At 66.9% G+C, this 55169-nt stretch carries 57 protein-coding genes (1 of these 57 running past the window's edge); 28 read left to right on the top strand and 29 right to left on the bottom strand.

Annotated features, from left to right (window positions below; translation table 11 throughout):
* Positions 1-264, top strand: the 3' end of a protein-coding gene (locus AC1DT6_RS23190; protein WP_441628451.1) for a polysaccharide deacetylase family protein. The gene continues 627 nt to the left of window position 1, outside the view; the window shows 264 of its 891 coding nt (coding positions 628-891); the start codon falls outside the window, past its left edge; it ends in the stop codon at positions 262-264.
* Between the two features lie 51 nt (positions 265-315).
* Here the strand turns inward: AC1DT6_RS23190 and AC1DT6_RS23185 are convergent, their stop codons facing one another.
* The gene (locus AC1DT6_RS23185) at positions 316-2706 is read right to left on the bottom strand and encodes a heavy metal translocating P-type ATPase (protein ID WP_477111531.1); all 2391 of its coding nucleotides are present in this window, start codon (positions 2704-2706) and stop codon (positions 316-318) included.
* 252 nt (positions 2707-2958) lie between these two features.
* Here AC1DT6_RS23185 and czcI point away from each other — a divergent pair, with 252 nt between their 5' ends.
* From czcI to AC1DT6_RS23165, 4 genes are all read left to right on the top strand, one after another.
* Positions 2959-3354: a cation efflux protein, CzcI family gene (gene czcI, locus AC1DT6_RS23180; protein WP_477114929.1), complete on the top strand. Its 396-nt coding sequence runs from the start codon at positions 2959-2961 to the stop codon at positions 3352-3354.
* 76 nt (positions 3355-3430) lie between these two features.
* On the top strand, positions 3431-4699 hold the full coding sequence (locus AC1DT6_RS23175; protein ID WP_477111530.1) for a TolC family protein: 1269 nt from the start codon (positions 3431-3433) through the stop codon (positions 4697-4699).
* Positions 4700-4715: 16 nt separating this feature from the next.
* A complete protein-coding gene (locus AC1DT6_RS23170; protein ID WP_441628459.1) occupies positions 4716-6302 on the top strand; it encodes an efflux RND transporter periplasmic adaptor subunit in 1587 nt (528 codons plus the stop codon).
* 14 nt (positions 6303-6316) lie between these two features.
* Positions 6317-9520, top strand: a complete 3204-nt coding sequence (locus AC1DT6_RS23165) for a CusA/CzcA family heavy metal efflux RND transporter (protein ID WP_441628461.1) — start codon at positions 6317-6319, stop codon at positions 9518-9520.
* A 148-nt stretch (positions 9521-9668) separates the two neighbouring features.
* Here the strand turns inward: AC1DT6_RS23165 and AC1DT6_RS23160 are convergent, their stop codons facing one another.
* Positions 9669-11111 (bottom strand): heavy metal sensor histidine kinase, encoded by a 1443-nt coding sequence (locus AC1DT6_RS23160; RefSeq protein ID WP_441628463.1) that lies wholly within the window; start codon positions 11109-11111, stop codon positions 9669-9671.
* 25 nt (positions 11112-11136) lie between these two features.
* A complete protein-coding gene (locus tag AC1DT6_RS23155) occupies positions 11137-11811 on the bottom strand; it encodes a heavy metal response regulator transcription factor (protein ID WP_035862957.1) in 675 nt (224 codons plus the stop codon).
* Between the two features lie 177 nt (positions 11812-11988).
* Between AC1DT6_RS23155 and AC1DT6_RS23150 the strand changes: the two genes are divergently transcribed.
* From AC1DT6_RS23150 to AC1DT6_RS23125, 6 genes are all read left to right on the top strand, one after another.
* The gene (locus tag AC1DT6_RS23150) at positions 11989-12477 is read left to right on the top strand and encodes a hypothetical protein (protein ID WP_477102538.1); all 489 of its coding nucleotides are present in this window, start codon (positions 11989-11991) and stop codon (positions 12475-12477) included.
* A gap of 87 nt (positions 12478-12564) precedes the next feature.
* A complete protein-coding gene (locus tag AC1DT6_RS23145) occupies positions 12565-12870 on the top strand; it encodes a hypothetical protein (protein WP_441628469.1) in 306 nt (101 codons plus the stop codon).
* 9 nt (positions 12871-12879) lie between these two features.
* Positions 12880-14334 (top strand): TolC family protein, encoded by a 1455-nt coding sequence (locus tag AC1DT6_RS23140; protein WP_441628471.1) that lies wholly within the window; start codon positions 12880-12882, stop codon positions 14332-14334.
* Positions 14335-14336: 2 nt separating this feature from the next.
* Positions 14337-15650 carry a multicopper oxidase family protein gene (locus AC1DT6_RS23135; RefSeq protein WP_441628473.1) on the top strand — a complete coding sequence of 438 codons (1314 nt, stop codon included), beginning with the start codon at positions 14337-14339 and terminating at the stop codon, positions 15648-15650.
* Between the two features lie 29 nt (positions 15651-15679).
* Positions 15680-16165 carry a cupredoxin domain-containing protein gene (locus AC1DT6_RS23130; RefSeq protein ID WP_441628475.1) on the top strand — a complete coding sequence of 162 codons (486 nt, stop codon included), beginning with the start codon at positions 15680-15682 and terminating at the stop codon, positions 16163-16165.
* Positions 16166-16207: 42 nt separating this feature from the next.
* Positions 16208-16594, top strand: coding sequence for a copper-binding protein (locus AC1DT6_RS23125; RefSeq protein ID WP_441628477.1), 387 nt, complete (start codon positions 16208-16210; stop codon positions 16592-16594).
* A gap of 43 nt (positions 16595-16637) precedes the next feature.
* Here AC1DT6_RS23125 and AC1DT6_RS23120 read toward each other — a convergent pair whose 3' ends face one another.
* The 12 genes from AC1DT6_RS23120 to AC1DT6_RS23065 all read right to left on the bottom strand — a co-directional run bounded on the left by AC1DT6_RS23120 (position 16638) and on the right by AC1DT6_RS23065 (position 27467).
* Positions 16638-16955, bottom strand: coding sequence for an H-NS family nucleoid-associated regulatory protein (locus AC1DT6_RS23120; RefSeq protein WP_441628479.1), 318 nt, complete (start codon positions 16953-16955; stop codon positions 16638-16640).
* A 162-nt stretch (positions 16956-17117) separates the two neighbouring features.
* Entirely contained in the window at positions 17118-17516 is a 399-nt protein-coding gene (locus AC1DT6_RS23115) for a DUF350 domain-containing protein (RefSeq protein WP_045241058.1), read from the bottom strand.
* 104 nt (positions 17517-17620) lie between these two features.
* The gene (locus AC1DT6_RS23110) at positions 17621-18385 is read right to left on the bottom strand and encodes a hypothetical protein (protein ID WP_441628481.1); all 765 of its coding nucleotides are present in this window, start codon (positions 18383-18385) and stop codon (positions 17621-17623) included.
* Between the two features lie 20 nt (positions 18386-18405).
* Positions 18406-19578 (bottom strand): glutathionylspermidine synthase family protein, encoded by a 1173-nt coding sequence (locus AC1DT6_RS23105; protein ID WP_441628483.1) that lies wholly within the window; start codon positions 19576-19578, stop codon positions 18406-18408.
* Positions 19575-20981 (bottom strand): saccharopine dehydrogenase C-terminal domain-containing protein, encoded by a 1407-nt coding sequence (locus AC1DT6_RS23100; protein ID WP_441628485.1) that lies wholly within the window; start codon positions 20979-20981, stop codon positions 19575-19577. The genes AC1DT6_RS23105 and AC1DT6_RS23100 overlap by 4 nt, the downstream gene beginning before the upstream one ends.
* Positions 20982-21128: 147 nt before the next feature.
* Positions 21129-22091, bottom strand: coding sequence for a phosphatidate cytidylyltransferase (locus tag AC1DT6_RS23095; protein WP_441628487.1), 963 nt, complete (start codon positions 22089-22091; stop codon positions 21129-21131).
* Between the two features lie 6 nt (positions 22092-22097).
* Positions 22098-22724: a lysophospholipid acyltransferase family protein gene (locus tag AC1DT6_RS23090; protein ID WP_477114928.1), complete on the bottom strand. Its 627-nt coding sequence runs from the start codon at positions 22722-22724 to the stop codon at positions 22098-22100.
* Positions 22725-22730: 6 nt separating this feature from the next.
* Positions 22731-23201, bottom strand: coding sequence for a hypothetical protein (locus tag AC1DT6_RS23085; protein ID WP_441628491.1), 471 nt, complete (start codon positions 23199-23201; stop codon positions 22731-22733).
* Entirely contained in the window at positions 23182-24597 is a 1416-nt protein-coding gene (locus tag AC1DT6_RS23080; RefSeq protein WP_477114937.1) for a phosphatase PAP2/dual specificity phosphatase family protein, read from the bottom strand. The genes AC1DT6_RS23085 and AC1DT6_RS23080 overlap by 20 nt, the downstream gene beginning before the upstream one ends.
* Positions 24597-26378, bottom strand: a complete 1782-nt coding sequence (locus tag AC1DT6_RS23075; RefSeq protein WP_441628493.1) for a bifunctional alpha/beta hydrolase/class I SAM-dependent methyltransferase — start codon at positions 26376-26378, stop codon at positions 24597-24599. The genes AC1DT6_RS23080 and AC1DT6_RS23075 overlap by 1 nt, the downstream gene beginning before the upstream one ends.
* Before the next feature lie 30 nt (positions 26379-26408).
* On the bottom strand, positions 26409-27050 hold the full coding sequence (locus AC1DT6_RS23070) for a CDP-alcohol phosphatidyltransferase family protein (RefSeq protein WP_441628495.1): 642 nt from the start codon (positions 27048-27050) through the stop codon (positions 26409-26411).
* A gap of 183 nt (positions 27051-27233) precedes the next feature.
* Positions 27234-27467 (bottom strand): hypothetical protein, encoded by a 234-nt coding sequence (locus tag AC1DT6_RS23065; RefSeq protein WP_441628497.1) that lies wholly within the window; start codon positions 27465-27467, stop codon positions 27234-27236.
* A 109-nt stretch (positions 27468-27576) separates the two neighbouring features.
* Here AC1DT6_RS23065 and AC1DT6_RS23060 point away from each other — a divergent pair, with 109 nt between their 5' ends.
* Positions 27577-27843 (top strand): hypothetical protein, encoded by a 267-nt coding sequence (locus tag AC1DT6_RS23060; RefSeq protein ID WP_035862830.1) that lies wholly within the window; start codon positions 27577-27579, stop codon positions 27841-27843.
* A 23-nt stretch (positions 27844-27866) separates the two neighbouring features.
* On the opposite strand, the gene AC1DT6_RS23055 is transcribed toward AC1DT6_RS23060, so the two are convergent.
* On the bottom strand, positions 27867-28709 hold the full coding sequence (locus AC1DT6_RS23055) for a beta-keto acid cleavage family enzyme (protein WP_441628499.1): 843 nt from the start codon (positions 28707-28709) through the stop codon (positions 27867-27869).
* 62 nt (positions 28710-28771) lie between these two features.
* Entirely contained in the window at positions 28772-29746 is a 975-nt protein-coding gene (locus AC1DT6_RS23050; RefSeq protein WP_441628501.1) for a 3-hydroxyacyl-CoA dehydrogenase family protein, read from the bottom strand.
* Between the two features lie 199 nt (positions 29747-29945).
* On the opposite strand from AC1DT6_RS23050, the gene AC1DT6_RS23045 reads away from it, so the two are divergent.
* Positions 29946-30872 carry a LysR family transcriptional regulator gene (locus tag AC1DT6_RS23045; protein WP_441628503.1) on the top strand — a complete coding sequence of 309 codons (927 nt, stop codon included), beginning with the start codon at positions 29946-29948 and terminating at the stop codon, positions 30870-30872.
* Between the two features lie 55 nt (positions 30873-30927).
* Here the strand turns inward: AC1DT6_RS23045 and AC1DT6_RS23040 are convergent, their stop codons facing one another.
* Together AC1DT6_RS23040 and AC1DT6_RS23035 are read right to left on the bottom strand one after the other, a co-directional pair.
* A complete protein-coding gene (locus tag AC1DT6_RS23040; protein WP_441628505.1) occupies positions 30928-31653 on the bottom strand; it encodes a GntR family transcriptional regulator in 726 nt (241 codons plus the stop codon).
* Between the two features lie 10 nt (positions 31654-31663).
* Positions 31664-33454, bottom strand: a complete 1791-nt coding sequence (locus AC1DT6_RS23035) for an IlvD/Edd family dehydratase (RefSeq protein WP_477102542.1) — start codon at positions 33452-33454, stop codon at positions 31664-31666.
* Positions 33455-33696: 242 nt separating this feature from the next.
* Between AC1DT6_RS23035 and AC1DT6_RS23030 the strand changes: the two genes are divergently transcribed.
* Positions 33697-34731: a Bug family tripartite tricarboxylate transporter substrate binding protein gene (locus AC1DT6_RS23030; RefSeq protein WP_441628509.1), complete on the top strand. Its 1035-nt coding sequence runs from the start codon at positions 33697-33699 to the stop codon at positions 34729-34731.
* A gap of 235 nt (positions 34732-34966) precedes the next feature.
* On the top strand, positions 34967-35506 hold the full coding sequence (locus AC1DT6_RS23025) for a hypothetical protein (protein WP_441628511.1): 540 nt from the start codon (positions 34967-34969) through the stop codon (positions 35504-35506).
* A gap of 25 nt (positions 35507-35531) precedes the next feature.
* Here AC1DT6_RS23025 and AC1DT6_RS23020 read toward each other — a convergent pair whose 3' ends face one another.
* The 3 genes from AC1DT6_RS23020 to AC1DT6_RS23010 all read right to left on the bottom strand — a co-directional run bounded on the left by AC1DT6_RS23020 (position 35532) and on the right by AC1DT6_RS23010 (position 37297).
* Positions 35532-35915 (bottom strand): cupin domain-containing protein, encoded by a 384-nt coding sequence (locus tag AC1DT6_RS23020; RefSeq protein ID WP_035862823.1) that lies wholly within the window; start codon positions 35913-35915, stop codon positions 35532-35534.
* Positions 35916-36002: 87 nt separating this feature from the next.
* On the bottom strand, positions 36003-36479 hold the full coding sequence (locus AC1DT6_RS23015; RefSeq protein ID WP_441628513.1) for a hypothetical protein: 477 nt from the start codon (positions 36477-36479) through the stop codon (positions 36003-36005).
* A 362-nt stretch (positions 36480-36841) separates the two neighbouring features.
* Positions 36842-37297 carry a YccF domain-containing protein gene (locus AC1DT6_RS23010; protein ID WP_045241077.1) on the bottom strand — a complete coding sequence of 152 codons (456 nt, stop codon included), beginning with the start codon at positions 37295-37297 and terminating at the stop codon, positions 36842-36844.
* A gap of 159 nt (positions 37298-37456) precedes the next feature.
* Here AC1DT6_RS23010 and AC1DT6_RS23005 point away from each other — a divergent pair, with 159 nt between their 5' ends.
* From AC1DT6_RS23005 to AC1DT6_RS22995, 3 genes are all read left to right on the top strand, one after another.
* A complete protein-coding gene (locus tag AC1DT6_RS23005; RefSeq protein WP_441628515.1) occupies positions 37457-37864 on the top strand; it encodes a GGDEF domain-containing protein in 408 nt (135 codons plus the stop codon).
* A 72-nt stretch (positions 37865-37936) separates the two neighbouring features.
* Positions 37937-38383 (top strand): GIN domain-containing protein, encoded by a 447-nt coding sequence (locus AC1DT6_RS23000; RefSeq protein WP_477114927.1) that lies wholly within the window; start codon positions 37937-37939, stop codon positions 38381-38383.
* Positions 38308-38523: a GIN domain-containing protein gene (locus tag AC1DT6_RS22995; RefSeq protein WP_477114926.1), complete on the top strand. Its 216-nt coding sequence runs from the start codon at positions 38308-38310 to the stop codon at positions 38521-38523. The genes AC1DT6_RS23000 and AC1DT6_RS22995 overlap by 76 nt, the downstream gene beginning before the upstream one ends.
* Positions 38524-38538: 15 nt before the next feature.
* Here AC1DT6_RS22995 and AC1DT6_RS22990 read toward each other — a convergent pair whose 3' ends face one another.
* The gene (locus AC1DT6_RS22990) at positions 38539-39660 is read right to left on the bottom strand and encodes a M14 family metallopeptidase (RefSeq protein ID WP_477102583.1); all 1122 of its coding nucleotides are present in this window, start codon (positions 39658-39660) and stop codon (positions 38539-38541) included.
* Positions 39657-40505, bottom strand: coding sequence for a VOC family protein (locus AC1DT6_RS22985; protein ID WP_441628519.1), 849 nt, complete (start codon positions 40503-40505; stop codon positions 39657-39659). The genes AC1DT6_RS22990 and AC1DT6_RS22985 overlap by 4 nt, the downstream gene beginning before the upstream one ends.
* A 292-nt stretch (positions 40506-40797) precedes the next feature.
* Here AC1DT6_RS22985 and AC1DT6_RS22980 point away from each other — a divergent pair, with 292 nt between their 5' ends.
* From AC1DT6_RS22980 to AC1DT6_RS22940, 9 genes are all read left to right on the top strand, one after another.
* On the top strand, positions 40798-42399 hold the full coding sequence (locus AC1DT6_RS22980) for an ABC transporter substrate-binding protein (protein WP_441628521.1): 1602 nt from the start codon (positions 40798-40800) through the stop codon (positions 42397-42399).
* Between the two features lie 7 nt (positions 42400-42406).
* Positions 42407-43390 (top strand): ABC transporter permease, encoded by a 984-nt coding sequence (locus AC1DT6_RS22975; protein ID WP_477114925.1) that lies wholly within the window; start codon positions 42407-42409, stop codon positions 43388-43390.
* A complete protein-coding gene (locus AC1DT6_RS22970; RefSeq protein ID WP_441628525.1) occupies positions 43387-44217 on the top strand; it encodes an ABC transporter permease in 831 nt (276 codons plus the stop codon). The genes AC1DT6_RS22975 and AC1DT6_RS22970 overlap by 4 nt, the downstream gene beginning before the upstream one ends.
* The gene (locus AC1DT6_RS22965; RefSeq protein WP_441628527.1) at positions 44214-45896 is read left to right on the top strand and encodes an ABC transporter ATP-binding protein; all 1683 of its coding nucleotides are present in this window, start codon (positions 44214-44216) and stop codon (positions 45894-45896) included. The genes AC1DT6_RS22970 and AC1DT6_RS22965 overlap by 4 nt, the downstream gene beginning before the upstream one ends.
* Positions 45897-46068: 172 nt before the next feature.
* Positions 46069-47097, top strand: coding sequence for an NAD(P)-dependent oxidoreductase (locus AC1DT6_RS22960; RefSeq protein ID WP_441628529.1), 1029 nt, complete (start codon positions 46069-46071; stop codon positions 47095-47097).
* Between the two features lie 120 nt (positions 47098-47217).
* Positions 47218-47529, top strand: a complete 312-nt coding sequence (locus tag AC1DT6_RS22955) for a hypothetical protein (protein ID WP_045241085.1) — start codon at positions 47218-47220, stop codon at positions 47527-47529.
* A 98-nt stretch (positions 47530-47627) separates the two neighbouring features.
* The gene (locus AC1DT6_RS22950; protein WP_035862799.1) at positions 47628-48488 is read left to right on the top strand and encodes an NAD(P)-dependent oxidoreductase; all 861 of its coding nucleotides are present in this window, start codon (positions 47628-47630) and stop codon (positions 48486-48488) included.
* A gap of 201 nt (positions 48489-48689) precedes the next feature.
* Complete coding sequence (locus AC1DT6_RS22945) at positions 48690-48872, top strand: glycine zipper 2TM domain-containing protein (RefSeq protein ID WP_441628532.1); 183 nt, start codon at positions 48690-48692, stop codon at positions 48870-48872.
* Positions 48873-48981: 109 nt separating this feature from the next.
* On the top strand, positions 48982-49140 hold the full coding sequence (locus AC1DT6_RS22940) for a DUF3309 family protein (RefSeq protein ID WP_441628533.1): 159 nt from the start codon (positions 48982-48984) through the stop codon (positions 49138-49140).
* A gap of 133 nt (positions 49141-49273) precedes the next feature.
* On the opposite strand, the gene AC1DT6_RS22935 is transcribed toward AC1DT6_RS22940, so the two are convergent.
* From AC1DT6_RS22935 to AC1DT6_RS22920, 4 genes are all read right to left on the bottom strand, one after another.
* Positions 49274-50446: an acyl-CoA dehydrogenase family protein gene (locus AC1DT6_RS22935; protein WP_477114924.1), complete on the bottom strand. Its 1173-nt coding sequence runs from the start codon at positions 50444-50446 to the stop codon at positions 49274-49276.
* A 7-nt stretch (positions 50447-50453) separates the two neighbouring features.
* Positions 50454-51428, bottom strand: coding sequence for a Bug family tripartite tricarboxylate transporter substrate binding protein (locus tag AC1DT6_RS22930; RefSeq protein ID WP_441628537.1), 975 nt, complete (start codon positions 51426-51428; stop codon positions 50454-50456).
* Between the two features lie 113 nt (positions 51429-51541).
* Positions 51542-52519: a Bug family tripartite tricarboxylate transporter substrate binding protein gene (locus tag AC1DT6_RS22925; RefSeq protein WP_035862792.1), complete on the bottom strand. Its 978-nt coding sequence runs from the start codon at positions 52517-52519 to the stop codon at positions 51542-51544.
* Positions 52520-52590: 71 nt separating this feature from the next.
* Entirely contained in the window at positions 52591-52989 is a 399-nt protein-coding gene (locus tag AC1DT6_RS22920) for a cupin domain-containing protein (protein ID WP_441628538.1), read from the bottom strand.
* 433 nt (positions 52990-53422) lie between these two features.
* On the opposite strand from AC1DT6_RS22920, the gene AC1DT6_RS22915 reads away from it, so the two are divergent.
* Positions 53423-53887: a ProQ/FinO family protein gene (locus AC1DT6_RS22915; protein WP_477102547.1), complete on the top strand. Its 465-nt coding sequence runs from the start codon at positions 53423-53425 to the stop codon at positions 53885-53887.
* Between the two features lie 73 nt (positions 53888-53960).
* Here the strand turns inward: AC1DT6_RS22915 and AC1DT6_RS22910 are convergent.
* A partial coding sequence (locus AC1DT6_RS22910; protein ID WP_477114923.1) for a DUF2252 domain-containing protein occupies positions 53961-55169 on the bottom strand: 1209 nt, incomplete at its 5' end.

Below are 55169 nucleotides of genomic sequence, written 5' to 3'. Positions count from 1 at the left end.
CTGACCGAGGATAACGTCCACAAGGCCGTGCTGCGCCTGAGCGAAGGCGAGCGCGACCATGTCTTCACGCTGCACACGGAACTGGAAGGCGGGAAACTTGCGCCGGTGTTCAACCGGCTGCTGGATGGCTGGCGCGCGCAAGGGCATGAACTGGTATCGATGGGCACGTTCTACCGCCATCTCGATCCAGCCAGCCTGCCAACGGCGCCTGTTACCTGGGGCGCTATCGAAGGCCGCAGCGGCGAATTGATCATCCAGCCCTGACACCACGGCAAAAGGATTCTCGCGCCCCCTTCCCAGGGGGCGCGTCCGTTTTCAGGCGCGCCCTGCCTTCGCCAGGCGCAAGCCGTTGAACACTACCAGCAAGCTCGCCCCCATGTCGGCGAACACCGCCATCCACATGGTGCCCACGCCCATTACCGTCAGCGCGAGGAACACCGCCTTGATGCCAAGCGCCAGGATGATGTTCTGCTTCAATATGGCCGACGTCTGACGTGACAACCGGATAAATGCCGGGATCTTGCGCAGGTCGTCATCCATCAGCGCCACATCGGCGGTCTCGATCGCCGTGTCGGTTCCGGCGGCGCCCATGGCAAAGCCGATATCGGCGCGGGCCAGCGCGGGCGCGTCGTTGACGCCGTCACCCACCATGCCCACGACCACGCGCTTGCCGCCGCCCGCGCCACCCTCGGCCCCCTTCACGCTCAGCGCCGCAATGGCATCCGCCTTGTCCTGCGGCAGCTGATTGCCGCGCGCCTCGTCGATCTGTACCTGGGCGGCGATGGCCTGGGCCGTATGCGGGTTGTCGCCGGAGAGCATCAGCGTCTTGACGCCCAGCGCATGCAACTCCGCCACCGCCTGGCGGCTGCTGTCCTTGACCGTGTCCGCCACGCCGAACAGCGCCTCGACGCCGTGGTCGGCGCCCAGCAGCACGACTGTCTTTCCTTGCCGCTCCAGCGCTTCCAGCGTGGCTTCCAGTTCCGGCGAGCACAGCCCGCGGTCGTGGATCAGACGATGATTGCCCAGGTAGTAGGCGCGGCCGCTCACGCTGCCGCTGACGCCGTAACCCGGCAGCGCCGCGAAATCCTGCACTTCCAGCACCGCAAGGCCCTCGGCGCGCGCGGCGTTCGCCACGGCCATGGAGACCGGATGGTCGGAGCGGGCCGCGAGGCTGGCCGCGATGACGCGCGCCCTCTCGCTGGCCGCCGCGCCGCCCGCCACGATCTCGCCCAGTGGCTGGAAATCGGTCTGGACCGGCTTGCCGTGCGTGATGGTGCCGGTCTTGTCCAGCGCCAGCCATTTGAGATCCTTGCCCTGCTCCAGATAGACGCCACCCTTGATCAGGATGCCGCGCCGCGCGGCCGCGGCCAGCCCGCTGACAATGGTCACCGGCGTGGAGATCACCAGCGCGCATGGGCAGGCAATCACCAGCAGCACCAGCGCCTTATAGATCCAGGCGCTCCAGTCGCCATCCAGTACCAGCGGCGGCACCACGGCCACCATCACGGCGCCGAGGAACACCAGCGGCGTGTAGATGCGGGCAAAGCGATCGACAAAGCGCTGCGTGGGCGCGCGGCTGCCTTGCGCCGCCTCCACCGCGTGGATGATGCGCGCCAGCGTGGACCCGCTGGCCGGCGCCGTGACTTCGTACTCCAGTTCGCCCGCCTGGTTGATGGTGCCGGCAAACAGCGCATCGCCCACTGCCTTGTCGACCGGCACGCTCTCGCCGGTGATCGGTGCCTGGTCCAGCGTGGACTGGCCGCGCAGCACGCGGCCGTCGAGCGCCACACGCTCGCCGGGACGCAGCCGCACCAGCGCGCCGATGGGCACCGCGCAGGCATCCACCGGCAGCCAGTTGCCGTCCAGCTGCCGCACCGTGGCCTGCTCCGGCGCCATCGCCATCAAGCCGCGCACGGCATTGCGGGCGCGGTCCAGCGATGCCGCCTCGATGCGCTCGGCCAGCGCAAACAGCACCATGACCATGGCGGCCTCCGGCCATTGCCGGATCAGCATGGCGCCGGTGACGGCGATACTCATCAGCGCATTGATATTCAGGTTACCGTTGGACAGTGCAATCCAACCCTTCTTGTAGACGCCAAGCCCGGCCATGGCCACGGCCGCCAGTGCCAACAGGGGGGCCAGCCAATCCTGGGCAGGCACTTGCAGCCATCCCACCACCTCCGCACCGAGCGCGGCCACGCCGGCCAGCGCCAGCGGCCACCACGGCTTGGCGGCCTGCAGTGGCAACGCCGCCGCCTGCTCCGACAGCGGTTCGGCCTTCATGCCGAGGCTCTCGATGGCGCGCACCACCGGATCCAGAGAATCCAGCGTATGGTGCACCGTCAGTACGCGCTGCATCAGGTTGAACTGGAGCGCCGCCACGCCGGCCATGCTGCCCAGCTTGTTCCGGATCAGGGTCTCTTCCGTGGGGCAGTCCATCGCGTCGATGCGATAGCTGGCCGCGGCGGCGCCTGCCGGGACCGAAACGGGAGCCGCGGGCGCCGCACTGGCGCAGCCGCAGCACGCCGGGCTGGCAGCTTGGGCGCGGTGATCGTGAACATGATCATGGCCATGCTTGTGGTCCTCGCCATGGTCATGCTGGTGCACATGCTCGTGCTTGTGCGCGTGGTCATGTGCGTGTGAATGCCCGTGATCGGCACCCTTCTGGTCACGAAGCGAGGCTTGGTCTGGCGTGGCGCTAGGCATGGCGGTTTTTCCTGCTTGTTATTGCTTACCGTCCATTTAAGACCCTGGAGCGACTACAGGGTCAAGCGCATTGTGAATCATTCTCAAAGTGCAACATCCGGCGCCTCCGCGGGGAACCTCGCTGGTGGCCCGCACTCGAACCCGGCTTGAATGCAAGCGGCTGACCCGATACGGCACCTGCCGCCGCCTTTTGCGCCAGTGTTAAGCCACAGTCGCACAAGGGTCATGCTTCCTGCCTATATAATCCGCCGCATGCGACGTTTCCTGATCCTGCTTTTCGCCATCATGCTGCCGCTCCAGTTCGCCTGGGCCGGTGCGGCGGCGTATTGCCATCACGAAAGCGCACCGCAGGACAACACGATCGCGGCGGCCAGCGACAACTGGCATTTCGGCCACCATAGCCACGCCCACCAGGGCAAGGTCAGCCAGCACGGCAGTACCGACAGCAAGGACGGCAAGGGCAATATCAAGCTGCCCGATCTCGACTGCGCCGTCTGCCACTTTGCCAGCGCCCAGCTGGTTCTGCCGGACCTCGGCGCGACCGCCTTGCATCACGGCGTGGCCATCAGCTACCGGGCGCTTGCCGCGTCCTACCTGTCGGCGCCCGGCGCCCCCCCCGACCGCCCGCWGTGGTCTCTCGCCGTCTGACCGGCGAGACGACTCCCTTTACCTCCAGACTCTCGTCTCGCCGAACTTCCCTGGCTTTTTTCCCCGGTGAAATTCGATGAGAACACTTGTGATGCCGCTCGGGCTGGCGGCAGCTTTGCTCAGCCCTGCCGCGTTCGCCCAGAACGCGGCGACCACGCCATTCCCCGCTGCACAGGCAGCCCGGCAAATCGCGGAGCCTGCCGGCAGGCTAACGCTGGAAGATGCGCTCGCCCTCGCGGCCGGACGCAATTTCACGCTTTCGGCAGCCGGCCATGAACTTGATGCTGCCGAGGGCGGCATCATGCAGGCGCGCACCATCCCCAACCCGGAAGTCGCGGTGCTGTTCGAGGACAACCGCCGCGACACCCGCACCACAACGGCCCAGGTCAACCTGCCGGTCGAACTTGGCGGCAAGCGCTCCGCGCGGATCGGCGCGGCGCAGAAAGCGCGCGAACTCGCGCAATCGCAACTGGGCGCGACCCGCACCGACTTGCGCGCCGCCGTTGTAGGCGGCTTCTTTGCGGTGGTTATCGCACAGGAGCGCGTCAGGCTTGCGCGGGGCTCGGCCGATATCGCCGCCAAGGGCGCGCTGGCCGCGGCCCGCCGCGTGGCCGCCGGCAAGATCGCGCCGCTCGAGGAAAGCAAGGCGCGCGTCGAACAGGCCAATGCCGAGCTCGAAGTCGCCGACGCCGAGGCCGCGCTAGCCGTAGCGCGGCAGGCCCTGGCTGGCCTGTGGGGCAGCAGCGAAGCCCGCTTCCTTGAGGCCGCGGGCAATCTGGACACCCTCCCCGCGCGCCCCGACGGCGCCACCCTGATGCAAGCACTGGACAGCGCGCCGGAACTGGCGAACAGCCGGTTGGAGATGGAGCGGCGGCAGGCCGTCATTGGCGTGGAACGCAGCCGCCAGTATCCAGACCTGACCGTCAGCCTGGGCAGCAAGCGCGACAACAGTTCCGATCGCGGCACCATGCCTGTGCTGGGCGTGTCGCTGCCGTTGCCGCTATTCGACCGCAACCAGGGCAATCTGTACGCCGCCATGCGCCAGGCCGACAAGGCCGCCGACGAGTACCGCGCGACGCAGGTGCGGCTCGCCAATGAACTGCAGCAAGCCGCGCGGCAACTGACCGTATCCCGGACTTCGGCCGAAGCCCTCAAAGGCACCGTGCTGCCTGCCGCCCAGCAAGCCTACGAGGCCGCCACGCGAGGCTTCGAAGCCGGCAAGTTCAACTTCCTCGACGTGCTCGATGCGCAGCGCACCTGGTTCCAGGCGCGCATCCGCTATCTCGGCGTGGTCGCCACCGCCTACCAGGCCGCCACCACCATCGACCGCATTCTTGGCCGTTGAGTCAAAGGAACCCATCATGGCAATCAGCAGCAAGCAAAAAACGAGCATCGCCATCATCCTGGCCGGCGGCGCACTGGCCGGCGCGGCATTGATCTTCACCGGCCGCGGCAACAGCGCGGCCGAAGGCGGACACGGCGCGCATACTGAGGCCGCCGCCCACAACGACGGCGAGCATCACGACGGCAAAGCCGGCGCCGCGCACGACGACGACGCCGCACATGGCGACGGCGAGCATCACGAAAGCAGCACAGGCCCCAATGGCGGACAGTTGTTCAGGCAAGGCGATGCCAGCGTGGAAGTGCTGGTGGCCGAAGCCGGCGCCAGTGAAGGCGGCCCGCGCATGCGGATCTGGGTCGCACAAGGCGGCAAGGCCGTGGCGCCGGCGGGCATCAAGGTGTCGGGGCAACTGCAGCGCCTCACCGGCGAGAAGGAACCGCTGGTTTTCCGGCCCGCCGGGTCCTACCTGCAAAGCGAAGCCACGATCGCGGAACCGCACGCGTTCGATGCCAGCCTGAATGTGACGCTGCCGGCCAGCAACGCGCCCATCGCAATCAAGCTCGGCAAGGAAGAAGGCCGCGTCGAGATGACGCCCGGGCAGATCCAGGGCGCCGGGCTCACGCTGCTCGCCGCCGGCCCTGCGCGTATCGAGGCAACAGTCTCCTTCCCCGGCGAGATCCGCTTCAACGAGGACCGCACCGCCCACGTGGTGCCGCGCGTAGCCGGCGTGGTGGAAAGCGTGTCGGCCAACCTTGGGCAGCAAGTGAAAAAAGGCGACTTGCTGGCGGTGCTGGCCAGCACCGCGCTGTCCGACCAGCGCAGCGAACTGCTGGCCGCGCAAAAACGCCTGGAACTGGCCGAATCGACCTTCCAGCGCGAGAAGAAGCTCTGGGAAGACAAGATTTCCGCCGAGCAGGACTACCTGGCTGCGCGCACCGCGCTACAGGAAGCGCGCATCGCCACGCAAAACGCCACGCAGAAGCTGACCGCCATTGGCGCCAGCGGCAATGCGGGCGGCAAGTCGCTCAACCGCTTCGAGCTGCGCGCCCCCTTCGACGGCACCGTGGTGGAGAAGCACCTGGCGCTAGGCGAAGCCGTGGCGGCCGACGCCAACGTGTTCATCATCTCGGACCTGAGCACGGTATGGGCCGAATTCGTGATCGCGCCCAAGGACCTGGACCGCGTGCGCGTCGGCGAGAAGGTGAAGATCGCCTCCACCGCCTTCGACGGCAAGGCCGAGGGAACTGTCTCGTATGTCGGATCCCTGCTGGGCCAGCAAACCCGCACGGCTACGGCCCGCGTTACCCTGCCCAACCCGAAGATGGCCTGGCGTCCCGGCTTGTTCGTTACCGTGGGTGTGACCGATTCCAGCGCCGAGGTGCCGGTGGCCATCGACGCCCAGGCGCTGCAAAGCATTGGCGAACAGCAGGTGGTGTTCGTTGCCGTGCCGGGCGGCTTCCTGGCGCAGCCGGTCAAGACCGGACGCAGCGACGGCAAGCGGGTCGAGATCACGCACGGGATGCAGGCCGGCTGGAAGTACGTGGCCGGCAACAGCTTCGTGATCAAGGCCGAGTTGGGCAAGGCCGGCGCCGAGCATAGCCACTAAGCGGAGACACCATCATGTTTGAACGAATGATCCGCTTTGCCATCGAGCAGCGGTGGCTGGTGCTGCTGGCCGTATTCGCCATGGCGGCGCTCGGCATCTACAACTACAGCCGGCTGCCCATCGACGCGGTGCCCGACATCACCAACGTGCAGGTGCAGGTCAACACGTCCGCGCCAGGCTACTCGCCGCTCGAAACCGAGCAGCGCGTCACCTATCCGATCGAAACCGCCATGTCCGGGCTGCCCGGGCTGGAGCAAACCCGTTCGCTGTCGCGCTACGGCCTGTCCCAGGTGACGGTGATCTTCAAGGACGGCACCGACATCTACTTCGCGCGCCAGCTTGTCAACCAGCGCATCCAGGAAGCCGCGCAGAACCTGCCCACGGGCGTGGCGCCGCAGATGGGCCCGATCTCGACCGGGCTCGGCGAGATCTACCTGTGGACGGTGGAAGCCGAGGACGGCGCAAGGAAGGCCGACGGCACGCCGTACACCCCGACCGATCTGCGCGAGATCCAGGACTGGGTCATCAAGCCACAGCTACGCACCGTGCCCGGCGTGACAGAGATCAACTCCATTGGCGGCTTCGCGAAGGAATACCTCGTGGAGCCAAGCCCGGAACGGCTGGCTTCCTACGGCCTGAGCCTGCAGGACGTGGTAGCGGCGCTGGAGAAGAACAACGCCAACGTGGGCGCCGGCTATATCGAACGGCGCGGAGAGCAATACCTGGTGCGCGCGCCGGGACAGGTCAAGTCCATCGACGATATCCGCGAGATCATCGTCGGCAGCGCGCAAGGCCAGCCCATCCGCATCCGCGACCTCGCCGACGTGGGAATCGGGCGTGAACTGCGTACCGGCGCCGCTACGGACAACGGGCGCGAAGTGGTGCTGGGCACCGTCTTCATGCTGATCGGCGAAAACAGCCGTGCCGTGTCGCAAGCGGTAGACCAGCGCATGGCTGCCATCAACCGTTCCCTGCCGGCGGGCATCAAGGCCGTCACGGTGTACGACCGCACGGTGCTGGTCGACCGCGCCATCGCCACCGTCAAGAAGAACCTGGTCGAGGGCGCGATCCTGGTGATCGTGATCCTGTTCCTGTTCCTCGGCAACCTGCGCGCCGCCATCATCACCGCGCTGGTGATCCCGCTATCCATGCTGTTTACGTTCACCGGCATGGTGACCTACAAGATCAGCGCCAACCTGATGAGCCTGGGCGCGCTGGACTTCGGCATCATCATCGATGGCGCGGTGGTGATCGTGGAGAACTGCGTGCGGCGGCTGGCGCATGCCCAGCAACAGCACGGCCGCCCGCTCACCCGCAGCGAACGCTTCCACGAAGTCTTTGCCGCCGCCAGGGAGGCACGCCGGCCGCTGATCTTCGGCCAGCTCATCATCATGATCGTCTACATCCCGATCTTTGCGCTGACCGGCGTGGAGGTCAAGATGTTCCACCCGATGGCGATGACGGTGGTGCTGGCGCTGATCGGGGCCATGATCCTGTCGGTGACCTTCGTGCCTGCGGCGGTAGCGCTGTTTATCGGCGACAAGGTGGCCGAGAAGGAAAATCGCCTGATGCTGTGGGCCAAGCGCGCCTATGCGCCGATGCTCGGCAAGACCATCGCCAACACACCGGTGGTGCTGACCCTTGCCGCCGTGGCGGTGCTGCTGAGCGGCCTGGTGGCGACGCGCCTGGGCAGCGAGTTCATCCCCAACCTGAACGAAGGCGATTTCGCCGTGCAGGCGCTGCGCATTCCCGGCACCAGCCTGACGCAGTCGCTCGCGATGCAGCAACAGATCGAGACGCGCCTCAACGAGAAATTCCCCGAGATCGAGCGCGTGTTCGCCCGCACCGGCACCGCCGAGATCGCCTCGGACCCGATGCCGCCCAACGCGTCCGACGGCTACATCATGCTCAAGCCGCGGGCAAAGTGGCCCGATCCGTCCAAGACGCGCGACCAGTTGCTGGCGGAGATGGAGGCCGAACTGGCGACCATCCCCGGCAATAAGTACGAATTCTCGCAGCCGATCCAGTTGCGGTTCAATGAACTGATCTCCGGGGTGCGCAGCGACGTGGCCGTGAAGATTTTCGGCGACGACAACGCCGTGCTTGAGGATACCGCGCAAAAGGTCGCCACCGTGCTGCAATCCATCCCCGGCGCGACCGAAGTCAAGGTCGAGCAGACCAGCGGCCTGCCGGTGCTCACGGTGGAGGTGGACCGTGCCCGCGCGGCCCGCTACGGCCTCAATATGACCGACGTGCAGGACACGGTGGCCATCGCCGTCGGCGGGCGCGATGCCGGCATCTTCTTCCAGGGTGACCGCCGCTTCAATATCGGCGTGCGCTTGCCGGAAGGCATCCGCGCCGATGTGGAAGCGCTGCGGCGCCTGCCGATTCCCCTGCCCAAGGGAACCACGGCAAGCGCCAGCTACATCCCGCTGGGCGAAGTGGCAACGCTCACCCTCGCCCCCGGCCCCAACCAGGTCTCACGCGAGAACGGCAAGCGCCGCATCGTGGTCAGCGCCAATGTACGCGGGCGTGACGTAGGCACCTTCGTGCCGGATGCCATGGCCACGCTCGATCGCCAGGTCAGGATCCCCGCCGGCTACTGGGTCACCTGGGGCGGCACCTTCGAGCAACTGCAATCCGCCACCACGCGGCTGCAGATCGTGGTGCCGGTGGCGTTGCTGATGGTGTTCGTGCTGCTGTTTGCCATGTTCGGCAATATGCGCGATGGCCTGCTGGTCTTTACCGGCATCCCCTTTGCGCTCACCGGCGGCATTCTGGCGCTGTGGCTACGGGACATTCCGCTGTCGATCTCGGCGGCGGTGGGATTTATCGCCCTGTCCGGCGTGGCGGTGCTAAACGGACTGGTCATGCTGTCTTTCATCCGCAGCCTGCGCGAAGAAGGCAAGCCGCTGGATGAAGCCATCCAAACTGGGGCGCTAACCCGGCTGCGCCCGGTATTGATGACGGCGCTGGTGGCATCGCTGGGCTTTATCCCGATGGCGATCGCCACCGGGACCGGAGCTGAAGTGCAGCGCCCGCTCGCCACGGTGGTGATCGGCGGCATCCTGTCATCCACCGCGCTGACCTTGCTGGTGCTGCCGGTGCTCTACCGGCTGGCCCATCGGCGGGATGAGGATGAGGCTGGCCAGGTGCGCGAAGCTGGCAACGAACGCCTGGCCGGTGCGGATCCGGCGCCAGCGTTGCCCAACGGCTAAGACCTGGGGAAGTTCACGCGGGCCTCTTCAAACGGGCCTGCGTGGACGAGGTCCGATGACCCCGCCTTGGGCGCGGCCTGGCCTGCCAGGGAAGAGCCGTCGACATGGCTCCGCACAATCGGCTCCCCTGCGCTTCGTCCCTTAACCTTCAAACCTTGGCCGGCCGCGCGCCGGTCGCCTGAGGCATCAGCGGAAACGTCAGCTCCGCCACCGTCTCGCCAGGCAAGCTGCGCAGGCTGACGCTGCCGCCATGCAGGCGCATGATGGTGTCGACGATGGCCAGCCCGAGCCCGGTGGAGGCCGCCGAATTGCTGCGCGCAGGATCTCCCCGGTAGAAGCGCCCGAATACATGCGGCAGCGCCTCCGGTGCGATCCCGCCACCGCCGTTGCCCACCCGGATCCTGGTGGCATGGGCGTCCGCCACCACCCGGATGTCCACGGCGCTGCCGGCGGGCGCATGGCGCAGGGCGTTGTCGACGAGGTTGGTCACCGCGCGGCGCAGCAAGGTCTGGTCGGCATGCACGCTGCCCTGCCCCGCCAGCTGCACCTTGATATCGCGGTCCGCGGCAACGGCCTCGTAATACTCTGCCACCTTGTCCAGCTCCGCCCTCGCGTCCAGCTCGCGCACCTTCATGGCCACCTGCGCATGGTCGGCACGCGCGAGAAACAGCATGTTCTCGATCATGCGGGCCAGGCGCTCGTATTCCTCCAGGTTGGACTCCAGCAGGTTTTCGTACTCCTGCACCGGCCGGCTCTGGCCGAGCGTGACCTGGGTCTGGCCGATCAGGTTGCTGATGGGGGTGCGGAAATCATGCGCGAGGTCGGCCGAGAATTCGGAGAGCCGGCGAAAGCCATCCTCCAGGCGCGCCAGCATGTCGTTAAGCGCAGCCACCAGCGCGCGCAGTTCGGTGGGCGCCTGCCCGGCATCGAGGCGCGTGGCAAGCCGGCTCATGGTGACGGCCGAGGCATCCTCGGCCATGCGCCTGAGCGGACGCAAGCCGCGCCTGGCCAACAGATAGCCCAACCCGGCCGCCACCGCCGCGCCGCACAGCGTGGCCCAGAGCATCTGGGTCTGGTATGCCTTCATCAGCGCGACGCGGTACCCTGCGTCGCGCAGCACCACGATCTCGACCGCGCGATCGGAATCTCCCAGTTGCCCAAGCGCGGAGATGCCGCGTGAAGCAACGCCGTTGCGCGGGTACCAGGTGTGCAGCCGCGATTTATCGGGGTGCGTCTCGGCAGGCAGCACGGGCAACACCGGCACCGGTTCATGGCGCGGATTGAGGCTCACCAGCGGCGCGCCCTCGCTGCCGCGTACCAGCAGGATCAGGCCTTCATGGCCCAGCGCGAGATCGGCAAAGCGATGTGTGTCGGCCCGGATCTCCTCCTCCGAACTGACTTCGCGCAGCAGGTGCCGCACCAGCAGGACTTCGCTGACCAGTTCGCTCTCGTCGCGATCCTGCAGCTGGGCGGCAAGCGCGCTCGCCAGGTAAGTGCCTACGGCCACCAGGATGGCCACGGTGGCGGCGCCATAGGCCAACGCAAGCCGTGCCGTGAGCGATGCCGGCAGACGCAGTACGGCGCGGATCAAGAGGCGGCCCCTGACATCGCCCGGCTCACAGGGCCTCCTCTTCCAGTACGTAGCCCATGCCCCTGCGGGTGTGGATCAGCTTGCGGGGGAAGGGATCGTCCACCTTGGCGCGCAGCCGGCGGATGGAAACATCGACCACATTGGTATTGCTGTCGAAATTCATGTCCCATACGTGCGAGGCGATCAGCGAACGCGACAGCACTTCGCCGCTGCGGCGCGCCAGCAGTTGCAGCAGCGCGAACTCCTTGGAGGTCAGCTCGAGCTTCTGCCCGTCGCGGGTGACACGCCGCTTGACTGTGTCGATCTGCAGGTCCGCCACTTCGATCAGCTCGCTTTCACGCAAGGGGCCGCGCCGCAGGATGGTACGGATGCGCATGACCAGTTCGGCAAAAGCGAAGGGCTTGACCATATAGTCGTCAGCGCCCAGCTCCAGGCCCTTGAGCCGGTCCGAGAGCTCGTCGCGCGCGGTCAGGAACAAGACCGGCGTATCGCGCTCGCGCCGCAGTTCCTGGAGCACCTGCCAGCCATCCATGCCCGGCAACATCACATCCAGCACGATCAGGTCGTACTCCTGGCCGCGCGCATGGGCAAGCCCGTCCACGCCGTCGCGTGCCAGGTCCACCACGAAACCGGATTCAGTCAGGCCCTTGCGCAGGTAGTCGCCTGCCTTGGGTTCGTCTTCAACAATCAATATGCGCATTTCCATTCACTCCGAGCCATCTGCCGGCCATCCGCCGGTTATTGCGCGGCCCGGCAAGACCGACACGCTATACGAGGAAAACCCCCCGCGGCAAAAGATGACAGGTTTGTCATGTTCGCGTCACGCTTCCGCACCTTTCAATGCAGGTACAATGACGGCTGCCATTCTCCTGCCCCGATGAAACGTTTCCTGAGCTCCTTCCTGCTATGTCTCGCCATGATCGCGCTGCCCGCACAGGGTGTCGCGGCGGCAGTCATGATGGTCTGCAGCGCGGCGCAGTCGGTGCAGGGATCCCACGGGCTGCCGACCGATTCGCCTGCCATGACATCGATGATGTTACGTCATGCGGCAATGAAATCGCAGGCGGAGGATGCGCTTGGCGGCCATGCCAGCGCGCACTGCCATGACGCCGCGGACCCGGCGCATGACCAGGCCGACGTGACAGACATCGCCGACCAATCCAGCCTGCAGGATCACCACGCCAGCCATGGCGCCGGTGGTGCCTGCAGCGCCTGTGCCGCCTGTGCGCTCGGGGCGGTCATGCCCACGATCCTGCCTGAACTCGCCCTGGCCAGCCACGGCCATGCCGCACCGGCAGCCGCCCTGGCCGCCTATACCGGTTTCCTTCCCTCGCCCTCGTACCGCCCGCCCGCCGCACGCTGCTGACACCCGAGGTGCGCCCAGCGCACGCTCATCCCCCGTTCGTTTTGCCCCGCGCCGCTAACCGCGCCACCCACGAACACTGAGGTTGTCATGCATTTCGTCCGCATTTTCGCGGCGGCTTGCCTGCTGCTCGGACCGGCCTTGTCGCCGGCCCAGTCCAGCGCACCTGCCGCCAATCCGCTCGACCCCGGCGCATCCGTGCCGCCCTTGCCGGCACTGAACGTGCTCGCCGGCTACGTGCCGTTCCAGGCCCAGCCGATCGCCCCATGGCGGGAGTCCAATGCCCAGGTCGCGCCCCCGGCAAGCAAGGACGCGCCGAGCGCCGGCGCGCCGATACCCGCTTGCAAGCCTGCCACGCCTGGGCAGGCGAGCGCCAGCCACGGCCACCACCACTAAGGGCGCCGCATGTCTCTCCGATTGCCATTCCGGCCCGGGCTGGCGGCAGCGGCTTGCGCCCTGCTGCTGGCCGGCTGCGCCGGATTTTCCCCTGATGGCGGCTTCGGCACCGCGGCCACCGCCGCGCGCGAACGCCTCGGCAAGGACGCCCTCTGGGTGCGCTCCGATGAGGATCGCGCCGCCGTCTTCGAGCGCACCCAGGCCTTGCTGGCGCAGCCGCTCGATGCCGACAGCGCGGTACAGATCGCGCTACTCAACAACGCCGGCTTGCAGGCGGCCTTTGCCGAACTCGGTATCTCCGAGGCCGAATACGTGCAGGCCACGCGCCTGCCCAACCCTGGTTTTTCCTTCAGCCGCAAGCGCCAGGGCGACGACCTGAAGATCGACCGCGCCATCTCGGTCGGCCTGATGAACCTGCTGGTGCTGCCGCTGGCGGCCCGCATCGAACAGGACCGCTTTGCCCAAACCCGGCTGGCCGTGGCCGACACCTTGCTGCGGCAAGCGCTGGAGACGCGCAAAGCCTTCGTCAATGCGGTCGCCGCGGAACAATCGGCACGCTATGCCGAGCAGGTGAAGAATGCCGCCGAGACGGGCGCGCTGTTCGCTCGCGACCTCGCGCGGGCGGGTAACGTCAGCGCGCTGGATCACGCGCGCGAGCAAGCCTTCTATGCCGACGCCGCCACCCAACTCGCGCGTGCGCGCCAGCAGGCCCTGGCAGCGCGCGAGCAGCTGACGCGCCGCCTCGGCCTGTGGGGTACCGGCGCGCAATACCGGCTTCCCGAGCGCTTGCCCGACCTGCCTAAAGCCAGGCCCGCGCTGGCCGACCTGGAGGGCTATGCCATTGCCAGCCGGCTTGACCTGCAAGCCGGCCGGTTGCAGCTGGACAGCCTGGCACGCTCGCTAGGCCTGACCAGGGCGACGCGCTTTATCAGCGTGCTCGATGTGAGCTACCTGAGCAACTCGGAGACCGCCAAGCCGCGCGAAACGGGTTACAGCATCGATATCGAGATCCCGCTGTTCGACTGGGGCGGCGCCCGCGTGGCCCGCGCCGAAGCGGTCTATATGCAAGCCGCCAGCCGGCTGGCGGAGAGCGCCATCAATGCCCGCTCGGAAGTCCGCGAGAGCTATGCCGGCTACCAGGCGCGCTACGACATCGCGCGGCACTACCGCGACGAAGTGGTGCCGCTGCGCAAGCGCATCTCCGACGAGGGCTTGCTGCGCTACAACGGCATGCTGGTCAGCGTATTCGAACTGCTGGCCGATGCACGCGAGCAGGTGGGCGCGGTGAATGGCTATCTCGACGCGCTGCGCGAGTACTGGGTGGCCGAAACCGAGCTCCAGGGCGCGCTCGGCGGACGGCTGCCGGAAGCCGGCGTCTCGCCGCCGCCCGCATCGCCCTCTTCCTCCAATGCGCCCCCGGCCCCCGCAAGCCCGGCATTTCCGGCCTCGCCCAAAGGACAATGACCATGGTTACCCGTAGACAATTCCTGCATGGCTCCGGCGCCACCATGCTCGGCGCGGCGCTGGTGACGCGCGCCGGCGCCGCGGTGCTGCCCGAAGCCGCGCTGCAAGCCAGCGCCGCCACCCAGCCGCCGCTGGCGCCGGCCACCGGCCGTCCGTACAACCCGGTGGCCACGCTCAATGGCTGGACCCTGCCGTGGCGGATGCGCCAAGGCTGGAAAGAGTTCCACCTGGTAGCGGAACCCGTCGAGCGCGAATTCGCGCCCGGCATGAAAGCCCACCTGTGGGGCTACAACGGCCAGAGCCCCGGCCCCACCATCGAGTGCGTCGAAGGCGACAAGGTGCGCATCTTCGTCACCAACAAGCTGCCTGAACACACGACCGTGCACTGGCACGGGATCATCCTGCCCGCCGGCATGGACGGCGTGGGCGGCTTGTCTCAGCCGCATATCCCACCCGGCAAGACCTTTGTCTACGAGTTCGAGATGAAGCACGCCGGCACCTTCATGTACCACCCGCATTCGGATGAAATGGTGCAGATGGCGATGGGCATGATGGGCTTCCTGGTGGTGCACCCGAAGGATCCCGCGCAGATGCGGGTCGACCGGGACTTCGTCTTCCTGATCTCGGCCTACGACATCGATCCCGGATCCTATACACCGCGCGTGGCCGAGATGACGGACTTCAATATGTGGACCTGGAACAGCCGCGTGTTCCCCGGCATCGACAGCCTGCCGGTGCGCCTGGGCGATCGCGTGCGCATCCGCTTTGGCAATCTCACCATGACCAACCACCCGATCCACCTGCACGGGCACCGCTTCGAGGTGAGCGGCACCGACGGCGGCTGGGTGCCGCCGTCCGCGCGCTGGCCGGAAGTCACCACCGACGTGGCGGTGGGGCAGATGCGCGCGATCGAGTTCGTCGCCGACAACCCGGGCGACTGGGCATTCCACTGCCACAAGTCGCACCACACCATGAACGCCATGGGCCACCAGATGCCGACCATGATCGGCGTCAAGCAGAAGGACCTGGCCAAGCGCATGAATGCGCTGGTGCCCGACTACATGGCGATGGGCGAGGCCGGCATGGCGGATATGGGCGGCATGGAAATGCCGCTGCCCGACAACACGCTGCCGATGATGACCGGGCAGGGACCATTCGGGCCGATCGAGATGGGCGGCATGTTCAGCGTGCTCAAGGTGCGCGCCGGCCTTGGCCGCAACGACTACCGGGACCCCGGCTGGTACCGCCACCCGAAAGGCACGGTTGCCTTCGAGTACGCCGGCACGCCCGGCGCAAGCCATTCATCGCACCAATGAGCATGTCAACACGATCAAGGAAAGAAAAGATGCGCAAAATGCAATCCCGTGCCGCGGCCGCCGCCAGCGCCCTGTCCCTCGCGCTTGTGTGCGCCAGCGCCCTCGCCGCGGGCAACCACGGCAGCCATCATGGCGATGGCCCCAGCGCCATCGGCGAGCCTGGCGATCCGGCCAGCGTGAGCCGCACCATCAAGGTCGACATGACCGACAACATGCGCTTCAGCCCGTCGGACATCACCGTGCAGGCCGGCGAAACCATCCGCTTCGTCGTCCGCAACGCCGGCAAGCTACGGCACGAGATGGTGCTCGGCAGCGAGGCCGACCTGCAAGCCCACTATGCCGACATGCTGAAAATGCCCGGGATGGAACACGCCGACCCCAATGCCGTCACGCTGGAAGCCGGACAGAGCGGAGAAATGCTGTGGCGTTTCACGCGCGGCGGCCACGTCGCCTTTGGCTGCCTGCTGCCCGGCCACTATGACGCCGGCATGCGGGGACAGGTCAGCGTGCGCTAAACATCCATGTATCGAATACCAAGCAATGAGGAAGGCATCCCCATGAAAATCCGCAAGATCCTGCTTGCGCTGCTGCCCCTGCTGGCGGCGGCCACCATCCTGCCGGCCCGCGCCGCCGCCGACACTGGCAATAGCGTCAATCCCGCGGACACCGGGAATGCCGCCGGGGCGCCCGGCGCGGTCCAGGCGGAGGCAGCGCCCATGACCGATGGCGAAATCCGCAAGGTGGATGCCGCTGCCGGCAAGCTCACCATCCGGCATGGCCCTATCGCCAACCTGGATATGGGCGCCATGACCATGATCTTCCGTGTGCAAGACCCCGCCCTGCTGGAGCAGGTCAAGGAAGGCGACCGGGTGAAGTTCATCGTGGTCCGCGCCAACGGCGTGCTGACGATAACGACGCTTGCGGTGCAGCCTCCGGCGCAGTGAGGCGCACCCGGCGGGCTTGGCGCCCGGGGGATGCCCGGAAGTGTTATCCGACGCGGAAAAAGTCGATCGTCTGTCCGGCATTGACCGCGCGCTGCAGCCATTCCGGGCGCTCGCCGGTTCCGTCCCAGCTCTGCCCCATGGCATTGCGGTACAGCGGCCGCGCGGGTTTTTCCGCCTCTGCTGCCGGCGCGGGAGCCGGTGCGGGAACGGCAAGTGTCGCCGCCGGCATCACCGGGGCAGGCGCCGGGGGTGCAGCAAAACAGCCCGCTTCAAGTAAATCGTCGAGCGTGAGGCCGTGGAGGTCCATCTGCTCACGGACCCACGTCGCCGCGGCTATTTTGGCTTCATCAGACTCTGACATGACTTTCGTAATTGACTTTCCCGGCGGCGGATGGCCAGCAAAGCGGAGGAAGGGGGATCGCCAGGCGGATCGAGCCGCCTGTATAGGGCACGATTTTACAGGGTCTTGCGCCCATGCTGGCACAGACATTTCCCAAGCGGTATCCCCATCGCCGCCATGCGCCTATGCCAGGCAGGCGGCATTGACGATGCCCGCGGAAAGCGACACTACGCCCATCAGCGCGCCCATGCCGCGGTTGTCCGCAGTAATTTGTTCGCTGACGCCGTGCAGCGCCCGCGCCACAAGCACATAGGCCAGCACCTGCACCACGAAGGCACCGAACCCCCAAAGCACAAACATCGAGAAGGCGGCATTGTGCTGGATGCTGGCCGACAACGTCAGAGAAAACCCCAATACCGCGCCGCCCAGCGATAAGGCGGCCGCCACATTCCCCTGGCGGATCAACTCGAACTCACGGTGCGGCGTAATGCGCGTATACACCAACAGGAATAATCCCAGCATGGCGAAACTGGCGAGAATATAAATCAGGTAGGCGTAAACCGGCTGCAGCGGGAATGTCATTTGGACTCCTGGTTATTTCGTACCGGCCGCCTGGATCGGATACAGCATGCCGGATAGGTCAAATCGTGTGCCAAGCAAGAAATGGAATCGCGCGGTGCGCCGCCTCAACCGCCACCTGAGCGGCCGGACCCGCCAAAGCGGCTGGTAAAGCCGCCGCGCGAGGATACCGGCGCCCGGCTGACCGCGGCCGATCGCATCGAGATACCGCCGGTCACACCGCGCCCGAGGCTGCTCCGGCGCAGCGTGGCCTCCTCCACCATGGTCGCATGCGGCGTGCCAGGCGCCTCGGCGATACGGGAGAGGCTGCCGTTACTGTCGTACACGCCCATCGGACGCGCGGCGCCGCCCGACATATCGCGCCGGGTCTGCGTGCCGTCGGGATGGTAGACCGTACCCGACTGGGTGTAGTACGGCCCGTACCAGCGGGCCACGGTGCCGCCGTAATACCCACCATGATAGCCACCGCCATGGCCGCCGCCGCTGCTCCCGCTGCCATTGCCACTGCCGGCATTGCTGCCGGCTGTATCCGCGAGGCTGGAGGCGTAGATATCGTCAACCGGCACGCTCTCGCAATCCTCGGGTGCATTCCAGTCGGCTTCGCAGTCGGCCTGCGATGCGTAGCTGGCGCGCCGCACGGTCACGGCTTCATCGTCCCCGTCGTCGCTGCATGAGCCGATGGCCGCGACGCCGGCAGCCAGCGCGCAGGCGCCGATCAGCCACAGGGCCGGCGAGCGGGATTTGCGCTGGCCGCGCGGGACGGACGCAGCCTGGCCGGGCCATGCCGACCGGCTGGAGCCGCTTGCCCGCGGCTGGTACGGGCTGCCGTATTTTGACGGCTGGCCGCCCTTCTTGCCTTTCTTCCTGGCCATTGCTCTGTCTTTCTCCGGGCTTACGATTGCTGAAAATAATGCGGGACGAAGAAGCTGGTGTTCTTCGCGATCGGACCCAGTTCCTCACGCACGCACAGGCCGGCGGGCACGTCATCCACAAGCCATACGCCGAGCGTGGTGAACCGTTCGTCAAAGCGCTGCGCGGGCGCGTAGGCCTGGTAGATGAAGCCTTCCTCGCCGTACTCGCCGGGATTCTCGAAGCGGCCCTGCGGCGTCACCAGCGACACGCTTTCGCCCTCACGCGACAGGAAGGGCTTCCTCGCGTATGAGCGCCCCGCAAAGGTGCCCTCGCTGAACGAAGCCTCCAGCAAATTGGGATGGCCGGGGAACAAGTCCCACAGGATCGGCAGGATGGCCTTGTTGGACAGCACGGCCTTCCATGGCGGCTCGACCCAGCGCACCGCGCTGCCCGCCAGTTCGGCACGGTAATCGGAAGTGGCCATCCATTCCCACGGATAAAGCTTGAACACCAGTTCCATCGGCCGGTCGTCGCCGTCGAAGAACCCGCCGCGTCCATCGGAGCCAACCTCCGCCAGTTCGGTCATCTTGACCGACCAGCCCGCCTGCAGCGCCGTATCCATCAGGTACTCCACATTGCAGACATCTTCCTGGCTGTCATACATGCAGGCGAAGTGCAATACCGTGGCGTCGCGGTAATGGCGGCGCAGCCATTGCCAGCGCGACACGAGCGCTTCGTGCAGGCTGTTGAACTGGTCGGCATCCGGCCGCACGGCCTCCTTCCAGAACCACTGCGCCAGGCTCGACTCGATCAGCGAGGTGGGCGTATCGGCGTTGAACTCGTACATCTTGGGCACGCCAAGCGCATCCATGGTCATGTCGAAGCGGCCAAACAGCGTCGGCTCGTCGCGATCCCAGGAGGTGCGGATCAGCTCCGCGAAATCCGGGGCAATGGCGAGCCGCGCAAACAGGTCGTGGTCGATCACGTGCTGCACGGCCTCCAGGCAGCGCTGGTTCAGGTCCAGCGCCGCGGCATACAGCGCCTCGATCTCCTGTGCCTCAAACTCATAGGCAACATCCTCGCGCCAGTAGAAGAAGGTATTGCGGTCTACCTGGCGCGGCAGGTTCTGTTCGTCGAGCGAGTGGAAATGAAAGCCGATGCGCTCAAGCTGCTGCGGCCAGTCGGCGCGCGGGGTCTGTGGAACACGTTTCATGGCAGGGCAATTTCCGCGGCCAGGGGCGCGGGAGCGGCAAGGAGGAATTCGTCGAAGGCCAGCGTGCGGCGGCCCGGCATGGGCGTCCAGTCGGTAAAGCGGGTAACCAGCGGCGCCCACCACCCGGCGGCGTGCTCAAGCACCGCCTGGTGATCCATGGCATCGGACTCGGTGACACCACGCGCCGGATTGGCCTGCGCCCAGCGCATCGCGGCGACGATGCTGGAAGCCACCTGCAGGCTGGTGGCGGAGTTGTGCGGCGCCAGTGCGCGAGCCCGCTGTATGTCGAGTTGCGAACCGTGCCACACCGCGCCGTAACGTCCGCTCATCAGCAGCACGCCGAGTTCGTCCACGCCATCCGTGATCTCTGCCTTGAGGATACGGTGGCTGGCAATACGGCCTGCGTCGCGCTCGCCCAGCCACTGCATCGAAGCCAGCGTGGCCCGGGTGGGCCGATAGGCGTAGTAGGCGGTGGGCCGGTACGGCGGCTGCCCATGCGCGGTACAACTGAGGTACTCGGCAATCGAGATCGACTCGTTGTGCGTGATCAGGTAGGCATCGAACGGCCCATGCAGCGCGGACCAGGAACGCACGCGCGTGCGATGGCCGGGCCGGTCCAGCACGATGGCCGCGCCGCTGCCGTAGCTGTGGCGCCTGCCCTCCGGGGGCAGCGCCGGCTCATGGCTGCCCCACCCGAGTTCGGCGTCCTGCAGGCATTCGGTGATGAAGCCGTCGGCCGACCAGGTGTTGGCGAACTCGCCGTGCGCGGGATAGCCCGGCGCGGACTGGCTGTCGTACTCGGCCACCTGGATCACGCGCACATCGAGCCGGCGCGCGAGCGCGGCCCAGCCGGCCCGATCCGCTGGCTGCGCGTCGGGCAAGCCGGGGATGCCCGCGTGCCGCGCCAGTTTCAGCAAGGCGGCCTTGACCAGCAGGGAAACCAGGCCGGGGTTGGCGCCGTGCGCGACCAGCGCGGTGGACATCCGCTCGCGGCCGTGGGCAAACGCCAGCATTTCGCTGCGCAAGGCGTAATTGCCGAGCGGGGAAGCGTCCGCAGCGTCCTCGTAGTCCCAGGGCTCGATGCCGCTATCGAGGTAAAGCGACTGGTGCGCCTGCGCGAGCGCGATCAGGTCGCGGCTGCATACTGCAGGCGCCAGGTTGAGCAGGAAGGTTTGCGGCCCGAGCAACGGGCCCAGCAGCCGGGTGTGGCTCCCGGGTGTGACGGTGGCATGCACTGGCGCCGCGCGGTATTGCGACGCGAGTGACAGCCGGTGCGCGTCCATCGCCCGGTCCACCACCGTGACGGCGGCCTCCGGGTAGGCATGGGCCAGCAATGGCAGGATGGCCTGGCCGATGCAGCCGAACCCGACAATAACGATTTGCTCGATGCGCTTGCTTGACATGGTGATATGGCTGCCGGCCGGGCACCTCGGGTGCCGTACCGGTAAAGAGTCCGTACGCCTTCAAGACGACTCAAGGTGACAGACTGAATGGCGAAGTGAATGGATGAGACCAATGGGCGAGAACGGGGCGGCGCGCGGACGCTCCGCTCAGGGCACCCACCAGTAACGGGTGATGTGGAAGAAGATCGGCGCGGCGAACACTACGGAATCCAGCCGGTCCAGCATGCCGCCGTGGCCCTGGATCATGTGGCCCCAGTCCTTGATGTTGCGGTCGCGCTTGATGGCCGACATCACCAGTCCGCCAAGGAAACCCATCAAGGCAATCACCAGCGCGATCAGGCCCGCTTTCCAGGGAGAGCCGTAGGGCGTGATCCACCACAGCGAGGCACCCAGCGCGGTGGCGCTGGCCACGCCGCCGATAAAGCCTTCCACCGTCTTCGACGGCGACAGCAGCGGCGCGATCTTGGTCTTGCCGAGCAGCTTGCCCCACACGTACTGCAACACGTCGCTGCCCTGCACCACGATCACCAGGAAGGCGATCAGCAACAGGTTGCGATCCTCGAAGCCGGGAATCGGCAAGGTCAGCAACGCAGGCACGTGCGAGATGCAGAACACGCAGATCATCACTGCCCACTGCACTCCCGCGCAGCGTTCGAGGAAGCGCGTGGTCTCCGCCGACAGCGCCGAGAGGATGGGCAGGATCAGGAAGGCGTAGACCGGGATAAAAATCGAAAACAGCCCATACCAGCCGATATGCACCAGCACATACTGCAGCGGCAGGAAGACGAAGAAGGCGGCGACGATGGCGCGGTGATCGCCGCGCCGGGTGGTGGTGATGGTGATGAACTCGCGCAAGGCGAAGAACGACAACAGATAAAACAGCACGACAATGGCGGTCCGCCCCGCGGCGAACGCCACCCCGAGCACGCCGATCATCCACCACCACGCCGATACCCGCGCGGCCAGATTATCGATCACCGCATGCGGGCCGCCCCGGGCAATGCGCCAGCGCAGCAGCGCGGTCACGATGGAGGCCAGCACAAGCACGCCCAGCACCCCGCCGAACAGCAGCCAGGTCTCGTGCATCATGGTCAGGTGAGGAAGGTTCATAGGTTCTCAGTCCAGCGCAGGCGCCAGCGACAACAGGCCTGCGCGGCAGCGCGCCAGGAAATCGTCCTTGGCTTCTTCCGCGCCAAGGGTCAGCGGCTTGCCGAAGGTAACGGTGCACAGCAGCGGCACCGGCACGAACTCGCCCTTGGGCATCACGCGGTTGAGGTTATCGATCCACACGGGGACGAACTCCACGTCCCGGCAAACGCACGCCAGGTGGTAGATGCCGCTCTTGAAGGGCAGGAGCCGCTCGTCGGTGGTATTGCGCGTGCCTTCGGGAAACAGGATCAGCGAGTCGCCGCGGCGCACGGCATGCTCCATCAGTGCCACCGGGTCGCTGCCCGGGTCGCTGCGTGTGCGGTCGATCAGCAGCGCGTTGAACACATCCTTGCCGATGAAACGGCGCAAGCCCGATTTGTTCCAGTAGTCCGCGCCCGCCACCGGCCGCGTCAGCGRCCGCAGGTCCGGCGGCAGGCAGCCCCAGATCAGCACGAAATCGCCGTGGCTGCTGTGGTTGGCAAAGTAGATGCGCTGCACCGCGGCGGGCAGGCAGCCGTTCCAGCGGGCCTGCATGCCGGTCAGCAGGCCCGCGAACAGGATGATGGCGCGTGCCACCAGTTTGGAAAGCCACATCTTCCGTTATCTCAGCAGCAGTAGCAGCAAGGCCACCAGTAATTGGAGGGCAGCCAGCGCCCCCGCCCAGTGAAGGAAGCGCAATGCGCCGCGAGCGCGTTGCGCCAGGGAGCGCCCGCCGGACCCGGGCCTGGCCCAGCCCAGCCGCACGAGCGCCTGGTCCAGCGAGCCCAGCATCTCGTCCGTGCCGGCGCTTTGCGAAATATCGGCAAGCGCCGCGAACAGCCGGTGATCGATTGCCACCCGCGCCAGCAGCCACAACTGCACGGCGCCGGACAGGGCCGCCACGATGCCCAGCACCAGGTAGACCTGGCCCGCCGGCGACAAGGTGCCGGCCAGCAGCAGGTTGATCAGCGCCAGCACCAGCCCGGCCCAGAGCAGCCGTGCCGCGCCGTCGAGGCCACCCACCGCGGCGTGCGCCACCCAGCGCTGCGCGGCAACGCCGAGGGGCTCGTCATCATGCATCGGGACCGACATAGCCTGCTCCCCCTGAAGACTGTGCAGCCGCCTGCCGGCGGCCGACGAATTGCGATAGCGCGTCCACGCTGTCCGGGCCCAGCACCACGGCCGGCCGGCCCTTGCGCAGCAGCGCCAGCGCCTGTCCGGCATCGTGCGCGCCGGCACGGCCTGCCAGCCAGGCGGCTGCCACCAGCGCGCTGCGCGAGTAGCCAAGCGCGCAGCATACAAGCACTTTGCGGCCGTCGCGATGCCATGTGTCGAGCACGGCCACCGCTTCATCCAGTTGCGCCTGCGTCGGCACGGTCAGGTCCAGCACCGGCACGCAACGATACAGCGTAGCGCTTGCCAGCCGCGGCAGCTCGGCGGTCAGGTCCAGCACGGCATCCGCCCCGAGCCGGCGCAGTTCGCCGCCGCCGGGAAAACGGCCGACCCAAAGCCCGGGCACGATCTCGCTGGCGCCGGACTGGCTGCGGGTCCACCAGCGCGAATTGGCGAGCGCCCCTAGCAGATAAGGCGCCAGCACCCAGTGCGCGGCCATCGGCATCGTGCCGTCGTGTCCCTTCTGGAACAGGCCAGGCACGCCTTGCCGGTATATCGCCGCGACACAAGCCAGGGACAGGGCCAGCCAGCCCAGCAGCAGCGCCGCGAGCGCCGACACCGGCAACAGCGCCAAGGCAACCGCGCCTACGGCCACGGCACCGGCGGCGTAGCGCCCGGCAAGCTGCCGCGTGCGGGCGCGGGCAGCGGGCCCGCCAATCCACCGCCCCTGCCCGAAGGGAAACAGGAAGACGCAGAACCAGCCCACCRGCCAGCCGGTAGGCACGTCGATGGCATGGTGCTGGTATGTGGTCAGCACCGACACGCCAATCAGGACGAACCAGCCGTGCAGCAGCCAGCGCCATCCGCCTCGCGCGTGGATGGCGTAAGCCACCCACAGGATCACCAGCAAGCTGATATGCAGCGAGGGCGCCTGGTTGAACGGCTTGTCGAAGCCACCCAGCAACGTGAACAGGTGACCGGGCAAGCCGTCAGCCTGCGGGCGGTCGAAGGCAAAGCGCAAGGGGAAGGCGATGAAACACGCCACCGAGATCACTTGCGCCGCCAGCAGGCGCCTGGCGTGCACGAGCAGTTCGGCACGCGTGCGCCACAGGAAGAACGACAAGCCGTAGAGCAGGTCGATCGACCAGTACGGCACGATGCTCCAGGGCACGAAGGGTATGCGCCGCTCCCATTCAAAGTAAAAGAACGGGACTTCGGCGCGCTGGCTCGCCAGCCAGTTGGCCAGACCATACGAGGAAAAGAACAAGGCCCCCATGCCGGCCAGCAGGACCAGCGCCAGGCCCCATGGACGAGCCTCGGCGGGCGCCACGGCAGCTCCCCTTCCCGCCCTGTCCTCGCCCTGCTCGCGCAGCATCATGCCGTCCTGCGCGCCAGGCTGACCGTGAAGATGCCCCACGGATCGATACGCTGCGCAACCTTCTCGAAACCAGCCTGCCGGACCAGTTCGTCCATCTCCGCCTGCGAGCGGCGCCGCATCACCCACGCCGAGCCGGCACGGTGGCTGGTGAGCGCGCGCGCGATGAATTCCAGCTGCGGGTGCCAGGGCTGGCCGGTATAGACCAGATAGCCGCCGGGGGGCACCGCGCGCGACAGTCCGCCCAGCGAACGCGCCACCATGGCGTTGTCGCCGAACAGTTCATAGAGGCCGGAGACAATGGCCAGCGTGGGAGCCGGGTCGAGCGCCGCGAGATCGTCGCCGTCGAAGGCGTCGCCCTTCTCGAAGCGGGCGATATCGGAAAGCCCCTTGCTGCGGATCAGCGCGCGCCCCTGCATGACGTTGATATCGCTGTAGTCGCGCAGCAGAATGCTTTGCACCTGTTGCGCGGCAGTGCCATTGAAGCCCTTGGCGGCCAGCGCCTCCAGGACGTAGCGGCCGTGGCCCGCGGCGATATCGACGATGCGCACCGGCGCGCCGGCAGCGCGCAGGCTGCCGATGGCCATGCCCAGCAGTTCCTCGATATTCACCTTGCGCTGGCGAATCCCCCGCCAGCCGATGGCGTCCAGGTAGTTGCGGTCGACCACCGGACCGACGCCAAACCGCCCTTGCGCCTGATTACAGTAAACGTAATCCAACGTGGAGCCCGAATCGAATCCGGTCTGGTGCCCGAGCCGCACGCCGTCGGACAGCAGGCCGCCGAATTTCAGGCCAGCCCGCGTCAAGGCCCAGTAGATGCCGGCCGGGCTGGCCGCGGACAGCGGACGCGCCAGCCGGTCTGACTCTTCCTTGAAAGCGCCGCTGCGGTCGGCGTCGAGCAGCGTGACAGGCGGCGATGGCGATTCGAACTCGCGCACGATAAAGCGCCGCGCCGCCGCCACAGCCTGCGCCCGATCGCGCTCGCCGAGGGTGTCGTGGTAGAAGCCGTCCAGCACGATGCGCTCCTTGACGCTGGAACCCAGGCGCTCGTAAAACGCGTCCTGCGGCGCGCGGTGCACCACCCAGTCGGCGCCAGAGATCAGCAATTGCGTGGGCACAGTGATGGCGGCCGCATCGGCCACGATACGATCGGCCGTCTCGTAGAGATCCAGCAGGATATTGACCGCGATCGGACGCGTAATCAGCGGATCTTGCTGATAACTGGCAATGCGTTCCAGGTCGTGCGTCAGGAACTTCGCCTTGACGTAGCTGTCGACGAAGAACTTGCCACGCAGCTTGTGCATGAGCTTCAGGCCTGGCCGCGCGAACGGCACGTAAAGCTTGACCTTGAACGCTGGCGAGGCAAGCACCAGGCAGCGAATCCGCGGTGCATAGTCATGCACCCAGGTGGAAGCCAGTACCGCGCCCACGCTCTGGGCTACCACCGCGATGCGTTCCACCGGGATGCCATGGACCGCCGCGATATGGTCGACAAAGGTCTGGATATCGCGCACGGACGTGGCCAGGCTGGGGCTATAGCCGCGCTCGCCGGGCGAACGTCCATGGCCGCGCGCGTCCCAGGCGAAGAATGCGTGGCCGGGCAAGCCCAGTTCGTCCACCAGGTGGGCGATACGGCCCGAGTGCTCATGCCCGCGGTGGAACAGCACGACGGCGCCCTGCGGTGCGTTGTCCGCGGTTGGCCAATGCCGGTAGAACAGCGACTGGCCATCGTGGGTTTCGAACTGCGCCTCGACGGGGGTACGGCTGGTTTGACTATCCACGTAGTATCACTCCACGGGTTGGGAAGAGGATCAGGCGCGCGGTGCCGCCTGTGCACGTGCCTGGCGTAGCTGTTCCGCCTCGGCCACGCCGCGGCGCACCCGGTTGGCGATGGTAAGCAGCGACAGCAGCGACAACAGTACCCACAACCAGTGCGCGGCATATGCGAGGCTCAGGCCGAGCCCGACCCACAAGCCCAGCGCGCCCAGCACCAGGGCCCGGTCGCTCTTGCCAAGCGGGCCGTCATAGCGCCGGCTGGCGCCGGCCAGCGGCCCGATCAGGCCGGCGCACTCGACGATCACGGCCAGGACGGCGAAGACCATGACCTCCCCCGCGCCGAAAGGCGAAACCAGGGCAAATGGCAGGATCAGCGCAAGATCGGAGACGATGTCGCCCAGTTCGTTGAGATAGGCGCCCAGCACGCTTTGCTGGCCATGTTCGCGCGCCAGCATGCCGTCGACGGCGTTAAGGGCCATGCGCATGAACAGCCAGACTGGCATCAGCAGGAAGACTGCGGGCAGCCAGGCCAGCGCGGCCACCAGGGCGCCAATGACCAATGAGCCCGCGGCGGCGGCGAGCGTCACCTGGTTGGCGGTCACGCCGCGCGCGGCGAGGTGCTTCACCAACGGTCGCAGAAGTGCCTGGAATTTCGGTTTGATCTGGTAAAGCGTCATGTTCCATGGCCGTTGAGGCCTTATGTTATTGGCGGCCATGGTGCCTGTACGCACGGCAACCGGCCATGTCAGTTCCCTGCCCCGGCCTCCCGGCCGCCTCCTTGGCGCCCGTCCGGTGTGCTGCGTTCCCGACAATCGGCAAGCATAGCCGGATATTGCACGCTTACGTCATTTTTTAAGAATTTATGAGATTTTCGACACATTCAAGACACGTTTGACAGGCTGCGGCAGCGCGCTGCGTTGCTTTACATGATTGGAGATGCGGCGCGATTTCGCAATATTTTGGATGTCCTGACGGGCATTGCGCGAAATTGCAAGAATTTGGAGAAATCGAAAGGCCGGGCCAGCAACCGCACGGCATAGCGCGGGCAGTGGTTGAGTACCTGGCTGCCCGGCCTGGCGGTCGGGGACATGCATGACAGCATTGTCATGTGCCAGTCATGTTGCCGTGGGCGCGTGCTTTTTAGACTGTCAGCACGGTCGATCCATGCCGGTCGCCGCCCCCTTGAATCCTCGGAGAAAAAGAATGCGTACTCTCAAGCAAGCCCTGCTGGCCACTGCCATTGCCACCACGCTGGCCGGTGCCGCCGGCCTCGCCAGCGCCGCCTCGCGCAGTGTCGACCCGTACCTTGACGGTGCCGCCACCGGCCAGGCCCGGGATATCTATACGCAGGGCGCCAGCAAGCTCGGTGCGCGCGACCCGTTCACCGATGGCGCGCACAACGGCGCGCGCGACCCCTTCACCGACGGCGCCCGCAACGGCACGCGCGACAAGTTCAGCGACGGCGCATGAGCCTCCTCGCTGATCGCCGGGATTCAGCGGATCTCGCTGTAGATATGCCTGGCCTGCTCGGCCGTGGCTAGCGGGCGGCCCAGCGTCCGCGCTCCCTCCGCCGCCTGCCCGACAAGCGCCGCGTTGCCTGGCGCGGTGCTGCCATCGCGCAGCTTCAGGTTGTTCTCGAAGCCCACCCGCACATGCCCGCCAAAGGCGGCGGCCGTGGTCACGCAGGCATTCTCCTCGCGCCCGAAGGCGCAGATCGCCCACGGCAGCGTGCCGTCGAAGGCCTGCAGGAACGGCAGCAGGTCGCGTGGTGACGAAACCTGCCCCGCCGAATACCGGCCCAGCACAAACAGCACCGACCATGCCCCCGGCGGCACCAGGCCGCGCGCGCGCAGCGCTTGCCAGCGCGCTACATCGGCCGCGTCGTACAGGATCATCTGCGCCATCACCCGCTCCCGCGCCAGCCAGCCCAGGAAATCGCCCAGTTCCGCCTCGGGGATATCCGGCACCGCGATTTCGCGCAAGCCGATGGAAACCGCCTCGGGACGGAGTTCGCGCACCATCGCGATCTGTTCCGCGGCGCGGTAGATGCCGGCGGCTTCGCTGGTCACCTGCACCAGCAGTTGATCGCCGACCTCCCGCTTCACGGCGGCAAGCGCTTCGCGATAGATCTGCGCATCCAGGGAGTGGCGCCCGTCGGGCTGGCGCACGTGCATGTGCATCATGGCCGCGCCGGCTTCGAGGCAAGCCCGCGCCTCGGCCGCCAGCGCCGCCGCGGTCGTCGGCACGGCCTGGTGGTCGGCGGCGGTCTTGTAGGCGCCATTGGGCGCCACGGTAATGATCAGCGGCGAATCCGCCAGCAAGATTTGTTCACTCATATTGCACTCGGTGTCGGTGTGGCCGGGGTCGCCCGGCAGGCCTCAGTCGGATACTGAAAGGTTCAGGGTTGGATCTTGGGCAGCTCCGGCGCGATCAGGTCTAGCCCCGCGCGCAGCAAGCGATCGTAACGCTCACGTTCGGCCGCGATGGTCTCGGGCGTCCACTGGTAAAACCCTTCGCCGCTCTTCATGCCGTGGCGGCCGTCCGCCGCGCGCTCGGTCAGGCACCGGGCCGGCACCGCCGAGTTGTTGAAGGTGGGATACATGGTAGCGCCGGCCGCCGCGTGCACGTCGATGCCGGCATGGTCGCGCTGCATGACCGGCCCTGCGGCCAGGAAGCGGAAGCCAAAGCCGAAGCGCACCGCCGCGTCCACATCCTCGGGCGAAGCGATGCCGCGGTCGATCAGATCGAAAGCTTCGCGCGACAAGGCGTGCTGCAGGCGATTGGCGAGGAAACCGGGCAAGTCTTTCTTCACCTTGACCGGCACCATGCCGCAACGGCGCATGAAGGCGATCAGGGCGTCCGCGCCAGCCTCGGCACTGCCCTCTCCCAACACCACCTCCACCAGCGGAACCAGGTGCGCAGGCATGAAGAAATGCAAGCCGAACATGCGCTCGCGGGTGGGCAGGCCTTCGCCGATGGCGCTGATCGGAAAGCTGGAACTATTGCTGGCAAGCATGGCGTCGGGGCGCGCGCGCTGCACCAGGTCGGCGAACAGGGCGCGCTTGATGTCGAGCCGCTCGGGAATGCATTCGATCACCAGGTCCACGGTGCTCCAGTCGACGGCTTCGAGCGATGGGGCCACGGTCAGCCCGGCCAGGCCGGCTTCGGCTGCCGGCCCGATCGCCGCAAGATTGGCGGCGACCTTTGCCGCCACCGCGGCGGCGCGCTGCGCCTCGGTCTCCACCACCGTGGTGCGGCAGTGCGCGCGGGCGAGCACCACGGCCACGTCGGCGCCCATGGTGCCGCCGCCCACCACCACGGCATGGGTGGCGCCGGGAGCGGCTAGAGAAAAGGTTACGGGGGCTTCGGCCATGGTGTTCCTTTGTACTGTCTGTCGGGCGTTGTCGTTGGGGCAGCGTGACCACGCTTGCCATGCAAATATGGCTAACGCAGCGCTTTGCCATTGGTCATGGCGCCCCGGTCTGGCGGGATCGAGCGCCAGTGTAGACAAGCCGCTTTGATTGATGAATCAGATTTTTTGGATAAAATGATCGGCAGATGAGATCAATCCCATGAAAATCAACCTGTCGATGCGCGATGTCGAGACCACGTTGGTGCTTGGCCGGACCCTTAACTTCCGCCAGGCCGCGGGGCAGTTGCACTTGTCGCAGTCGGCGCTTTCGACCCAGATCCTGCGCATTGAGGATTCCCTGGGCGTGCGGCTGTTCGACCGCACCACGCGCACGGTGCGGCTGACCGCGGCGGGCGAGGTCTTCATGCAGCAGGCGGCGATCCTGCAGGCGGCCTTCCGCGATGCCATCGATGCGGTCAGCGGCATTGCCAGCGCCGAACGCGGCCAGGTTGCCGTGGCCGCCCTGCCGTCGCTGGCCGCCCGTTTGCTGCCGCGCGTGCTGATGGCCTATCGCCGGGACCACCCCAAGGTTGCGCTGAAGGTCTACGACACGCTCTCCGGCCCCGCTTTCGACCTGGTGCGCGCCGGCGAGGTGGATTTCGCGCTGACAGCAGCCGATCCGCAGCAGGCCGACCTGCACTATGACCCCATGATGTCGGACCGCTTCGTGCTGCTGATTCCCGGCGAGCACCCGCTGGCGCAGGGCAAGGGGCCGCTGCGGTGGGCCGACACCGTCAGCGCCGAACACGTTTCGATGACGCACCCCAGCAGCGTGCGCCAGTATGCCGAATGGGCTTTCCTGCAGAACCGGATCCGCTTCCAGCCGGTGTTCGAGGCCGAGCACCTTGCCACCATCGCGGCGATGGTGGAATGCGGCTTCGGCGTTGCCGCGCTGCCGGAGATCGCGGCCGGCACCGTGCGCCAGTCCGGCATCGTCGAGCGCCTGCTCACCGCGCCGGTGACGGAGCGCTCCATCGGGCTGGTGACAGCGCGCAACCGCAGCCTGTCGCCGGCGGCGGCGGCTCTGGTCGGCGTGTTGCGCGCCCACTTGGCCCAGGCCGGCGGCGGCGTGCCCGCAGCCGTATGAGAGGCGTGACGGCCACCTCGCCCGGCGCGCCGGCCTGGTGGCACGCGAATCAATACTATGCCGGCCCGCCGGCGCGTTCACGCTCCGCCGCAAGGTAAGCATCGCGCGAAGGCAGCAGGTGATTGCGGCACAGCGCAATCAATGCCTCGCGCCGCCCTTCGCGCAATGCTTCGATCATGGCCCAGTGCTCCTGCCTGGCGCGTTCGCGATAGCCCGCCGCCGCCAGCGAGCCAAAGCGGATCGGATGGGCGCGCCGCGCGTATTCCTCGATGGCTTGCCGCAGCACCGCGTTATCGACCAGCGCGAACAGCTCGCGATGAAAGCGCTGGTTGATGCGGAACACGGCGCGCGCATCGCCGGCGGCTACGGCGACGTCGTGTTCCTGCTGCACCGACACCAGCGCCTGCAGGCGCACCGGCGGCACCGGCAGCGCGATCAGGCTGGCGGCGTGCGCTTCCAGCACCTCCCGCAAGGCATACAGCTCCATCACCTCGCGCGCCGGAAAGGCCCGCACCACGGCACCGACATTGCGCTTGCGCTCGACCACGCCCATGCCTTCCAGCGTGACAAGCAACTGGCGCACCACATGGCGCTTCAGGCCAAAGCGCGCCATCAGGTCGTCCTCGACCAGCCGCTCGCGCGGACTCAGCAAGCCGAAGACGATGTCTTCCTCGAGGATGGCGGCGGCGGCCAGCAGCGCATCCGCACCGCTGCCGGGCGCATCGTCCTGGTTGCCCTGCACCGCCTGCGCATGCGTACCTGCACGGGTTGGTCGATCCATGACAAGGCCCTCAGGACTGGCGCGGCACGGTTTCGTTGGTCTGCGCGGCGCGGAGGAAATCGAAGTCCACGCCCTGGTCGGCCTGCGTCACCGTGGCCAGGAACAGCTTGCGATAGCCGCGCTCGGCGGTGGGCCGCACCACCTCATGCTCGGCCGCACGGCGCGCCAGTTCGGCGTCGTCGACCAGCAGGGATATCTCGCGCCGGGCTACCGACAAGCGGATGCGGTCACCGCTGCGCACGTGGGCAAGCGGGCCGCCGATGGCGGCTTCCGGCGTAACGTGCAGCACGATGGTGCCGGCCGCGGTTCCGCTCATGCGGCCGTCCGAGATGCGCACCATGTCCTTGACGCCGGCGCGTGCAAGCTTCCTGGGAATCGGCATATAGCCGGCCTCGGGCATGCCGGGGGCGCCGGTTGGCCCGATGCGCTTGAGCACCAGGATGTCGTTGGCCCTCACGTCGAGAGTCTCGTCGTCGATGCGCAGGGCCATGTCCTCGGCATTCTCGAACACCACCGCGCGCCCTTCATGCTCCATCAGCACCGGATCGGCGGCGGACTGCTTGATGATGGCGCCACCCGGAGCGAGGTTGCCGCGCAGCACGGCAAGGCCCCCCACCGGGTAGATCGGCGCATCGAAGGGACGGATCACATCCTGCGCGAACGGCGCGGGCGCGGCGTCCAGTTCCTCGCCCAGCGTGCGGCCGGATACGGTGAGCGTGTCGAGATGCAGCAGCGGGCGCAGCTCGCGCAGCAGCGCCGGCATGCCGCCCGCCGCGTGGAAGTCTTCCATGTAGTGCTGGCCGGAGGGTTTCAGGTCAACCAGTACCGGCGTCTCGCGGCTCATGCGGTCCAGCCCCGCCAGGTCGATGTCGATGCCCAGCCGGCCGGCGATGGCGGTCAGGTGCACGATGCCGTTGGTGGACCCGCCGATGGCCAGCAGCACGCGGATGGCGTTCTCGATGGCCTTGCCGGTAAGGATACGGTCCGGCGTCAGGCCGGAGCGGGCCATGGCCACGGCGGTGGTGCCGGTGCGCTCGGCCACCCGCACGCGGTCGGCTGTGACCGCTGGCGCCGAGGCGCCGCCCGCCACCATCATGCCGAGCGCCTCGGTCAGGCAGGCCATGGTGCTGGCCGTGCCCATCACCGAGCAGGTGCCCACGCTGGCAACGAGCTGGTTGTTCACGTCGGCAATCTCGGCCGCGTCGATCTCCTCGGCGCGGTAGCGGCCCCAATAGCGGCGGCAGTCCGTGCAGGCACCCACGCGCTCGCCGCGATGCGAGCCGGTCAGCATCGAACCCGTGACCAGCTGGATCGCCGGCACGCCGGCCGAGGCCGCGCCCATCAGTTGCGCGGGCACCGTCTTGTCGCAACCGCCGATCAGTACCACCGCATCCATCGGCTGGGCGCGGATCATTTCCTCGGTGTCCATCGACATGAGGTTGCGCAGGTACATGCTGGTCGGCGCGGAGAAGCTCTCATGCACCGAGATGGTGGGAAAGTCCACCGGCAGCCCGCCCGCCAGCATGACGCCGCGCTTCACGGCTTCCACCAACTGCGGTGCGTTGCCATGGCAAGGGTTGTAGCTGCTGTTGGTGTTGACGATGCCGATCACCGGGCGCGAAAGCGCGTCGTCGGTATAGCCCGCGCCCTTGATGAAGGCCTTGCGCAGAAACAGCGAAAAGCCCTTGTCACCGTAGTTGGTCAGCCCCTTGCCCAGCCCGCTCTCGGCGTCATGCGCGGGCTCGAAGGGGTCCTGCGCCGCAGTAGAGGGGTTCTTGGGGGAGTCCTGGGAGCCGGCCATTCTTATCTCCAATAATATTATTGATAATCCAGGAGGGCATGATAGCTGGCACGGCAATACCGACGCAATGGGAAATTGGATCCGCTGGCTTTAATTGAAAATTCAGATCAGTCGATAGAAAACTTCTGATTCTTCAATCAAGAGACGCCCCCTACACTCTGCCGTAGCGACGAGCCGGGCGTCCCGCGCTGCACTGCAGCGCAAGTTTTCCCATTCATACCAACCCGGCGCAGGAGATCCTCATGACCGGCATTCGACGCCCCGCTCGCCACAGCGTTTCCGCGCCCCGGCGCCAACTGTTGCTTTCCGTCCTGGCCACTGCCGGCGCGTTGCTGGCAGGCGCCATCGCCTTCCCCGGCCTGGCCGCCGCGGCCGACTATCCTTCCAAGCCGATCCGGCTGGTTGTGCCCTATCCCCCTGGTGGCGCCACCGACGTCATTGGCCGCACGCTGGCCCAGCACCTGTCCAGCGCGCTAGGCCAACAGGTCGTGGTCGACAACCGTGCCGGCGCCGCCGGCAATATCGGCGCGGAACTGGTGGCCAAGGCTCCGGCCGACGGCTACACCTTGCTGATGGGCGCGCTGACCAGCCATGCGATCAACGCTGCGCTGTACAAGAGCCGCGTTTCCTATGACATCGAGAAAAGCTTTGCCCCGGTGGCAATCGTCGGCACCGTGCCGCTGGTGTTCGTGGTCAATCCCAGCGTCAAGGCCAGYAGCCTGCCGCAACTGATCGCGCTGGCCAAATCCACCCCCGGCACGATTACCTTCGCCTCCGCCGGCAACGGTTCGCCGCAGCACCTGGCCGGCGAGATGTTCAAGCGCATGGCGGGCGTGGACATGCTGCACGTGCCGTACAAAGGCAGCGGCCCCGCCATGACCGATCTGATCGGCGGCCAGGTGCTCAGCATGGTCGAGACCGTGCCGGCGGCGCAGGCCTACGTCAAAGGCGGCAAGATCCGCGCGCTGGCCGTCACCACCAGCGAGCGCGTGACGGCGCTGCCTGATGTCCCGACCGCCAGCGAAGCGGGCCTGAAGGACTTCGAGGTCAACTCCATGTTCGGCATCGTGGCGCCGGCCGGCACCCCGGCCCCAGTGGTGGACCGGCTCAACGCGGAACTGAAGAAGATCCTCGCCGAACCCGACGTGAAGGCCTCGCTGCTCAAGCAAGGTGCCATCGCCACCTGGACCACGCCGGCGCAAACGCAGGCCCGCATCAAGTCCGAGCTGGCGAAATGGACGGCGGTGATCCGGGAAGCCGGTGTCAAGCCTGAGTAAACGCGGCGGAACTAAGCGCGGCGGAACGCCCGAGGGCTGGCCATGCGAGCCCTCGCATCCGGCATGGCGTTGCCCGCCCCGTCGCGCAAGTGACGCGGCGGGCGCAGTTCGCTCCGGCTCTTGACACCCCGATGATTGCGCCTATCATGACAAGCGCAATGCTGCGCCGCAGCAAGCAATGATTGCCACCGGCGAAATCCCTTCGCACGCGTTGCATCGTCCATCGGAGACGCTTATGGCCACCCCCTCTCACTCCGAAGTCATCGAAGTGCCCGCGCCCTATCCGGGCATGGCTTTTGGCCTGGTTGGCGCGTGGGCGCAAGTGGCCCAGAAGATCGGCGCGCTGAACCTGGAAACCGCCAGGGCCGCGGTCGCCGAGAGCAGCGAGTACTTTCGCGAAGCGGTAACGCAGCCGCTGGGCTTCGCCTTGTTCCGGCCGGAACTGGCCGACGTGATTACCGAGCACTTTGCCGCGTATGCCAACAGCCTGCAAGAAATCCTGTTCGGCGCGAACGGGGAATTTACCGGCGAACTGCAACGCCAGCTCGCCGCGATGACCGGTCAGGATCCGTTTCAGTGGTGCCTGATGGGACGGGATTTCCTGCCGGACTATGGCAGCACCCTGCCCAACATGAGCGTGGCGATGACGGGGTGGGTCGCGGCCTGCCTGCCGGGCGCCAAGCCGCTGCCTGTAGCAACAGCCGAACCCGCGCAGCGCAAAACGCCGCTGCTGGCAGCACCGGCCGACGCCAGGCCGGGCGCGGCAGCGGAATAAGCCGGAGCGCGGTTGCCCAGGTCAACTAGACCTCGACCACCAGCATGGAGGCCGCCGCATTGCCCGTCACCCGGCTCAGATGGCCCTTGCCGGTAACGTCTTCCAGCAGCAATGCGCTTCCCGCGCCGAGGGACCGGCGCTGCCCGTCCGAAGCTTCGAACTCCATCTCACTACTGAGCAGGACAATCCACATGCGGATTGGGGAAGGATGGAGTTCGCCGCGCCACCCGCAAGGCAGCAGCAGGAAACCGTAGCGGGATGCCTGCCCGAACGCCGAAACGTTGAACGCCGGCGCGGGCGGAGCGAACTGGCGGGGGACGGTCTCGATCGCAACCGGCCCGAAGTGGGATTCTCCGGCTGCGTCGGCATGGATTCGCTCATAGGCTAGTACCGGCGTCAGCGATGCCATCTCAACCCTCCCGTACACACGAAAAGCGCTGATCAGGAAAGTCCGTATCAGCGCTCGCCAGGCCGCCCCGCTTTCCGGCATGGGCCGTCACTGGCAGGCGGTACCGGGCACAGGCTTGCCCGAGTGGGTCACGCCCTGGCACGCGTCGCCGACATTGGTATCGGCATCGAAGGCCGCGCTGTTGTACGGCTTGAGCCGGCCGGCTACCGTGCAGCAAAAACGCGGCTCCGACGGGGCCTGCGCAGCCGGAGCAGCCGACGTGGGCGGCGGCGGCGGCGGGGGCGGCGCGTTCTTCACCATGCGGGCGGAGGTGGGCGCTTGCGCCGGGCTTGCGGTGGGCGCCGGAGCGGGGGCGGGGGCAGGAGCGGGAGCAGCGCGAGAAGCTGGCTGCCTGGAGGCCTGGGCGGCGGCATCCTGCTCATCGTCATCGGGGGAAACGCACTGGCCCTTCTGGCAGATTCGCTCCCCTTTGCACTGCATGTCATATTGGCAACCCGCTGCATTCGCATGCAGCGGTAGCGCTATCGCCATCGACGTGGCGAACAGCAAGCCCAGCGTTCTCATATGCCCTCCTACGCGACCGCCATCGATAAACGCTCACGCAGCGTCCCCACTCAGCGCTAGCGCCATCTTCAGCCTCCGGCATCTGCGGCCCGGCGGCCCTGGCCTCCTGGCTGAAYACCGGGTTGGCCGGAGCGTTCAACCACCATCTTTAGAATAGCCAGCGATAGGGCACATCGGAGCACCGCGCGGAAAATTTTGTGAGCGCCGCCCCACCAACGATCGCGGTGGCTTGCAAAGCGGCATCCGGTTTCCAGCGCGGTCCCGACCAACCATGCCGTGACAGCGCGGGCGCCGAAACTTGCCGCGACGCGCCCTTGCACAAAGCGAACTTCCTGTTCAGCGCACCAGGAGCACTCGCAGCGTCAACGGCGCAGCCCGTCCACGTGCGCGCGTGCCTGGTCCCGCCGCGCGGCCTCGGCGACTTCGTTTGTCACCACCGTCTGGCCGATCGGCGCCAGCGCGATGCCGGCCAGCTTGAGATGCTGGATGGCAAAAGGAATGCCGATGATGGTGACAAAACAGGCAATGGCGGATGCCACATGGCCAAGCGCGAGCCAGACGCCGGCGAAGACGAACCAGATCACGTTACCGGCCAGGCCAAGGGCACCGGTGCCGATGTCATCCCGCTGGTGCAGTTCGCGGCGGCTGATAGCCTGCTTGCCGAACGGGAAGAAGGTGAATTTACCGATCACGAAGCAGGCCTTGCCCCATGGGATCCCGACGATGGAAACGAAGGCGAGCAGCCCGGCCAGCCACCAGGCCAGGCCCATGAATACACCGCCGAGGATGAACCAGAGAAAATTTAAGATGGCACGCATGAATCTCCCTCAGACAATTGAAGTCACGGCAGATGATACGCGAAGGTAACTTGCTTGCCCGCGGGCACAAGGCATGGCGTGCGCCAGACAGGATCGAGACCTTGTAAGATCATCGTCGAACGCCATCCCGGAACGCTTCCCCGCACACGAAAAGGCAGGGTGATCGACGACTTCAAGAAGGTCAACGACCGCTATGGCCACGATATCGGCGACGACGTGCTCAAGCGCGTTGCCGCGGAGATCAGGGAGGTGATGGCCGGTTGCCAGTTCGCGCGCCTGGGCGGCGAGGAGTTCGGCATCTACCTGAGCGAGATGTCGCGCGCCGAGGCGGAGGTACGTATCGACCTGCTGTGCCGCAGCGTCCGGGATCTGCCTTCGGCCCATCCGGTAACCATCAGCATTGGCGTCGCCCACCTGGACGGTGACACGCTCACCAAAGCCCTCATCAAAGCCGACGAGGCGCTCTATGATTCAAAGAGGACCGGCAAGGATAAATACACGTTCCACCGGGAAGCCAGTGCGCCGGGCGCCAAAGCCGGCCTGACCGGCCAGAACGCTGTTGGCTAGGGCGTTACTGGCGGGCCCGCTGGCCGGGCATCTCCCGGAACATCCGGCGCCACCCGGCGCAAGAGGATCGCCATGACCCGCTTCAGCACGCTACGCGCCACCTGGCTGGCATCCGCCTGCCTGACCGGCGCGGCACTGGCCCAGCAAAGCACCGTTGTCATCAACCAAAGCGGCGTCTCGGCCTCGGGAGCCTCCGGCAGCAGTGTCGTCGTCATCAATGGCCAGGTGCAGTCTTCCGTCGACGCCACCAAGGGAACGGGTCCCGAAAGGACCGAACGGCGCACGGTCGGGGCGTTTTCAAGCGTGCGGCTCAATGCCCCTGTCGAAGCGGTATTTTCGGCGTCGCCCACCGCGTCCGTTTCCATCACTGGCCCCGCGGACATCCTGCCGCTGATCGTGACCACCGTTGCAGACGGCAAGCTGTCGATCGGTCTCACGGCAGCGTGCGCGCCGCCATCTCCGGCTCGGGCGAGGTGGACGCCAGCGCGCTGCGCGCGCAAAGGCTGGATGCGCAACTGAGCGGCTCGGGACGTATCCTCGGATACGCTTCGGATGCCGCCAGCGTGGCACTGACGGGATCGGGCGATATCGTGGTCGCCGGCAGGCCGCCCCAGCGCGCGGTCAGCCGGACCGGCTCGGGCCAGGTGTATTTCGAGTAGCCGCGCGCCGGATTGCTACCATGCGGCCAGCCCGTCCACGGCCTGTTGGGTGATGGCGACGCCATGCCGCACCGTGGCATCGCGCCAAGGCTGGGCCACCGGGATGAAGGCATCGAGCATGTCCGCCCGCAACTGCGCATAACGCCCGGTGCCGCGCTCCGCCCTGAAGCGCAGCCATTGGTCCAGACGCAGTGCATGCCCCATATTGCTGCCCCGCGTACCAAACTCGACCACCGCGCCCACCAGCGGCCGCTCCCCGAGGAAACGTTCGACGCCATGGAATACCAGCCCGCTATAGGCCGGCCGTGCCAGGCCGTGCGGGCGGACACCGAGCACGCGCTGCTCACCCCACCAGCTGGCGGCACGCGCCTGCTGGCCGCTGCCATCCGGGTTGAAGCACAGGAAGAAGGGTTCGCCGTACTCGCCGATGCCGGTATGCCAGTCGATCAGGCCGACCCGCCCGGCATGCGCCAGGTGCTCCCGCACGATGGTCTCCAGCGTCAGGTTTGACCACTCCCGGTGGTGGCCGCCGAACACCAGACCATCGGGGTGGCTGTACTGGCCGCGGGCGCGCGTGTCGAACAGGGCGTCGGCGCCATGCCTGGCCCCGTAGGCTTGCGCCGCGGCTTCCGCGTCGGCAACGCTGTCCCAGCTCCACTCCGCCGGAATCAGGCTGGCATGCAGTTCCGCATAGCCGGGATTGGCGGGAACCGGCTGCGCCGCGTCGAAGAGATGCGCGGCGAAGTTGCGATTCAGGTCGACATTGTTTTCGGTGGTGCGGGTGCCGTGCGCGAAGCCATAGGGATTGAGGCCGTGCACCAGCAGCACGCCCAGCCCCGCGGGCAATTGCCGGGCCGGCGCGCTGCGCAGCCATGCGACCTGCGCGGCCGAGCCGGCGTAGCCTTCCTGGCCATGGGTGCCACTGATCAGGACCAGCTGGCGCGGCGCGCGCGCGTCGCCGAGATGCGCCACGTCGATGGCCAGCGGCTCGCCGGCCGGCCCGCTGGCGTGCGGATGCGGGTAGACGCTGAGCGCCGCGCCGGCCGCATCGGCAGCCGCGCGGAACTTGTTGCGGGCGCCGGTGTAGTCCGGCGCGTAGAAGTCCGTGAAATCCATCGGGATATCGTCCGCGCTTATTCGGTGAAGGCGACGGTGACACCCGCCGCTTCGGCCGGCGGCACCACCAACAGGCCGTCGATTTCCGCGATACCGCGCACCTCGCCCGCCGCCAGTGCGGCACGCGCCGTTTCCAGCGCCGTCGTGCGCAGTACCAGCGCGACCATGCGGTCGCGCCCGTCGATCAGCGGCGGCACGCTGGCGCCAAAGCGGCGCACTGCCGCTTCCGGGCTTAGCACCACCACGGAGGCGCCCCCGGCGCGCAGCCGTTGCCCGTGCTGCCCCTGGCTCACGTGCTCGCTGCCAAACAGCCGCGCCAGCAGGCCAATGGTGCGCGCCGGGTCGGCTGCCGCGATCACGTATTCCGCGACGCCGGTCACGCCATTGGGATGCGCCTGCCAGTGGCCGCGCCAGACCAGCTCGGGCGTGAAGTGGTGGCAGAAGTAGATGCGGCCGTTGGGCACCTGGTGGGCCGCCAGCCGCACCGTGCGAAAGCGCGCGTCGGCGGTGGCGCCGGGCAGCTCAACCGGGCGCGTGAACTCGCGCGGGGGCCCTTCCACCTCCAGCCCGCGCGCCAGTATCTCGCGGTGCAGCCCGGTCGAGTCGGCGCTCTTGAAGACCAGCCCGGTCAGGCCCGGGGGCTCGGCCAGCAGGTCGCCGCGGCCCGTGGTGGCCTTGCCGGCTTCGAAGCCCAGCAACTCCAGGTAGTCCGTGTCGAAGATCGCCAGGTGGTTGCTCGACCCGAGGGAATGGTGGCCGCGCGGCGTGAGCTGGAAGCCAAGCCTGCGATAGCGGCTGGCCGCGTCATCCAGGCGTTCGTGGACATTGACGACCACGTGGTCGAGCAGCGGGATCAGGTTCGGCATTTCAGGGTTCCGTTTGAACGGGCGCGGGCTGGGATGGGATGGGATGGGAAGGCTATGTCCGCGGCCGGAGCGCATGGAGATTACGTGAGCCTGGCCCGTTACCCAACTGCGCGTTTCGTCTTTGCTTATGCGTGCCGATGCCATGCCGGGGCGGCAGCGCAGCGAGCGCCGCCACCAGCCAACTACCGTCTTTGCTTAGACGAAAAGCGCGTTTCCCTCGCGCGGCGGCGCCCCCTACACTCGCTGGCTGTCCAGCCTTAGTGCTTTTCTCGATCCTTGTGGAACCCCAGCCATGTCCCTGACCCGACGCGACTTCCTGATCCAATCCGGCGCCCTTGCCGCTGGCGCCGCCCTGCCGGGCACGCTGCTGGCACAGTCCGCCGAAGCGCCGCGCAAGGGCGGCGTGCTGACGGTCCTGCTGGGCGGCGAGCAGCGCATCCTCAACCCTGCGCTGCGCGCATCCACCGGCGTCTACGTGGTCTCCAGCAAGATCATCGAATCGCTGGTGGACCTGGACGCCAGCGGCAGGCCGGCACCCGTGCTAGCCACCAGCTGGAGCAGCTCGCCGGACGGCAAGACCATTACCTTCAAGCTGCGCGAGGGTGTCACCTGGCATGACGGCAAGCCCTTCACCTCGGCCGACGTGCAGTACAACGCGCTGGAACTGTGGAAGAAGCACCTGAACTACGGCACCGCGCTGCACCTGTACCTGGAAGCCGTCGACACGCCCAATGCGCAGACCGCGGTGTTCCGCTATTCCCGCCCGATGCCGATCGAGCTGCTGCTGCGCGCGCTGTGCGACCTGGGCTACGTGGTGCCACGCCATAAGTTCGAAGGCACCAGCGTATTGGAAAATCCGGCCAATACCGCGCCCATCGGCACGGGTCCCTTCCGCTTCGTCCAGTATGAGCGCGGTCAGTTCGTGATCGCCGAGCGCAATGCCGCTTACTGGCGCAAGAACACGCCTTACCTGGACCGCGTGGTGTGGCGCATCGTCACCGACAAATCAGCCGCTGCCGCCGCGATCGAAACCGGCGAGGCACAGCTGACCACCTATTCGCACGTGGGGCTGGCCGACCTCGAGCGCTTCAAGAAAGACGGTCGCTTCAAGGTGTCCACCAAGGGCCTGGAGGCAAATTCGTACAACAACACGCTGGAGTTCAACGTGCGCCGCAAGGAGCTGTCGGACGTGCGGGTGCGCCGCGCCATCGCGCACGCCATTGACGTGGAGTTCTTCATCAAGAATTTCCTGTACGGCACCGCCAAGCCGGCCACCGGCCCGATCCCCTCGACGTCGTCCTTCTATCCGGGTGGCAAGCAGCCCTACCCGTTCGACCGCAAGCGCGCCGAGGCCCTGCTCGACGAAGCCGGCTTCAAGCGCGGCGCCGACGGCAACCGCTTCACGCTCAAGCTGGTGCCGATCCAGAACGGCGAGGACGTGCCGCTGTTCGCCACCTTCGTGCAGCAGTCGCTGGCCCAGGTGGGCATCAAGGTCACGGTGCAGCAGCTCGACATCGCCGGCGCGCTGTCGACCGTCTACCGCGACTGGAATTTCGACCTGGCCACGGGCTGGCACCAGTACCGCGGCGATCCGGCGGTCTCGACCACCGTCTGGTACCGCTCCGGCAGCCCCAAGGGCGCGCCCTGGACCAACCAGTACGGCTGGCAATCGGCCAAGGTCGACAAGCTGATCGACGATGCCGCTTCGGAAATCAACCCGGCCAGGCGCAAGGCGCTCTATGCCGAATGGGTCAAGGAGGTCAACGACGAGCTGCCGGTCTGGATGGTGACGGAGCGCGAGTTCTACTCGATCACCAGCAAGCGCGTGCACAACGACCACAACACGCCGCGCTGGCCCTCCAGCAGCTGGTATGACACCTGGCTTTCGGCCTGAGCCGGCCATGCGTGTGTTGTTGCTCGCGCTGCGCAGGCTGGCCGCCAGCCTGCCATCCCTGCTGCTGATCCTGTGCGGCCTGTTCCTGCTGCTGCAATTCGCCCCCGGCGACACCGTCGACGCGCTGGTGGCGGAGATGGGTGGCGCCGATGCGGCGGTCATTGGCCAGTTGCGGCAGTTCTACGGACTGGACGCCTCCACCACGGTGCAGCTCGGCCGCTACCTGTGGCGTCTCGTGCATCTGGACCTGGGCTACTCCGCCATCTATGGCAAGCCGGTGGCAGCGGTGATCCTGGAGCGCCTGCCAGTCACGCTGCTGCTGATGGGCTGTGCCCAGGTGCTGGCCGCCGTGTGCGGCGTCGCGCTTGGCGTCGCCGCGGCGCGCCGGGCCGGCCGCTGGCCGGATACGCTGGTGTCCATGCTCGGCCTGGTGTTCTATGCCACGCCGTCGTTCTGGTTCGGCCTGATGGGCATCGTGGTGTTCGCCATCCACCTCGGGTGGCTGCCGCCGGRCGGCTACATGGATGTGGCCGCAGGATACAAGGGGCTGGAGCGCATCGCCGACATCGCGTGGCACCTGGTACTGCCCACCGTGACGCTGGCGCTGATCTACCTGGCCATCTACCTGCGCATCATGCGCGCGTCGATGCTCGAAGTGCTGAGCCTGGATTTCGTGCGCAGCGCACGTGCCAAGGGGCTGGCGGAATACGCGGTGCTGGTGCGGCATGTCTTGCGCAACGCGCTGCTGCCGCTGCTGACGCTGGCGGGGCTGCAGTTCGGCACCATGCTGGGCGGCTCGGTGGTGATCGAGAGCGTGTTCGCACTGCCCGGCCTGGGCCGGCTTGCCTATGACTCGGTGGTGCAGCGCGACCTGAACACCCTGCTGGGCATTGTCTTTATCAGCGCGCTGCTGGTGATCGCGATCAATTTCATTGTCGACATGCTGTATGCGCTGCTCGACCCCCGCATCCTTCACGAACGCAAGGCATGAAGCTGCTCCAACGCTATCTGCGCAACCCGGCCGCCTTCGTCGGCCTGCTGGTGTTGCTGGCGGTCATCGCCATGGCGGCCTCCGCCCCGCTCTTGTTCCCGGCCGACCCGCTTTCGCTGGCCGGGCGCCCGTTGCAATGGCCGCTGGAGGACCCGCGCTTCTGGCTCGGCACCGACCAGACCGGCCGCGACATTGCCGCCCAGATTTTCCATGGCGCGCGCGTATCGCTGCTGATCGGCTTCGTGGCCACGCTAATCGCCGTCTGCATCGGCATCCTGATCGGGGCGTTCGCCGGTTATTACGGCGGCTGGGCCGACAACCTGCTGATGCGGCTGACCGAAGGCTTCCAGACGTTGCCCAGCTTCCTGTTGCTGCTGGTGCTGGTTTCGGTATTCGGCTCCGGCATCGCCACCGTGACGCTGGCGATCGGGGCCGTATCCTGGCCCGCCACGGCACGGCTGACCCGTGCCGAGTTCCTGACGTTGCGCAACCGCGACTTCGTCCACTCGTGCCGCGCGCTGGGCATGCGCGACCTGCAGATCATCTTCCGCGAGATCCTGCCGAATGCGCTGCCGCCGGTGGTGGTGTACGCCAGCGTGGTGATGGCGCTGGCCATCCTGCTGGAAAGCGCGCTGGCCTTCCTCAACCTGTCCGACCCGAACGTGGCCTCCTGGGGCAACCTGATCGGCGGCGGGCGCGGCGTGCTGCGTTCGCAATGGTATGTGTCGGCCATCCCCGGCATCGCCATCCTGCTGACCGTGCTGGCGGTGTCGCTGGTCGGACAAGGCCTGAACGATGCACTCAACCCCAGGCTGAAGCGCCCATGAGCGGACCCTTGCCCTTTCTTCTCAGTATCGACGCGCTGAGCGTCGCCTTGCCTGCCGGCGCCGATCGCGGGCTGGCGTTGAACAACGTCTCGCTGGCGCTGGCGCCTGGCGAAGTCCTGTGCGTGGTCGGCGAGAGCGGCTCCGGCAAGTCGATGACCGCCGGCGCCGTGCTTGGCTTGCTGCCCGACGGGGTGCGGCGCAGCGCCGGCCACATCCTGTTCGAAGGCCGCGAGCTCACGGCCCTGTCCGAAGCCGGGTTGCGGCGCATACGCGGCGCCCGCATCGGCATGATCTTCCAGGAGCCGATGACGGCGCTCAACCCGCTGCGCACCATCGGTGACCAGATTGGCGAGGTGTTCCGCACCCACACCCGGCTGGGCAAGGCGGAAATCGCGCGCAAGGTGCTGAGTCTGCTGGAAGACGTACAGATCCCGCAGCCACATGCTGCCGCCGGCGCCTACCCGCACGAGTTGTCGGGCGGGCAGCGCCAGCGCGCCATGATCGCCATGGCGCTGGCGCTCGAACCCAGCCTGCTGATTGCCGACGAGCCCACCACCGCGCTCGACGTCACTACCCAGGCCCAGATCCTGCGGCTGATCCGCGAACTGCAGAAGCGCAAAGGCACGGCGGTGCTATTCATCACGCATGACTTCGGCGTGGTGGCGGAGATCGCCGACCGCATCGCGGTCATGCGCCAGGGGGAAGTGGTGGAAACCGGGCCCGCCGCCGAGATCCTGGCGCGGCCCCGGCACCCCTATACCCAGGCGCTGCTGGCCGCCGTGCCCGCGCTGGAGCCGCCGGCGCCACGCGTGGTGGCGGGTGACACGCTGCTCGCCATCGACGGTATCGGCAAGACTTATCGCAGCGGCAGCTGGCTCGACCGGGGCCAGCGCCAGGTCCATGCACTCGACCAGGTCTGCCTGACGCTGCCGCGCGGCGGCGCGCTGGGCATCGTGGGCGAGAGCGGCTCCGGCAAGAGCACACTGGCACGTTGTCTGGTGGGACTGCTAGACCCGGACCGCGGCAGCCTGCGGCTCGATGGCGAAGATCTTCTCGCCGGCGGCGCGGCGCGGCGCCGGCAACGCGCCCGCCGTATCCAGATGGTGTTCCAGGACCCGTTCGGTTCGCTCAACCCGCGCCGGCGCGTGGGGGAACTCGTTGCGCAGGGACCGCTGATTCACGGGGAGCACCCGCTGCGGGCACGCCAGCGAGCGGCTGAGCTGTTCGAGCTGGTGGGACTGGACCCCAGCGCGCTCGACCGCTATCCGCATGAATTCTCCGGCGGCCAGCGCCAGCGTATCGGCCTGGCCAGGGCGCTGGCGCTCGAGCCTGACGTGCTGGTGGCCGACGAGCCAGTCTCGGCGCTGGACGTCTCCGTGCAAGCCCAGGTCCTGGCGCTGCTCGACGACCTGCGCTCGCGCACCGGCTTGTCGCTGATCCTGATCACGCACGACCTGCGCGTGGCCGCCCAGGTCTGCGACCGCGTCGCCGTCATGAAGGACGGGCGCGTGGTGGAGCAAGCGGCTACCGCAGCGCTGTTTGGCTCGCCCCGCCATCCGTACACGCAGGCCTTGCTGGCAGCGGTGCCGGGCAGGCAGGCGGTGGCGGGCCGGGCAAGGGCCGCTGGGGTCTCGCCTGCCTGCGCCGAACCCGATGCGGTGCAGGCAGGCCTCTGGTGATCCCCTGGCTGAACGCCACAAAGCCCGTCGTCCTGGCCCGTTCCGGTACCCACTTGCATTTGCCAGGCATTCGCCTATGATCTTGTAAACCGATTTACTAAATCGTTTTACTAAAGTGTTGATTAAGACGGCGAGGACGCGGAATGTATCGAAGCCATGCAAGACGGCTGTCATGCGCACGATCTGCCTGACGCACGGGCCCAGCGCGCGTGCGCTGTACTTCAGCGGCCGCGCGCTCGCCAGGCTCGGTGCGGTGGCCACTCTCAGGCTTAATGACAGCGAGGCCGGGCTCGCGCCGGACGAACTGGCAAGCGCCGCGGCCGGCTGCGACATCATTGTCGCCTCGCGCGAGTTGGCGGTGCCCGCCGCGGTGTTCCAGGCACTGCCGGACCTGGTGGCGGTGTGCCGGGTTGCCGTGGACATACGGGAGATCGACGTCCAGGCGGCGAGCCGTCACGGCGTCCTGGTAACGCGAGCCTCGCCCGGCTTCGCCGCCTCGGTGTCCGAATGGGTGGTGGGAGTGATGATCGACCTGGGCCGCGGCATCAGCCGGGCCAGCGCCAGCTATCACAACTGGGGCCACGCGACGCCCGCGATGGGCTGCGAGCTGCGGGGCGCCAGCCTCGGCATCGTGGGCTACGGCACCATCGGCCGCTATCTCGCCTCGCTCGGCCGCGCACTCGGCATGAAGGTGCTGGTCAGCGATCCCTATGCGGACGTCGATGACCTCGCGCTGGAGCGCCTGGACTTGCCCACCCTGCTGTCGCGCGCCGACTTCGTGGTCTGCCTTGCGGCGGTCATGCCGGGCACCCTCAATCTGTTCGATCGCGGCGCCTTCAGCGCCATGAAGCGCGGCGCCTGCTTCATCAACGCCTCACGTGGTGATCTGGTGGATGAGCCGGCACTGCTGCACGCGCTGAACCGGGGGCATCTCGGCGGGTGCGCGCTGGATGTCGGGCGGGGGCACGATCAGACACCCTCCCTCGCCCTGGCCCGCCACCCGCTCGTCATCGCTACGCCGCATATCGGCGGGCTGACGCCGCAGTCCGCCGAACACCAGGCCATGGATGCCGTGCGCCAGGTGGAAGACCTGCTGCGCGGACGCATACCCGATGGCGCCGTCAACGCCGAACATGCCAGCAGGTTGCCGCGCCTGCGCGGTGTGCCCGCTGGCGGACATGCGCAGGATGCCGGCAAATAGCCCGGCGCCTGCAAGGAAGTCATGGCCCGTGGCAATGACCGCGGACCAGGAAGCGGGAGTCATGGCATCGGGACGGCCCGGTGCGCGGGGATTCTCGCCAGAAAAGCGCGGAGGAACGACATGGTGACTGACAAAGCGGAACGGCGGCTCGCGGGGCCCGCCTGGACCTGCACGGAGGGAGAATATGCGATTGACGTGGATATCTTGCCGGTGGAGGACGGCCGCTGGGGCGCACTCGTCCGCTTATGCAAGCCGGGCAACGGCATGGAGCTCTCCTCACAATTCATGCTCAACCGGACTTTCGACAATCGGATCATGGCGCTGGCCTACACGCTGGCGCTGACGCGCGAGTGCGTGCAACAATTTGCTCCCGCCACAGCCGCGTCGATCGCCCGCATGCTGACAACCGGGAGCACCGGCAAGGCTTGTTGACGCTGCATTGCAAGAATGGCAGCATTCCCGGCTTCGGGGGGGCTGCCCACTTTGTCACATTCGCCCGCGCTCACCGCGGGTCCTGGAGTTTCCTAGTCATGCGTGTTGCATTTATCGGCCTGGGTGTCATGGGCTATCACATGGCGGCCCATCTCGCCGCCAAGGGCCATCAGGTCACCGTGTACAACCGCACGGCAAGCAAGGCCGAGCAGTGGGTCGCGGCCTTCGGCGGCAAATCGGCGGCCACCCCGGCGCTGGCCGCCCGGGACGCCGAAGTGGTCTGCTCCTGCGTGGGCAATGACGATGACTTGCGCGCGGTGCTCACCGGCGCCAATGGTGCTTTCGGCACGGCGCCGGCAGGCTGTGTGTTCGTGGATCACACCACCGCCAGCGCCAATGTCGCGCGCGAGTTGTACGCCGCCGCCGGCGAGCGCGGGCTGCACTTTGTCGATGCGCCGGTGTCGGGCGGCGAAGTCGGCGCGCAAAAGGGCATCCTGACCATCATGTGCGGCGCCGACGAGGCCGTGTTCACCCAGATCGAGCCGGTGCTGGGCGCCTATGCGCGCGCGGTCACCCGGATCGGCGGCGCGGGCGCCGGCCAGCTGGCCAAGATGGTCAACCAGATCTGCATTGCCGGCCTGCTGCAGGGCCTGTCGGAAGCCATCGCCTTCGGCGAGCGCGCCGGGCTGGACATGAAGGTCGTGCTCGACGTGATCAGCAAGGGCGCCGCGGGCTCGTGGCAACTGGAAAACCGCGGCCCCACCATGATCGAAGGCAAGTTCGACTTCGGCTTCGCGGTGGACTGGATGCGCAAGGATCTCGGCCTCTGCCTGGACGAAGCACGCCGCAACGGCGCCAGCCTGCCCGTCACGGCTGTGGTCGACCAGTTCTACGCGGACCTGCAGCAAGACGGCTGCGGCCGCGCCGACACCTCCGCGCTGATCAAGCGCTTGCGCTAACAGTTGGCGGGCAGCCTTTGCCCGCTGACTTCCCCTTCCGCCTGGACCGCCTCCCTCCCTGACGCCGCGCTCGCGGCGTCGTCCAATTCCTACATCCTTATCAGAGGCAGCCCCGCTGGTGCCGCCAACCTGCCCGGCTATCTTGTAGGCATGGCTGGTGTACCTGTCACGCAACCGGCACCACGCATCAAGGAGACCAACATGCTGAGACTGGCAAGCGCGCTCATCGCGGGCGCGGTACTTCTGATCGGGCTGAACGGCTGTACCGCTACCGGCGCCGTGGCCGGCGGTGTTGCAGGCCATGAACTGTCGCACGGCAATACGGCGGCAACCATCGGCGGCGCGGTGGCTGGCGGCGTCATCGGCCACGAACTGGGCAAGTAACGCTGGCCCCGGTCCGCACCGCATTGCATAGCCCGCACAGAACAACCATAAGCACCCCATAGGCATCCCATAAGCACCTCACGCTTATCCATTCGTCAAGGAGCCCGTCATGGCCATCGGTACGATCTTGCTTATCCTCCTCGTCCTGCTGCTCGTCGGCGCATTGCCAACCTGGCCGTACAGCACCGGGTGGGGCTACTACCCAAGCGGCGGCCTCGGACTGGTCCTGCTGATCATTGTGGTCCTGGTCGTGATGGGTCGGCTATAGAGACAGAGACCTGTGGAAATCCGTATTCGCTCAGGGAAACAAGGGCGCCCCGCTGGCATCGGCGGGGCGCCCTTTATTATTTTCATCGCTGAAAGAATGCGGGTTCCCCGCGCGGGATTGTCCCGCCGCCTCGTCAATAGGACTTCGGCAAACCCAGCACGCGCTCGGCGATATGGCACATGATCAGTTGCGCGCTGACCGGTGCGATGCGCGGGATATACGATTCGCGCAGGTAGCGCTCCACCTGGTACTCGCGCGCATAGCCCATGCCGCCCAGCGTCAGGACCGCGGTCTGGCAAGCCTGGTGGGCGGCTTCCGCCGCCAGGTACTTGGCGGTATTGGCTTCTGCGCCGCAGGGCTTGCCCTGGTCATACAGCCACGCCGCTTTCCAGACCATCATGTCGGCCGCTTCCAGCGCCATCCAGGCCTGCGCCAGCGGATGCTGGATGCCCTGGTTCTGGCCGATCGGGCGGCCGAACACGGTGCGCTCCCTGGCATAGCGCGTCGCCGCTTCCAGCGCGACGCGGCCGAGGCCGACGGCTTCGGCCGCAATCAGGATGCGCTCAGGGTTCAGGCCATGCAGGATGTATTCGAAACCGCGCCCCTCTTCTCCGATGCGGTCTTCCACCGGCACCGTCAGGCCGTCGATAAAGAGCATGTTCGAGTCCACGGCGGCACGTCCCATCTTGTGGATCTCGCGCACCTCGATGTGCYTGCGGTCCAGCGCGGTGTAGAACAGGCTCAGGCCCTGGGTCGGCTTGGCCACCTGCTCCAGCGGCGTGGTGCGCGCCAGCAGCAGCATGCGGTCGGCCACCTGGGCGGTGGAGATCCAGATCTTGCGGCCGTCCACGCGATAGCTGCCACCATCGGCCGACAGCACGGCCTGGGTCTTGAGATGAGTGGTGTCGAGCCCGGCATCGGGTTCGGTCACGGCGAAGCAGGCTTTCTCCTGCCCGGCGATCAGCGGCGGCAGCGCCGCCTCCTTCTGGCGCTCGTTGCCGAACACCACCACCGGGTTGAGGCCGAACACATTCATATGGATGGCCGACGCGCCGGAAAAACCGGCGCCGGACGCCGACACCGTCTGCATGATCAGCGCCGCCTCGGTAATCCCGAGCCCGGCGCCGCCATAGGCCTCCGGCATCGCGATGCCGAGCCAGCCCGCCTTCGCCATGGCCTGGTGGAATGCATGGGGGAACTTGCCTTCGTCGTCGAGCCCCGACCAGTAGTCGGCGCCAAAGTCGCTGCAAATCTGCGTCACCGCCTCGACGATGGCGCGCTGTTCGGGGGTTCTTTCAAAGTTCATGCTTGCCTCATTCCGGCTGGATGCCGGCGTCCTTGACCAGCTTGGTCCACTTGACCAGTTCGCCGGCGACGAAGCCGGCAAACTGCTTGGGCGTTTGCCCGAATGCTTCAAACCCCAGCGCCTCGAAACGCGGCGCCACTTCCTTGCTGGCGGCGATGCGGGACAGCTCGCGGTTGAGCCGCTCGACCACGTCCGCCGGCGTCTTCGCTGGCGCGAACACGCCGTTCCAGGAGGTAATGTCGAACCCCTTCAGCTCAGACGTGTCTCCCAGCGGCGGCAGGTCCGGCAGCAGGCGGCTGCGCTGCGCCGTGGTCACCGCCAGCGCGCGCAGCTTGCCTGCCTTGACGTTGGCAATGCCGGCCGCCACGTCGACGAACATCATCGGCACCTGCCCGGCAATCACATCCGTCATGGCCGGCGGCGTGCTCTTGTACGGCACGTGCAGCAGGTCCAGCCCGGCCATGCGGCCCAGGGTGGCGCCCGACACGATGCCGGTGCTGTTGCCGCTGGCGTACGACATGCCGGGATGAGCGCGCGCGTAGGCGATCAGTTCCGGCACCGTCTTGACGGGCAACTTGGGATTGACCACCAGGATGAAGGGCAGGTTGCCCATGCGCGCCACCGGCGTGAAATCGCGGATCGGGTCATACGGCAGCTTCTTCATCAGCGAAGGGTTGGCCGAATGCGTGGTGTTGGTGGTCATGAACAGCGTGTAGCCGTCAGGCGCGGCCTGCGCGACGATTTCAGCGGCGATGGCGCCGTTGGCCCCGGGACGGTTGTCCACCACCACGTTGGCCTTGAGCGCATCGCCCAGTTCCTTGGCCGTGATGCGGGCTACCGCGTCGGTGCCGCTGCCGGCGGCGAAGGGCACCACCATGCGGATCGGCTTGCTGGGATAGGCATCGGCCGCCGCCGCGTACGGCGCCGCGGCGAGTGTCAGCAATGGCAGCGCCGCGCGCAGCAGCGTGGTAAATCTTGGCATCGTGTTGTCTCCTGCTTCTTTCTGGTTAGCGATCCCTCTGCGATGGATCCGCTTTGTGGTGGTGGCTTGGAACCGACGGCCGGACTAACACCCGGACCGGCAGCCCCGCCGCTTCATGGCGCGGTCTTTTCTTTATAGTTCGTGTCCTTCACCAGCTTGGCCCAGCGCGCGGCGTCGTCGGCAATGATGGTGGCGAACTGCTCGGGCGTACTGCCGACGGCTTCATAGTCGATGGCGGCGAGGCGCGCCTTGATCTCCGGCATGGCCACGATCCGGACGATTTCCTGGTTCAGCCGCGTAACGATTTCCTTTGGCGTGCCCGCCGGCGCCAGCAAGCCAGCCCAGGAATTGAAGTTCATGCCCTGGATGCCGGCTTCCTGCATGGTCGGGACATCCGGCAGCGCCGGCGAGCGCCTGGACGACAGCACTGCCAGCGGGCGCAGCCGGCCCGCGCGGATCATTGCCATCCCGTTAAAGGGGTCGATGGTCATGTCGACCTCGCCCGCCACCACCGCCTGCATCTGCGGGCCGGTACCCCGATAGGAGACGCTGACGACATCCGGCGTGCCGGCGGTTGTCTTGAAGGTTTCCCCGATCAGCTCGATCATGCTGCTGCCGGCCGACAAGCTCAGCGGACGGCTCTTGGAACGCGCCAGCCCGACAAACTCCTGCACGGTCTTGGCCGGTACCGACGGGTGGACCACCATGACGAAGCCGATGCTGCTGATCAGGCTGATTGGCGCGAAGCTTTTGAGCGGCTCGTAGCCGGCCTTGTAGAGGACAGGGCTCAGCGTCTGCGCGCCGGCGGTGTTCAGCAGCAAGGTGTAGCCATCCGGCGCGGCACGCGCGACCTGGTCGGTGCCGATGATGCCGTTGGCGCCCGGCCGGTTCTCCACCACCACCGGCTGCTTCAGGGCCTCAGACAGCTTCTGCGAGACCAGCCGGGCCACCACATCGGAGGCTCCGCCCGGCGCGTAAGGCACCACCATGCGGATCGGCTTGCTGGGATAGGCGCTGCTCCAGGCCAGGGCCGGCGCAGCACTCCAGATCGCGGCGCACAGCATCAGGCGGCGTCGGGAAGACAGTTTCATCGGGATCTCCTCCAGGCTTCAACTACGAACGTCCGTTCGGCTGCGGGCAACCGCCCGGGACGGGGCAATGCTCAGGCGGGACGGATCACGCGATCCGGGGATTCCTCATAAGGCGGGGCGTAGATCACCAGCAGCTTGACGGGCTCGTCGCTGATGACGGTGAACACGTGCATGGATCCGGCGGGGAAGAAGCAGCAGTCGCCGGGCCCAAGCTCGCGCGACTGGCCGTTCACCTCGGCGAGCGCCCTGCCCTCCAGCACGTAGCAAACCTGCTCGATACCGGGATGGGCGTGCGGCAAGGCGCCCTTGCCGCGCTCGATGGTGCCGTGGATCACCTCAAGCTGGGTGGCACCGACATTCTCGCGGCCAATGATGCGGCGGTTCAGCGTACCCACATGGTTGGCCGGGTGGTAGCCGGGCACGTCTTCGGCACGGACGAAGCAGGTCGGCGAGGACGAGGGGGATGTCATTGCAGTCTCCTTGCCAGTTTCGCCCCACCCAGGGAGGGCGACAGGCAAACCGATCATTTTTTCATGTTTGTGAATTTTATTTTATACCCATGAAAACAAACACGTCCAGCAAAGGTACGCCCAGCAAGCGCCTGATGGAAGTGGATGGCAGTTCTACCGCCAAAATTACCGTCCACAGATAGAAATATCCGGTTTAGCATTCTGTAGATGTAACAAAATTTGGCGGATATGGGTTCCGCCAGGGAGGGCGCGGAGCGCTGTTGGCATGAAGCCACGCAGGAACGGCACCGAATTGGGGGGACGCGCGAAGTGTGACGGGCGCCCGTCCTGGCCACGATGCCTGATTTGGCCGATTCCCGCCGCGGCGGGGGCGGCAAGGTGAATCGCGTAGGGCTGCTACAATCGCACCAAGTTTTTTTACTGGCTGGACACGATGGGCTTCGAACAACTGGCGGCACTGAAGGAACAACTGGCAAGGCAAGCGAAGGCCGCGCCACAGGCTAAGACGCGGCGCGCGCGTCCGGTGGCTCCGGTCAGCCCGGCGAAGCCCGTGGATCCGGTGCTGCAGGCCATCGCGAAGCTGCAAAAGCGCTTCCCGCAAACTTTTCCGAAGAATCCTGCGCCGAAGGTAGCGCTCAAGATCGGCATCTTCGAAGATCTCGTCCAGCACGCGCAGGAACTTGGCCTGACGGAGTCGGTGCTGCGCGACGCGATCCGGACCTGGTGCCGCGGCACCCGCTACTGGACCTGCCTGGTGGAAGGTGCCCCGCGTGTCGATCTGGCGGGTCAGGAAGCGGGACACGTCGCACAGGCCGATGCGAACCGGGCGCTGCAACTCCATGCCCACCGCGCGGCGCGTGCGTCATCTCGAACCGCGACTGCGCCCAAGCCTAGCTGATCAGCGACATAGACACCCTCCGGACTCGAATCGGCCCGGTGGTGTTCCTCGATCCGCGGATTTCGGCGAGCGCCTAGATTTGAAAATCCGCGGCGATGTCTTCATCCGTGCGCGCCTCCAGCCGGCCAGAGCGGCAGGCACCGACAAACACGTCGTAGTCGCGCTCGACCTGATCCGCATACGCGTTCGAATACCCCAACAGCGCATCGGCCATCGCATCGCTATTGCCAAGGTAGCCGCTGATCTCCAGCGCCATCCCGCTGGCCTTGGCATGGGCCCGCGCCAGCACCCAGCCGCACAGCGCCGCGAACCTGGCCAGCAATTCATGATCCATCAGCTCGATCGCGGGCGACAGCTTCATGTCGCGCAGTTGCCGCATGTAGAAATGCCGGCCGGACGGCCCGTTGTTCCAGCCAAGGAACACGTCGCTGGCCGCCTGCATCAGCCGCTGGCCCTCCACCACACGCCGGCCTTCATGCATCACCGGCGGCGACTTGAAATAGCACGCCACTACTGACTGTGTGGCCYGCTTGCTTTGCAGGAACAGCGGCTTGCCGTGCTTGTCGATCATCAGGATGATCAGGCAGCGCGTGCCGACGCTGCCCACCCCCACCACCTTGAAGGCGGCATCGTGGCGCGTGAAATGGCTGAGCAACTGGCGCCGGTCGGGCGACAGGGTGCCCAGGTACGCCTCGAAAGACTTGTCGAGCGCCTTTCCGGCGTCGTCGATCTTCATCCAGTCGTCGTCGGGGGAGAACAGCGTGTTCTGGCCGTGTAGATGGAAGATGGCCGGCGGTGCGTCGCGGATAACCCAGCGCTCGCCAACCCGCTCCGACAGCTTCGGCAACAGCGCCTCGCTGGCGCGCTTGGTCGCGCGCGCTATCCCGCGCTCCAGGCGCTGGCGGATCTGCGGTGAAGGCGTCTCGGCCATCAGGCGCTCGAAGGTAATGCAGTCGTACCAGGTGTCGAGGATGCCCATCCCGGCATAGGTGGCCATCCGCTCCTGATAGCTACGCACGACCCGATAGACCAGGTCGTCGATCACGCCCCGCTTGTGGCGCAGATGCCGGCCCGCCACCACGAAGCTGGCGGTAAGCCGCTTCAGGTCCCATTCCCAGGGCCCGAGGCTGGTCTCGTCGAAATCGTTGAGGTCGAACAGCAGCGAGCGTTCAGGGCTGGCAAACCCGCCGAAGTTGGCCAGGTGGCAGTCGCCGCAGATCTGGATGGGGATGTCTGAATTCGGCGTACCGGCGAGGTCATGCGCCTGGATGATGGCGCTGCC

The organism is Cupriavidus sp. 01L45, from assembly GCF_056399885.1.
This window is presented reverse-complemented; position numbering and strand designations above follow the sequence as displayed.

What these genes read in the sequence shown, in the direction of transcription:
- AC1DT6_RS23000 (WP_477114927.1), top strand. Translation starts at nt 37,937, where the DNA reads ATGACCCGCTTCAGCACGCTACGCGCCACCTGGCTGGCATCCGCCTGC.
- AC1DT6_RS22915 (WP_477102547.1), top strand. Translation starts at nt 53,423, where the DNA reads ATGGGCTTCGAACAACTGGCGGCACTGAAGGAACAACTGGCAAGGCAA.
- AC1DT6_RS23175 (WP_477111530.1), top strand. Translation starts at nt 3,431, where the DNA reads ATGAGAACACTTGTGATGCCGCTCGGGCTGGCGGCAGCTTTGCTCAGC.
- AC1DT6_RS23110 (WP_441628481.1), bottom strand. Translation starts at nt 18,385, where the DNA reads ATGGCCAGGAAGAAAGGCAAGAAGGGCGGCCAGCCGTCAAAATACGGC.
- AC1DT6_RS23135 (WP_441628473.1), top strand. Translation starts at nt 14,337, where the DNA reads ATGGTTACCCGTAGACAATTCCTGCATGGCTCCGGCGCCACCATGCTC.
- AC1DT6_RS23040 (WP_441628505.1), bottom strand. Translation starts at nt 31,653, where the DNA reads ATGGATCGACCAACCCGTGCAGGTACGCATGCGCAGGCGGTGCAGGGC.
- AC1DT6_RS23125 (WP_441628477.1), top strand. Translation starts at nt 16,208, where the DNA reads ATGAAAATCCGCAAGATCCTGCTTGCGCTGCTGCCCCTGCTGGCGGCG.
- AC1DT6_RS23045 (WP_441628503.1), top strand. Translation starts at nt 29,946, where the DNA reads ATGAAAATCAACCTGTCGATGCGCGATGTCGAGACCACGTTGGTGCTT.
- AC1DT6_RS23150 (WP_477102538.1), top strand. Translation starts at nt 11,989, where the DNA reads ATGAAACGTTTCCTGAGCTCCTTCCTGCTATGTCTCGCCATGATCGCG.
- AC1DT6_RS23105 (WP_441628483.1), bottom strand. Translation starts at nt 19,578, where the DNA reads ATGAAACGTGTTCCACAGACCCCGCGCGCCGACTGGCCGCAGCAGCTT.
- AC1DT6_RS23015 (WP_441628513.1), bottom strand. Translation starts at nt 36,479, where the DNA reads ATGAGAACGCTGGGCTTGCTGTTCGCCACGTCGATGGCGATAGCGCTA.
- AC1DT6_RS23085 (WP_441628491.1), bottom strand. Translation starts at nt 23,201, where the DNA reads ATGTCGGTCCCGATGCATGATGACGAGCCCCTCGGCGTTGCCGCGCAG.
- AC1DT6_RS23070 (WP_441628495.1), bottom strand. Translation starts at nt 27,050, where the DNA reads ATGACGCTTTACCAGATCAAACCGAAATTCCAGGCACTTCTGCGACCG.
- AC1DT6_RS23155 (WP_035862957.1), bottom strand. Translation starts at nt 11,811, where the DNA reads ATGCGCATATTGATTGTTGAAGACGAACCCAAGGCAGGCGACTACCTG.
- AC1DT6_RS23165 (WP_441628461.1), top strand. Translation starts at nt 6,317, where the DNA reads ATGTTTGAACGAATGATCCGCTTTGCCATCGAGCAGCGGTGGCTGGTG.
- AC1DT6_RS23140 (WP_441628471.1), top strand. Translation starts at nt 12,880, where the DNA reads ATGTCTCTCCGATTGCCATTCCGGCCCGGGCTGGCGGCAGCGGCTTGC.
- AC1DT6_RS22970 (WP_441628525.1), top strand. Translation starts at nt 43,387, where the DNA reads ATGAAGCTGCTCCAACGCTATCTGCGCAACCCGGCCGCCTTCGTCGGC.
- AC1DT6_RS22980 (WP_441628521.1), top strand. Translation starts at nt 40,798, where the DNA reads ATGTCCCTGACCCGACGCGACTTCCTGATCCAATCCGGCGCCCTTGCC.
- AC1DT6_RS23115 (WP_045241058.1), bottom strand. Translation starts at nt 17,516, where the DNA reads ATGACATTCCCGCTGCAGCCGGTTTACGCCTACCTGATTTATATTCTC.
- AC1DT6_RS23095 (WP_441628487.1), bottom strand. Translation starts at nt 22,091, where the DNA reads ATGAACCTTCCTCACCTGACCATGATGCACGAGACCTGGCTGCTGTTC.
- AC1DT6_RS23010 (WP_045241077.1), bottom strand. Translation starts at nt 37,297, where the DNA reads ATGCGTGCCATCTTAAATTTTCTCTGGTTCATCCTCGGCGGTGTATTC.
- AC1DT6_RS22945 (WP_441628532.1), top strand. Translation starts at nt 48,690, where the DNA reads ATGCTGAGACTGGCAAGCGCGCTCATCGCGGGCGCGGTACTTCTGATC.
- AC1DT6_RS23055 (WP_441628499.1), bottom strand. Translation starts at nt 28,709, where the DNA reads ATGAGTGAACAAATCTTGCTGGCGGATTCGCCGCTGATCATTACCGTG.
- AC1DT6_RS23035 (WP_477102542.1), bottom strand. Translation starts at nt 33,454, where the DNA reads ATGGCCGGCTCCCAGGACTCCCCCAAGAACCCCTCTACTGCGGCGCAG.
- AC1DT6_RS23050 (WP_441628501.1), bottom strand. Translation starts at nt 29,746, where the DNA reads ATGGCCGAAGCCCCCGTAACCTTTTCTCTAGCCGCTCCCGGCGCCACC.
- AC1DT6_RS22960 (WP_441628529.1), top strand. Translation starts at nt 46,069, where the DNA reads ATGCGCACGATCTGCCTGACGCACGGGCCCAGCGCGCGTGCGCTGTAC.
- AC1DT6_RS22920 (WP_441628538.1), bottom strand. Translation starts at nt 52,989, where the DNA reads ATGACATCCCCCTCGTCCTCGCCGACCTGCTTCGTCCGTGCCGAAGAC.
- AC1DT6_RS22930 (WP_441628537.1), bottom strand. Translation starts at nt 51,428, where the DNA reads ATGCCAAGATTTACCACGCTGCTGCGCGCGGCGCTGCCATTGCTGACA.
- AC1DT6_RS22965 (WP_441628527.1), top strand. Translation starts at nt 44,214, where the DNA reads ATGAGCGGACCCTTGCCCTTTCTTCTCAGTATCGACGCGCTGAGCGTC.
- AC1DT6_RS23020 (WP_035862823.1), bottom strand. Translation starts at nt 35,915, where the DNA reads ATGGCATCGCTGACGCCGGTACTAGCCTATGAGCGAATCCATGCCGAC.
- AC1DT6_RS23065 (WP_441628497.1), bottom strand. Translation starts at nt 27,467, where the DNA reads ATGCATGTCCCCGACCGCCAGGCCGGGCAGCCAGGTACTCAACCACTG.
- AC1DT6_RS23185 (WP_477111531.1), bottom strand. Translation starts at nt 2,706, where the DNA reads ATGCCTAGCGCCACGCCAGACCAAGCCTCGCTTCGTGACCAGAAGGGT.
- AC1DT6_RS23120 (WP_441628479.1), bottom strand. Translation starts at nt 16,955, where the DNA reads ATGTCAGAGTCTGATGAAGCCAAAATAGCCGCGGCGACGTGGGTCCGT.
- AC1DT6_RS23025 (WP_441628511.1), top strand. Translation starts at nt 34,967, where the DNA reads ATGGCCACCCCCTCTCACTCCGAAGTCATCGAAGTGCCCGCGCCCTAT.
- AC1DT6_RS23100 (WP_441628485.1), bottom strand. Translation starts at nt 20,981, where the DNA reads ATGTCAAGCAAGCGCATCGAGCAAATCGTTATTGTCGGGTTCGGCTGC.
- AC1DT6_RS22925 (WP_035862792.1), bottom strand. Translation starts at nt 52,519, where the DNA reads ATGAAACTGTCTTCCCGACGCCGCCTGATGCTGTGCGCCGCGATCTGG.
- AC1DT6_RS23060 (WP_035862830.1), top strand. Translation starts at nt 27,577, where the DNA reads ATGCGTACTCTCAAGCAAGCCCTGCTGGCCACTGCCATTGCCACCACG.
- AC1DT6_RS22955 (WP_045241085.1), top strand. Translation starts at nt 47,218, where the DNA reads ATGGTGACTGACAAAGCGGAACGGCGGCTCGCGGGGCCCGCCTGGACC.
- AC1DT6_RS23170 (WP_441628459.1), top strand. Translation starts at nt 4,716, where the DNA reads ATGGCAATCAGCAGCAAGCAAAAAACGAGCATCGCCATCATCCTGGCC.
- AC1DT6_RS22985 (WP_441628519.1), bottom strand. Translation starts at nt 40,505, where the DNA reads ATGCCGAACCTGATCCCGCTGCTCGACCACGTGGTCGTCAATGTCCAC.
- AC1DT6_RS22950 (WP_035862799.1), top strand. Translation starts at nt 47,628, where the DNA reads ATGCGTGTTGCATTTATCGGCCTGGGTGTCATGGGCTATCACATGGCG.
- AC1DT6_RS22940 (WP_441628533.1), top strand. Translation starts at nt 48,982, where the DNA reads ATGGCCATCGGTACGATCTTGCTTATCCTCCTCGTCCTGCTGCTCGTC.
- AC1DT6_RS23145 (WP_441628469.1), top strand. Translation starts at nt 12,565, where the DNA reads ATGCATTTCGTCCGCATTTTCGCGGCGGCTTGCCTGCTGCTCGGACCG.
- AC1DT6_RS23130 (WP_441628475.1), top strand. Translation starts at nt 15,680, where the DNA reads ATGCGCAAAATGCAATCCCGTGCCGCGGCCGCCGCCAGCGCCCTGTCC.